A 57671-nucleotide genomic window follows, 5' to 3' on the forward strand; every position below is an offset into this window, starting at 1 on the left:
TGAGGTTCTGCATCTCGCCGTTCGCCTGCGGCAGCGTGTTCATCGTGACGTTGATCTCGCCCGACAGGCTGTCGAAACGGTACCAGTCCACATCGGTGCCGCTATGGGTCGTGGTGCCCTCGGCCAGCAGCTCGGCAGTGGCCTGCGTGTCGTTGCCGTCGGAGACCTGCTCTTCGGGCAGGTCCACCGTCAGCTCGTAATCCAGCGTGATGCCGTTCGGCGCGCCGTCGGGATAACGGGCCCAGAACACGCGCAGGTAATAGGTGCCCTCGGACCCCGCGAGATGGCTCAGCATCTCGGCGCCGCCATTCGACCCGTTGGCGCCGCGCAGGACATTCCCGTCAGCGTCGTAAAGCGTCATGTTGAGGTTCTGGTACGATCCGTCGCCCTGCTGTAGCGGCGTCATCGAGAAATTCATCTCGCCCGAGACGGTGTCGATGCGGTACCAGTCCATCACCGTGCCGCTGTGGGTCGTGGTGCCCTCGGGGATCGGCGCCGCGGTTTCCAGCGTGTCGTTGCCGTCCGAGGGCACCGCCTCGGGCAGGTCGACATCGAGCTGGTATCCGAAGGTCACCCCGTCGGGATGGTCGCCATCGGCGAACTGCGCCCAGTAGACCTTGAGGTAATAGCTGCCCTCCTCCCCGGCCAGGAAGCGGATGCTTTCGGGCGTGTCCCCGGACTGGATATCGGAGACCAGCGCCGAACCGTCCGGATCGCGGTAGAGCGACATGTTCATGTTCTGGGGACGGCCGCCGTATTCGGTCAGCGGCGTCATGTCGATGGCGATCTCGCCGGACAGTACATCAAGGCGGTACCAGTCGATCACCGAACCGGTGACCTGATGCGATCCTTCGGTCAGCTCTGCTGCGGTATCGGCGGTATCGTTCGGCTCGAATGCCGAAGAAAGCGCCGCATGTTCCACATCGAAATCACCAAACAAATCATTCATAGTATCGTATCCCCTGTCCTTGGGCAGCCGAGTCAGCACATCGGTATGAGTGTCGCCTGTATTTGCCTAAGTTGGTTTGTAAGTTTTGCGAAGGCCTTCACACTGAATCCGGTTTTGCGCCACTGTGACAAGAGGGAACGCAAAAAAGTGTTAAAAGTACGATAGCTTTGCCACAACTTTTGCATTCGGGCCCGTTTCGCTGCGAAACACCGGCTCAGCCCCCGTGCCGGGAATAGTCGAAAAGATCGAAATCCCTGGCATAGAGGGTCTCCACGAGCCCCCGCAGGCCGGGCTCGGCATAGAAATCCGGCCCGTCCTTGGGCCGGGACGAGGCGTTGCGGCGCAACCCTTCCATGCGCGCCGGAAGAGGCCGGTCGAGCCGGTCGGCCACGCGCTTGGCGAACGGCGCGAGATCCTCGGTGCGCCCGATCAGATCGGGGCGGTAGATCTCGGGGCGGATATGCAGCGCCTGCGGCATCCAGTGCGGATCGAGATCCTCGGCGCCGAAGGCTTCGGCACTGTCGCGCAGGTAATGCAGAAAGCGCGAAAACCCCTGCGGGGTGTTTGCGTCGCGCTCCCAGTCCATGCCCGCCAGCGCGTTCATGCGGATGCGTTCGGTCAGGAAACGCCGGTCGCCGAGCGCGTGGCTGCGGCAGAGATAGAAGAACCCCGAGAGCGCCCGCGCATAGGGGTCGCGCACCGTGGCCAGCGACAGGCCGGGGAATTTCACCACATCCGACAGCGTCCCGCCGGCGGTAAAGGCATTGCCCCAGAGCCCGCTGGCCAAGACCTGGAAAAGCGCAAAATCGGGATGCTGGTTGCCGGTTTCCGCCTGCCCGACCTGGCAGGTGAAAGGGGTGCCGTATTCCAGCTCGAACAGCAGGTTCAGCACGAAGGTGTTGCCGGATTTGCCGTTGAGCTGATAGCGCCAGGCCCGTGAGGGCGGGAACCAGACGTTCTGCACGAAGCGCTGCGCGGCTTCCGGAGCTCCGAACGCCTCTGGATAGGTTTTCATGAGGCCAGGCACAGGTGCAAGATGTGTCTTGCGTCTGACATTACGAAAAATACGCGTTGCGATCTGCATCATGTCTCCCTTCACTCGTTACGACAAAGCCCGCACCCAGCCCAGAAAGGCCGCGTCGGCATTGTTGAGCCGCGGCCGGCCTGTCTCTTCCCACCAGGCGCGCCACTGCGCCGCCAGGGCGTGCACATCGGCGCCCGGGCGCAGGGCGCGGGCGGCGTCGAGCGCCTCTTCCGAAAGCAGCGGCCCGCTGCCCGGCCGCGCCGGGGCCGCGCGGCGCTCGACCAGGATCATGTCGCCGGGCAACTCCGCCAGCCGGTAGTCGGGCAGGTTGCCGTCGGCGGCGATCCGGCGCAGCGCCGCACGGAACACCCGCAGCGGCGCCGCCGAGCCGGTCTTCTTGTGCAGCACCGGCACGCTCACCTGCCAGCGCGGCTGGCGGCCGCAATGCTTGCGCGCCAGCTCGTAGAGCCGTCGCTCCAGCGGCTTGCGCAGGCGGAAATAATCGCGGCTCAGCGTCAGCACCGATTTCGCCAGCACCGCCCGGAACAGCCAGTCCGACAGCGTCACCGTGACCGAGACCATGCGCCCGCCGCGGCTGCGGCGCACGATCTCCCAGGCCTCGATCAGGCCGAAACCGCTGGTGGTCTCGGTGCCGCCCGTCGCCATATTGGTGGTGATGCGGGTGCCGGCGAGGCGCTCGAAGGCCTCCTTCAGCCGGGTATAGGCATCGCCGGAGGTGTCGCGGTTGGTGGCTACCAGCAGGTCATGCGCCTTGAGCTGAAGGGTACGGGAAATCTCGCGCCCGGCATTCAGCGCCGCCATCAACTGGCTGACGCAATAGATCAGCACATCCTTGTCGTGGATCGTGGCGCGGCCCTTGACCGAGGGGGTGACCTCGACGGTGGTGCCGTTGTGCGCGTAGGACAGCACCCGCCGGTCGGGCCGGGTCGAGAGCGAAAAGATCGGATGCTCCATCGAGCCCAGATCGTCCTTGGGCGCGGCATCGAAAATATCGCAGACGAAGAAATCCGCCGTCGGGTGACGGTCGGGCAAAAGCCCGCCTGCGCCGGATGTCGCTGTGCCTGTCGCCATGCCGCTCACTGCCCTAGCCGACCCCGTTTTATGATGTGCTCGTTATCGGGGTTTCAGTGACGCCCACCCTAAAGTTTTCCACAGGCTGCGTCCAGCGCATCAGCGTGGGATCGGAGTCGGATCAGCGTGGGATTGGAGTCGCCCGAACGTGGGATCAGAGTCGCCTTACCTTGGCAGAAGACAGAATTCCCCTTTTCTGATAGGGCTTTGAGGAAACATGCCCGGCCCCGTAACGATTCAACTAACAAAAATTTAACAGCTTTGAGCAGCGAAATCCCGACGCCACACTGGCTCAACCCTGCGAATCTGCTAAGAAATACGGGGGATGTTCACCTTTTTCTTTCATGTTCTGCGTTTTTGAGTATTCTGCAAAAAACAGCGCACATAGCGCGTGGATACCAGAGAGCGGACCTCATGAGAGCCTCCGGAAAACCGGACCAGCAGACCGACCTGCCCCCCTATTTCAACCTCGATCCGGATGCCGCGCTGGCACAGCTCGGCGCGCCGTCGGACAGCGCCGCCTTCGCCCGCATCGCCCGGGCCTGCGATGCCGGACGCCAGGACCTCGCCGGGCGCGGGATGGAGGAGGGCGCGGGGCGGGAGCTGCGGCTGTTTTCCACCTGGGAGATCACCCGCTATCTGATCCCCGTGGCGCAGGGGCATTTCCGCCGGGTGCTGAAACAGAACCCGGAACTGCCGCAGGGGCGCTCCGAGACCGAGGGCGGCGCCAAATGGTTCACCCTCGACGAGGTACTGCGGCTGCGGGCGCATTTCGCCGCCGAAGGATCCAAGACCAAGGATTACCTGCCCTGGCGCCCCAAAGGCCTGCCCGCCAAGATGGTGGCGGTGGCGAATTTCAAGGGCGGCGTCGGCAAGACCTCCACCGCCGCGCATCTCGCGATGAGCGCCGCGCTCGACGGCTACAAGGTGCTGGTGGTCGATCTGGATTCCCAAGGCTCCATGACCTCGATCTTCGGCGGCAAGGTCGAGGACGAATGGCAGACGGTCTTCCCGCTTATCGCGCGCCATTACGGCCAGCATCTGCGCGCCGAAAACCAGCGCCGGCTCGACCGGGGCGAGGCGCCGCAGCCGCTCGACGACACGCTCTCCGAGGCGCTGGAGATCCGCGCGCCCGACATCGTGCAGAAAACCCACTGGCCCAATATCGATCTCATCGGCGCGCAGCTCAATCTCTACTGGGCCGAGTTTCAGATCCCGGTCTGGCGCATGGCCGGGCGCGGCTGGAAGCTCTGGGATGCGCTGACCGAGTGTTTCGAGGCCGACGGGCTGCTCGATCAGTACGACGTGATCTTTCTCGATACGCCGCCGGCGCTCGGCTATCTCACCATCAACGGGCTGGCCGCCGCCGACATCCTGCTGGTGCCGCTGGGGGCGTCCTTTCTGGAGTTCGATTCCACCGGGCGTTTCTTCGACATGCTGCATTCCACCTTCTCCTCGATCGAAGAGGCCGAGAACGTGGCCGCCCGCGCGCTGGGGCGCGAAGGGCTGAATTTCCAATGGGACGCGGTGCGCGCGGTCATCACCCGCTACGACCGCACCCAGCAGGCCGAGCTTGCGGCGCTGCTCCAGGCCTATCTCGGCCCGGTGCTGTCGCCGCACCGGCAGGATTTCACCGCGCTGATCGGCCAGGCGGGCGAGCAGGTGCGCGGCATCTACGAGGCCGATTACCGCGATTTCAACCGCGAGACCTATGCCCGTGGGCGCGAGACCTTCGACGCCACCTATGCGGCGCTGAAACAGCTGCTGCTGGGCAGCTGGCGGCGCGACGAACTGGCCGCGCGTGCCGCGGCGGAATGACGATATGAGACTCTGTTTCGCTGCGAAACGGCGCGGCGTGCGCCGGGCTAACCGGGTCTTTACCGCGCTCTGGCGGGATGGCCCGCAGCGCAGAACCTGAAAGGAGACCGCCATGGCCAAGCGCAAGCGCCTCTCTCCCGCCGCCGCCCTGGGTGATCCCGGCGCCCTTCCTGCCACCGCGCCGGAAGCGGCGGCGACAGGCGGCGCCCTGCCCCGCCGCGTGGCGCCCATCGCCGATGTGGCCGCGGGGGCCGCCAGTGCTGCGGCGCTCGACGAGATGGCCGAACGCTGGGACGCGGCGCGCGAGGAAGGGCGGCTGGTGCTGGAGCTGCCGCTCGAGCAGATCGAGTTGCAGCATATCCAGCGCGACCGCATGGGAGAGGATCCCGAAGAGGCCGAGGCGCTGCGCGAGAGCCTGCGCCGGCGCGGCCAGCAGACCCCGATCGAGGTGGTCGCCCTGCCCGGCCGCGCGGGCTACGGGCTGCTCTCGGGCTGGCGCCGCTGTCAGGCGCTGAAGGCGTTGCGGGAGGAGACCGGCGAGGCGCGGTTCGGCACGGTTCTGGCGCTGCTGCGCCGCCCCGAAGACGCGCCGTCGGCCTATCTGGCAATGATCGAGGAGAACGAGATCCGCGCCAGCCTCAGCCATTACGAGCGCGCGCGCATCGTGGTGCTGGCCGCCGAGCGGGGGATCTTCGCCGATGAGAAAGCCGCGCTTGCGGCGCTCTTCGCCTCGGTGCCGCGGGCGCGGCGCTCGAAGATCGGTTCCTTCGTCGGCATCGTGCGGGCCCTGGACCGGGCGCTGCGCTTTCCCGAAGCCCTGAGCGAACGGGCCGGGCTGGAGCTGGCGCAGCAGCTGCGTGACCGGCCCGGACTCGCCCGGCAGATTGCCGCCGCGCTGGCGGAGGCGCCGCCGGAAGATGCCGCGGCGGAGCGCCGTGTTCTCATGCAATGTCTGGAACCGAAGGCGCCGGAGCCTGTGGCGGATCCGGAAAAACAGACCCAAACCCGGCCCACAGAGCCGAAATCTCCGCCTGAAACCCTCGCCGAATGGCCCGGGCTGACCTTGCGGCGCCGGGGCGCGCGGCTGGAGCTCGACGGGCCGGAGGCCGATGCGGCGCTCGGCTCGGATCTCGCCGCCTGGCTTGCTGTCCGGATGGCGCAATGAGACCCGGTCCCGGCGCAACCTGGCGCCGTGTTTCGCTGCGAAACACGGTTCCGCCTGTGATGCCGGCCGGGGCCCTTCGCTGGCGGGTTGCGCCTTTCTGCCCGAACTCATAAGCCGGGCTGGAATTTTGGGAGACGGTTTTTGCTGCTCGGTCGCGTCTATCGTATTTTTCTCCGCTATGCGGAAATGAATGTCGCGCTCGACCGCCCGGGCGCCGAGCTGCGGGACGCGGATGGCTGCGCCTATGGCGAAATCACCCGCATCGCGTTGCGCCGCCACCGCATCTATGTGGAAGGCTGGGTCGAGGCCGAACGCATCGGGCTGGCCATCGGCCGCACCCGCGCCTGGGCGGTGCCCGATCTGGTGCGCGCCGGCAGCGCCCGGCGCGGTGTCACGCTCGACATTCCCTGTGAGACAGGCCCCATCGAGCTCTTGGCCGAGCGGGCAGGCGGCCACAGCCCGTCCCATCAGGCCCTGCCCGGCTTCTCGCGCGCGGCGCTGTTGCGGGCGCGGCTGCCGCTGATGCTGCGCTTTGTTGCCACGCTGGCGGCGCTGGCGCCGGTGATCTACCGCTGGAAATGGCAGGGCGATCTGGGCGCGCGCGAGGTGGTCAAGGAACGGTTGGGGCTGGTGCCGCGCTCGGACGCCGCCGAGATGGTGCCGGGGCTCCTGCCGGCCAGGCCCCCGGCCCAGCCGCCCGAGCGTGCCGCCACGCTGATCCTGCCGGTCTACAACGCCTTCGACCTGCTGCCCGAGGTGCTGGAGCGCATCGCGCGCCATTCCGGCAGCGCCTGGCGGTTGCTGGTGCTCGAGGATGCCTCACCCGACGCGCGCGTCCGCCCCTTCCTGCGTGACTGGTGCGCCGGACGGGAGTGCGTGACGCTGCTGGAGAACGGCAGCAATCTCGGCTTTATCGGCTCGGTCAACCGGGGGTTTGCAGAGGCGCTGGCCCGCTGGCCCGAGGATCCGGTGGTGCTGGTCAATGCCGATGCGCTGGTGCCCGAGGGCTGGCTGCCCCGGCTTCTGGCGCCGCTCGCCGATGCAGATGTGGCCTCGGTCACGCCGATGTCGAACGATGCCGAGATCTTTACCGTGCCGGCGATCTGCCAGCGCAACGATCTGGTGCCGGGCGACGCCGATGCGCTCGACGCGGTGGCGGCGGGGTTCCACCCGCAGGCGGGGCTGACGGAGGCGCCCACCGGCGTGGGGTTCTGCATGGCTCTGGCGCCGCAGTTCTTGGCCCGGATCCCGCAATTCGACACGATCTTCGGCCGCGGTTACGGTGAGGAGAACGACTGGTGCCGGAAAGCGGCGGCGCTCGGCGGGCGGCATCTCTGCGCGCCCAATGTTTTTGTCGAACATCGCGGCGGGCAGTCTTTCGGCAGCGCCGACAAGCAGCGTCTGCTGGAGCGCAACCTGCGCATCCTGTCGGGGCGCTACCCGGGCTATGACGCAGAGGTGCAGGACTTTATCCGCCGCGATCCGCTCAACACCCCGCGCCTGGCGCTGGGGCTGGTTCTGGCGGCGCGGCGGCAGGTCGAGGCGGTGCCGGTCTATCTGGCCCATGCCATGGGCGGCGGCGCCGAGAACTGGTTGCAGGCGCGTATCGCCGAAGAGGTCGCGGCGGGCGCCGCGGCGCTGGTGCTGCGTGTCGGGCAGGGGCATCGCTGGAAGCTGGAGCTCTACAGCCCGGGGGGGCTGACCCAGGGGCTGACGAACGATTTCGCGCTGGTGGAGACTCTGATCGGGCTGCTGCCGCGCCGGCGCATCGTCTATTCCTGCGGTGTCAACGAGCGCGACGCGCTGGAACTGCCGGAACGGCTTCTGCGGCTTGCCGGACGCGCTCCGGGGGCGGCGCCGGACGAGGCGCAGCCGGTCGAGATCCTGCTGCACGATTTCTTCCCCGTGAGCCCGTCCTACACGCTTCTGGGCAAGGACGGTGTCTATCGCGGCGTGCCGGTGGTGGGCGGCCCGCTGGCGGTGGATCCCGCGCATCGCTACGAACGCCCGGGCGGGGTGATGGCGGAGCTCGCCGAGTGGCAGGCCGCCTGGGGGGCGCTGATCTCCGCCGCCGAGCGGGTGGTGGCGTTTTCCGGCTCCAGCCGCGACATCCTGGCGGAAGCCTATCCGCAGGCGGCGGCAAAGACCGTGGTGATCCCGCATCGCCTGCCGGCGCCGCCGCCGCGTATCGCGCCCGGCGGGCGCGCGGGCGAGGCCCCGGTGATCGGCGTTCTGGGCAATATCGGCGTGCAGAAGGGCGCGGCGCTGTTGCAGGCTCTGAGCCGCGATCTGGCGAAAAGCGGTGCCGCGCGGCTGGTGGTGCTGGGCCATCTGGATCCCTCCTACAAGCTGGCGCCGCCGAGTCTGGTGCATGGCAGCTACGAGCTGCGCGATCTGCCCGGTCTGGTGGCGCGCTACGGGATCTCCGGCTGGTTCATGCCCTCGATCTGGCCCGAGACCTTTTCCTTCACCACCCATGAGATGCTGGCCACCGGCCTGCCTGTGGTGAGCTTCGGTCTCGGCGCCCAGGGCGAAACCGTGGCGCGTGCGCTGGCTGACGGGGCGCCGGGGGCGGTCCTGCCGCCGCCCGGGCAGGGCGGCGTGGATCCGGCCGACCTGCTGTCGCGGTTTTCCGCCGGGCGGACTGACCGGGCGGCGGAGTGACGGATGGCTGACATGCGCGACGAGAGCCAGCTGATCCTGCACGCGGGGCTGCCCAAGGGCGGCAGTTCGGCGCTGCAAACGGCGTTGAGCCAGTCTCCGGACCTGGTGGCGGCCTCCGGGCGCCGGCTGCGTTATACGGTTCTACAGCCTGCGAAGACGCGCCCGGATCTGCTCTCCGGCGAGGCGGTGCGTCTGGCGGCGGCGGCGGCGGTCTATGGTTATGTGACCTGGCCGAGCCTGGGACCGGCAGAGGGGCATGCGGCGCTGTTCTCGGCCCTGGACGGGGCGCGGCGCGCGGGGCTGGACGAGGACGTTCTTCCGGTGGTGTCGAACGAAAGCTGGGTCAATCACCCCGAGGCCTTCGCCGGCGCTCTGGCGGGTTGGGGGCACCCGCCGGTGGATGTGGTCGTCTATATGCGTCCGCCGGTCGACTGGGTGAACGCGGCCTACTGGCAATGGGGGGTCTGGCACGCGCCCAATATCGGCGGCTGGCTGACGGGGGGTGTGCCGAAATACCGGTTCGGGGCGCTGCTCGAGGACTGGGCGCGGATCCCCAATGTGCGGCTGTGCCTGGGCGGGTTCCGGCCCGATGTGGTGGCGAAATTCGCGGCGCGCTACGATGTCGCCCTGCCGGGCGGCAGCATGAGCAACAGCTCCTCGCCGCCGGCGCTGATCGGCTTTCTTCTGCGCAACCGCCGGTTCCGCCCTTCGGGTCATGCGCCGGCGGCGGAATTCGTGTTCCAGCGCTGGTGCCCGCCGGTGCCCGGTCGCCGGCTCTGGGCCGTCCGCCGCAAGCATCTGCACGATCTGAGGAAAACCGTGCGCGAGACCCGCGAGGCGCTGGAACGTATCGCCGCGGACGCGGATCTGGCGGATGTTCTTGCGGATCCGCGCTGGCAGGAAGAGGCCTATCTGGCCGAGATCGAGGCCGGGCCGTCGCCGCTGGACGACCGTGCCGAGCTCGCGGGGCTTTATGCATCGCTTTGCGAGGGGATTGCGCGGGCGCAGGAAGCCGCCGATGCGCCGATGCCGGCGCTGCCCTCCTGTCCGCCCGGCAGCGCCGGGCTGGAGCTTTGGGATGCGGCTCTGACCCAGCTGATGGAGGCGCTTCTGGCGGCCGATGACGCGGCGCGGAAAAAAAACTGGCGCCAGGCCGCCAAGGCGCTGGTCCGGACCCGGGGGCGGGGCCTGCTGCCGCGCTTCTTGGGGGGGCGGTAGCCGGGCCGTTTCCGGCTCAGCGCGTTTCGGACGCGGTCGGGACGGCGGTGTCCGCCGGCAGGAACAGATCGCCGTCGATGCCGAGGAAACGGCGGGCGATGCGGGCGTTTTTCTGACGGTAGAGCGCCTCGATCGTCCGCTCCACATCCGCCCCGAGCAGGTCGTGTTTCTGGAACGCCGGGGCCGGGTGTGCCTTGATGATGCGCATGCGTTCCCGGTGCAGCTGTTCGGGCGCGTCTGCGAGGCGGCGGTTGGCGTCCAGCATCGCCGCGAGCCCGTCGGCCGAGAGACCGCGATTGAGCGGTGTCCCGGGGCGGCGGAACTCCCGGGTCAGGTCGATCCCGGTGACGGTCGCCATGTCGGCGATGATATCCCGGTCGACGAGAGCGCCGGGCTGGTAGCGGCGGGGCAGGATCGCCTCCGGTCCCAGCCCTGCCGCCGCGGTGTTGAGATAGTGCTGATATTCCAGCCGCGGCGCGACCTGGGCGATGAAGTCGAACGGGTCGCGCCGCTCGCCGAGCGCCTTGACGTGGTGCCGGTAGAGCGCGGCGATCATATCCGCCTGCGGCCGCAGATAGACGACGAGCCGGATGTCGTAGCCAGCGAAGATCCGCGCAATGAGCTTGTAGGGCCGCGACGCGGGCAGACCCGGATAGGGCAGGTGTGACAGCGCCTCGGAGGAGACCAGCACCCTGTCCAGCCCCGCGGCATCGGCCTCTTCGCGCAGCGCCTGCCAGAGCGCCTCGCCCGGGCCGGGCTGGCGCAGCGCATAGGCGAGCTCGTGGTGGCCCCAGTTGGAGGGGTGCGGCGACAGCCCGGTTTCGGGGTAGAGGAGCCCCTGCCGCGCGAGCCCGGCGCGATTGTCGAAAAACGCCTTTTGCAGGCTTGTGGTGCCGGTCTTGTGCAGACCGGTATGGAGATAGAGCGTGGGCATGGATTATGGGCTTACCGGTGCATAAGGTCGGTGTGGAACCGCCGGAGCAGCAGCATGCCGACAGCCAGGCAGACGAGCGAGATCGTCAGGACATAGAACCGCGAGACATAGGTCGCGTCGTATGTCGGATAGAAGCCCTTGCGCATCAGCCCGACGATATGGATCAAAGGGTTGTACCAGAGATAGCTCCGGAACGGTTCGGCGACCGTGTCGTAGAGATAGAAGATGCAGGACAGGATGAACAGGGGCCGCGTGAGAATGCCCCAGGCCTGCTGGAACAGCGGAAACCGGGTGAAGAGGAAACAGTTCAGCGTTCCGATCCCCGCTCCGAGCAGCGCGGCCAGCGCGAAGGCTTCCAGGATCAGCGGATAATCGGGGATGGTCCGGGTTTCGAATGCGATCATGATCCCGCCGAAAACGATGTAGCTGACCAGAAGCTTGGTCATCACGTCGAGAATGAACCGGCCCAGGATCGCATCGACGAAGGTGACGGTGGGATAGGCCAGCAGCGGCTTGGAATATTTCAGCGCGCTGGCCACCTTTCCCTGGGTGCCCATATACATCATGAAGGGCATCATCCCGGTGGCGTAGAAAATCGGGAAACTGACGCCGAGGCCGGGGCTGCGGAGAAAGCCCGAGAACACGATGGTGAGCAGCGCGATGCCGGCCACCGGCTCCAGGATGGCCCAGATATAGCCGCCCGGCGAGCGGCCGTAGCTGGTGGCCATCTCGCGCAGAATCAGCGCGCCGATGGCCCGGGCTCCGGGGAAGGACCGGTTGGGAGAGGCGTTGGGGCGCGCGGGCGGCGCAAAATCTTGGGAACTCATGCCGGGCCTCGGAATCTGGTATCTTGTCGTTGCCCGGTGTATTAGCATCGTGTTGTAGAAATTGATATTCCAATGGGGTCCGTTTGACACAACCCGCCAAGCAGAAGGCTGTCGGCCCCGCAGAGGGGCAGCCGCAGCAGGGGGAGGGCGCCACTGACTCGGCGCAGCAAGCCAAGCAGAAGGGCCCGGATCAGCCGCGCCCCGCAGTTGTTCCGAAGCCTGGCAAACCTCATCAGCCCGGACCGAAGCCGCAGCAGCCCGCCAAGGCGCCGCCCCGGCAGCCGCAAGGCGACGGGTCGCGGCAGCGCCCGCCCGCCAAGGCGGCGAAACTGCAGCGCCGCCACTGGCTGGTGATGATCAGTTTCGGCGCCTGCGTGATCCTGCCCAGCGTCCTGGCCGCGCTCTATCTGTGGCTGGTGGCCGCAGACCAGTACGCCTCGCGCGTCGGGTTCACCGTCCGCCAGGAAGATGCCGCGTCGGCGGTCGAACTGCTGGGCGGTCTGTCCAATTTCTCCACCTCCAGCTCGTCGGACACGGATATCCTCTACGAATTCATCCAGAGCCAGAAGCTGGTTTCCGAGATCGACGACGAGCTCGACCTGCGCGGCATCTGGTCGCGTCCCGACTGGGATCCGGTGTTCCGTCTCGATCCCGATGCGTCGATCGAGGCGCTCGTCGGCTACTGGGAGGACATGGTCAAGATTTCCTACAGCTCGGGGCTGATCGAGGTCGAGGTGCGCGCGTTCCGGGCCGAGGATGCGACGCGTATCGCGCAGCTCCTGCTCGACAAGAGCTCGGATGTGATCAACGAGCTCAGCGCCGTCGCCCGGGAAGACGCCATCGGCTATGCCCGCGACGAGCTGAACGAGGCGGTCGAGCGGCTCAAATCCGCCCGCGAGACGGTGACCCGGTTCCGCAATGAGAACCAGATCGTCGATCCGCAGCTCGACCTGCAAAGCCAGGCGGGGCTTCTGGGCAATCTTCAGACCCAGGAGGCCGAGCAGATCATCGAGCTCGACCTGCTGCGCGAGACGGCGCAGGACAACGATCCGCGCGTGTCCCAGGGCGAACGGCGGCTCCGGGTGATCCGCTCGCGGATCGCCGCCGAACGCCAGAAGCTGGGTTTCGAGGGCGATGCGGGCCAGGCCTTTGCCGATCTGGTGGGCGAATACGAGCGCCTGGTCGTCGATCGGGAATTCGCCGAGCAATCCTATGTGTCGGCGCTGGCCGCCTATGACGGCGCGCTGGCCGAGGTCAAGCGCAAGAGCCGCTATCTTGCCGCCTATATGCAGCCGACCAGCGCGCAGACCGCGGAATATCCGCAGCGCGTCGTGCTGCTGCTGGTGGTGACGCTGTTCCTGTTCCTGATCTGGGCGACCGTGGTGCTGGTGCTCTACGCGGTCAAGGACCGTCGCTGAAGGCAAGACCGCGATGATCCGTTTCGAGAACGTGACCAAGACCTTTGTGATGGAGGGTCGGCGCAAGACCATCATGGAGGACGTCTCCATGGTGTTTCCGTCGGGGGCGTCGGTGGGGCTGCTGGGACGCAACGGCGCCGGCAAGACGACGCTGCTTCAGATGATTGCGGGCACCATGCCGGCGACCTCGGGGCGCATCACCTCGACCGGCAGCATCTCGTGGCCGGTGGGGTTCGCCGGCTCCTTCCATGCGGAGCTGAGCGGTGCGCAGAACTGCCGCTTCATCGCCCGCATCTACGGCGTGGATACCGACGAGCTCATTGCCTTCGTCGAGGATTTCGCCGGGTTGGGGGGGCATTTCCATCTGCCGCTCAAGACCTATTCCTCGGGGATGAAGTCGCGGCTCGCCTTCGGCGCTTCCATGGGGATCGCCTTCGACACCTATCTGGTGGACGAGGTGACCGCGGTCGGGGACGCCTCGTTCAAGGCGCGCAGCGATGCGCTGTTCAAGCAGCGCATGCGCAATGCGGGCTCGGTGGTGGTAAGCCACTCCATGGGCCAGATCCGCCGTCTCTGCGATGCGGTGGTGGTGCTGGAGAACGGGCATCTGCGGTTTTACGACGATGTCGAACAGGGCATCCGCTATCACGAGCAGAACATGAACCGCCGCGCCTGACCCGGCCGGATCTTTCTGACAGATGACACCGCATGGCCGGCCCGGACGGGCGCGGCTGGCGGATTTTGAAACGAATGCGGGGGTCTTTCCGCAGTTTTGCCGCGATACCCGCCCGCCGGTGCCGGAGACGGCTGCGATGTCTGGGCGGGGGCGCGATCGGCGGGATTGCGGACAATGGGAATACTGCGCCATGTGACAACCGGGGTCGCGGGGCCCGCTGCCCATATGACCTCGGTGAGCGGGTTGCTCGCCCTGGAGACCGGGGGTGGGCTGCGGGTCTATAGCGCCAGCGGCATGGGCGGCGGCGTTCTGGCGTGGGAATCGTCTCTGATCCTGCGCGACACGGGCCAGTACCGTGCGTCGGCGGGGCTCGACGCACCGCGATTCCTGGCCACGGCGGAGCTCGGCGGCCGGGAGGCGCTGCTGGCGCCGGGGCGCTACGGACGCGAGATCGAGGCCTGGGAGATCACCGCATCGGGGGGGCTCGGCGCGCGCCAGGCGCTGAGCTTCGACAGCGGCCCGCCGCAGGCGCTGCTGGCGCTGGAGACGGTGGCCCTGGGCGGCCGGGATTATGTCGTCACCGCCAGCCGGCAGAGCGACGGGCTGGAGGTCTGGCGGCTGGCGGGGCAGGATCTGCAACGCGTGCCGCAGGGCGTATTGGCCGAGACCCCGGGGCGCGGCACGGTCAGCGCCATCGAAAGCGTGTCGATCGGTGGACAGACCCGGGTTCTGGCGCTCTCCTCGGGGCAGGACAGTCTCTATTCCTACGTGCTTTCCGCCGATGGCCGGCTAAGCGATGTCCGGCAGCTCGACCTGCGCGACGGGCTCTATCTCGATACGCCTACGGCGCTGGAGACCGTCGATCTGGCGGGCCGGACCTATATGCTGATCGGGGCGGGCAACGGCGCCGTCGCGACGGTGCTGCTCCGGCCGGATGGCGCGATGACGGTGACGGATCTGGTGGGGGACGATCTGCAAACCCGGTTTTCCGGGGTGACGGTGCTCGAGACCGTGACGGTGGGCGGCCAGGTCTATGTGGTGGCCGGCGGCGCCGATGACGGGCTGAGCCTGATGGCGCTGCTGCCCGGCGGCCGGCTGCTGCATCTCGACACGATCGCCGACGATCGGGCCATGGCGCTGAGCCGTCCCGGGGCGCTGGCGCTTTCGGCCGACGCGACCGGGATCGACATCTTCGTGGCGGGCGGCTGGCCCGAAGGGGCGCCGGGCAGCGGCGGCGGTGTGACCCGGCTCCGGGCCGATCTGGGCGCGATCGGCACGGTGAAGGGCCCCGGCGCGGGCCCGGAAACCGTCACCGGCACCGACGGGCGCGACCAGATCCACGGCGGCCCCGGTGACGATCGGCTGTCAGGCGGCGCCGGGGCCGATGTTCTGATCGACGGGCCGGGGGCGGACCGGCTGACCGGCGGCGCGGGGGCGGATGTCTTCGTCTTCACCGCCGACGGCCAGACCGACCGGATCACCGATTTCGAGCCCGGGCTCGACCGGCTCGACCTCTCCGATCTGGGACGGTTCTACACGGTCGACGCGGTACAGATCACCGGAACGTCCAAGGGCGCGCGGATCTCGGTGAATGGCGAAACCGTGCAGGTCGACAGCGCCACCGGCGCGCGGCTGACGGCAGAGGATTTCAGCATCGGGGATCTGCGCGACCTGTGGCATATCGACAGCGCGGCGATCCCCGCCGCGCCGCTGTCGATGACCGGCACCGCCGGGGTGGATCTGCTCGAGGGCCGCGCGGCGGCCGACACGCTCGTGGGCGCAGAGGGCGCCGACATCCTGCGCGGCATGCAGGGCGACGACCGGCTTCAGGGCGAGGCGCCGGACCCGGAATTCGATCCGGTTTCCGGGCAGGTGTTCCGGCTCTATCAGGCCACGCTCGACCGCGCGCCGGATCTGGACGGGTTGCTGAACTGGAGCGCCAGGCTTGCCGGAGGAGAGCGCAGCCTCGTCTCTGTTACGGCCGGATTCACCAAATCCGCCGAGTTTCGCAACGCCTATGGCGCGCTCGACGACAGCGGTTTCGTCACGCAGCTTTATCGCAATGTGCTCGACCGCGCGCCCGATGCCCGGGGGCTGGAGAACTGGGTGCAGCGTCTCGAGGACGGCATGAGCCGCGAGCGGGTGGTGCTGGGGTTTTCCGAAAGTGCCGAGTTCAAGGCGGAGACCGCGGCCGAAGCCTTCGCCTTCAGCCGGGCGGGGTTGCAGCAGGATTACACGGACGAGGTGTTCCGGCTCTACCAGGCCACGCTCGACCGCGCGCCCGATGCGGGCGGGCTGCGCAACTGGAGCGCCCGGCTCGCCGAGGGGCAGGCGTTGCAGAGCGTGGTCTCGGGCTTTGTGAAGAGCGCCGAGTTCAAGGCCACCTACGGGGCGCTGGAAGATCGCGGTTTCGTCACGCAGCTTTATCGCAATGTGCTCGACCGCGCGCCCGACGCCCGGGGGCTGGAGAACTGGGTGCAGCGTCTCGAGGACGGCATGAGCCGCGAGCGGGTGGTGCTGGGGTTTTCCGAAAGTGCCGAGTTCAAGGCTGCGATGGCGCCTCAGCTGCTGTCCTGGATGCGCGGGCCGGGGGCCGATGACGAGCTCGACGGCGGGGCGGGCCGGAATCTGCTGAGCGGCGGCCTCCTGTCGGACAGCTTCGTGTTCCGCGCGCAGGAGAACGGGCAGCATGAGGTCGCCGATCTCGAACGCTGGGATCTGCTGCGCTTCGAGGGGTTCGGCTATGCGGACCCGGACGAGCTGCGGACGCATCTGGTGCAGACCGGGGAGGGAATGCTCTTTGCCGATCAGGGGGTTCAGGTCTTCTTCGTCGGAACGGAACGCGCCGACTTTCATGACGACATGTTCATTTTATAGTATCCCGGATGGGCTAAAGAGCCATCACCGGCGGGCCGGAACCCATCGCGGCCCGCCACCGCGAACAAGAGCAGATCCGAGGAAAGAAGCAGTCAGCCCATCATGGTTACCGTTGCCAATACCCCCACCGCCTTCGAACAGCAGCTGCTGGAATATATCAACCGGTCCCGGCTCGATCCGCAGGGCGAATTCGATGCGCTGATCGCGGATGCGCAGGCCGGCATCGCGGTGCAGGACAATATCACCAGCGCCCTGACGTATTTCGATGTCGATCTGGAGCTGTTCCGCACCCAGCTCGATGCGTTTTCGCCGGTGGCGCCGCTGGCCTGGAACGGCGCCCTGGCCAGCGCCGCCGATGGGCATTCGCAGCTTATGATCGACACCGAGACGCAGGCGCATGTGCTGCCCGGAGAGGCCTCGGTCGGCGGCCGGATCACGGCGGCCGGATACAGCTGGTCGACCTATCGGGAAAACATCTTTGCCTTTACCAAGGATCCGCTCTACGGCCATGCCGCCTTTTTCATCGACTGGGGCGGCAGCGGGCCGGGCGGCATGCAGGATCCCGCGGGGCACCGGATCAGCATCCTGTCCGATACGGTGACCGAGGTGGGGATTTCCGCCATCGCGGCGCCGGAGGAGTCTTCGGTGGGGCCCTGGTCGGTGACGCAGGATTTCGGCAACCGCCGGGATTACCTGCCCCAGCTTCTCGGGGTGGTGATCGAGGATCTCGACGATGACCGTTTCTACGATATGGGCGAGGGGCTGGAGGGGATTGCGATCACGGCCAGCGGCGCGATGGGGGTTTATACCACCACGAGCTGGGCCTCGGGCGGGTATCAGATGGCGCTGCCCGAGGGCCGTTACGAGGTCACGTTCACCGGCGAGGGCATCGACGGGGTGCTGTCCTATGAGCTGACGATGGGCGCGCGCAACGTCAAGCTCGACGGCATCTCCAGCGAGGCGGTCACGGTGCCGTCCGTGGTCCGTGGCGACGGCAGCGACGAGCGGCTGCTCGGGACTGCCGGCTACGATCAGGCGCTGATCGGCAATGGCGGCGCGGATGTGCTGACCGGCAGCGACGGCGACAATGTGCTTTTGGGCGACGGCATGGACGCGGTGGCGCTGCCGGAGCTGGCGGGGCAGGTCTATCGTCTCTATCTCGCCACGCTGGACCGGGAGCCGAACCCGGCGGGCCATGACAACTGGACCGAGCGGCTGGCGACCGGGGAGAAGAGCCTGCCGGAGGTGGTGTCGGGCTTTGTGAACAGCCCCGAGTTCAAGGCCACCTATGGCGCGCTCGACGACGCCGGGTTCGTCACCCTGCTCTACCGCAATGTGCTCGACCGCGATCCCGATACCGGCGGGCTGGAGAGCTGGGTGCAGCGTCTCGAAGACGGCATGAGCCGCGAGCAGGTGGTGCTGGGCTTTTCCCAGAGCCCCGAATTCACGACATCGACCGCCGCCGGGGCCAGATCCTTCGCCCGGGCGCATTCCGAAGCGGCCTGGGGCGACGATGTCTTCCGGCTGTACCGGGCGGCGCTGGACCGCGACCCCGACATGCAGGGCTTCGACAACTGGAGCGCGCGGCTGGCCGATGACACGCCCTATTTCGAGGTGGCGTCGGGCTTTGTGCGCAGTCCCGAGTTCCGGGCGACCTATGGCGAGCTCGACAATGCCGGCTTTGTCACCCTGCTTTATCGCAATGTGCTGGGCCGCGAGCCCGACGCGCAGGGGCTCGGCAACTGGACCGCGCGGCTCGACGACGGCATGACCCGGGCCGAGGTGGTGCGCGGGCTGGCCCAGAGCCCGGAATTCACCGCCGGCTCGGCGCCGGGGTTCGAGGCCTGGATGCGCGGGCTCGGCACCGACGATCTGCTGGATGGCGGGGCAGGGGACAATCTGCTGGTCGGCGGGGCGCATGCGGATGTGTTCGTCTTCGCCCCGGGCGGCAGGACGACTGTCGCCGATTTCGAACCCTGGGACACGCTGCGCCTGGAGGGGTTCGGGTTTTCCCTGCCGGAGGAGGCGCGGGTGAACTTCGAGCAGGAGGGGCAGGATCTGGTCCTGCGCCAGGGCGACACCGAGCTGACCCTGCTGGACATGGACCTGTCCGATCTCACCGGGGCGCGGCTGGAGCTGGCCTGAGCCCGGGCCGTTGCGACTGGCGCGCGCGGCGGCACAGGATCCGGTTAAGCCCGGCGTCCTATCCTCCCAGTCGTTATCCGATGCCCAGGGAGTCCGCCTTTCATGTCCGATCTTTCGGCCACTCTGTCATTGCCCTATCTCGCGCCGTCTCAGGCGCAGAAACACGTGATCCACAACGAGGCGCTACAGATCCTCGACGCGGTGGTGCAGCTCGCTGCGGAGAGCCGCAGCGAGACGGATCCGCCGGTGGATCCGCCCGTCGGCGCGCGCTACCTGCTGCCTGCCGCCGGGGCCGGCGGCGCCTGGGCCGGGCAGGAGGGCGCGGTGGCACTCTGGGACGGCACCGCCTGGCTGTTCTTTGCGCCGGGGCCGGGGTGGCGGGCCTTCGTGCTCGACGAAGGGGCCGAGACGGTCTGGCGTGACGGCAGCTGGCAGGACATGCCGCTGCCGGCCGAGGGAACGCTGACCATGCTGGGGGTGAACACTGCGGCGGATGCGGGCAACCGGCTTGCGGTCGCCGCGCCCGCGACGCTTCTCAGCCATGAGGGGGCGGGCCACCAGCTCAAGATCAACAAGGCGTCGGCGGGCGATACGGCGAGCCTGCTGTTCCAGACCGGCTGGTCCGGCCGGGCCGAGATGGGCATGGCGGGCAGCGACGATTTCGCCGTCAAGGTGTCGGTGGACGGTTCCGCCTGGGTGACGGCGATGGGCTTCGATGCCGCCAGCGGGTTGGCCAGCGGCGCGGCGGTGCAGGCGGGAGAGATGGATGCCGGCGCGGGCAAGCTGCTGAAGACCGGGGCCTTCGGGCTGGGCGCGCGGCTGCAATCGGTGGAGGTGACGGTCGCCGACGATGAGGTGGCGGAGCTTGTCCCGCCGGATTACGGAGGTTTCGTCGCGATCACCGCGAATTACGACAGCTCATACCCGCAAAGCTCTCAGGGCGGCATTGTGGTTTTCGATGCCGGGATAACCCCGAGCGCCAGCACCGTCTGGGCGGGGAGCGCCTTCGAACTGGCAGCCCCGGGCGCTGTGCTGACCGGGACCGACGGAACCGATGGCAAGACGACACTGGGGCTGCCCGGGGACGGCACCTTGCAGCTCGAGAATCGCAACGGTGCGACGCGGCACTACAAGGTCACCTTTTTCTGAACCTGCCGGTCTGTCCGGGCGCTCTGCGTGAAAGCCCCAAGCCCTCCGCCGGAGGATAGGCCGGCAGCATGGCTGCCGGTTGTGTTTGTCCGGGGCTCCGCCCGTGATGTCCTCAAACGCTCTCCCGGAGCGTTTGCCGGCGGCAGGGCCGCCGGTTCAGGACATCACCCCTTCGCGCCCTGGCCGCGGGCGTATTTGTCTTCGTAGCGGATGATGTCGTCCTCGCCCAGATAGGAGCCGGTCTGCACCTCGATCAGCACCATCGGCACCTTGCCGGGGTTTTCCATCCGGTGCACGGCGCCCAGCGGGATATAGACCGACTGGTTCTCGGTCAGCAGCTTGACCTCGTCATCCACCGTGACCTTGGCGGTGCCGGCCACCACGATCCAGTGCTCCGAGCGGTGCACATGGCTTTGAAGCGACAGCGAGGCGCCCGGGTTCACATGGATGCGCTTCACCTGGAAGCGGTCGGCGAGGATCAGCGTTTCGTACCAGCCCCAGGGGCGGTGATCGACGGGGAAATGCTGCGCCTGCTTGGCGCCGCGCGCCTTGAGCACCGACACCGCCTTCTTGACGTGCTGGCTCTCGGAAATGTCGGCCACCATCACCGCATCGCGCATCGCCACGGCGACGGTGTTCTTCAGGCCGATCCCCACCAGCTCGATCTCGTCGCTTTCCGAGCGCAGGAGCGTGTTTTCGCAATCGAAGGCGGTGGCGTGGTCGGAGAGCGCGTTGCCCTTCTCGTCCTGGCCGGATTCCTGCCAGACGGATTCCCAGCCGCCCAGATCCGACCAGTGCCCGTCGAAGCGCACCACCGCGACATTGTCGGCCTTTTCCATGATCGCGTAATCGATGGAATCCTCGGGCACCTGGGCCCAGAGATCCGGATCGAGCCGGGTGAAGCTCAGATCCTCCTCGCCCGCGTCCAGCGCGGCCTCGACGGCGGCATAGATTTCCGGCGCATGGGCCTTGAAGGCGGCAATCAGCGTCTGTGCGGAGGCGAGGAAGACGCCGGCGTTCCACAGATGTTTCTTGTCGGCGAAAAGCTCTTCGGCGCGGGCCGCATCGGGCTTTTCGATGAAGCGGGTGAGCGCGTGCACGCCGGGATGGATCTCGGCGCCGGCCTCGAGCCAGCCATAGCCGGTCTCGGGGCGCGAGGCGGCGATGCCGAAGGTGACGATCCGGCCCTCGTCGGCGGCGACCTTGCCCTGGGCGACGGCGGCACGGAAGGCCTGCGGATCGGCCACGGCGTGGTCGGAGGGCACCAGCAGGATCAGCGTGTCGGGATGGCTCTTGGCGGCGAAGAGCGCCGCGGCGATGGCGGCGGGGGCGGTGTTGCGCCCCTCCGGCTCGATCATGATCCCCGCCGGGGTGATGCCGACATTCTCGAGCTGTTCGGTCACGATGAAGCGGAAATCATTGCCGGTCACCAGCACCGGATCGGCAAAGCCCTCTCCGGTAAAACGCCGGGCCGAGGCCTGGAACAGGCTTTCGTCGCCGATCACGTCGGCGAACTGCTTGGGATAGCTTTTGCGCGACAGCGGCCACAGGCGTGTGCCGGAACCGCCGCAGAGCAGAATAGGAGTGATCATGATAACTGTCCTTCGAAATCAGCGATAGGGAGTGTCACAACGTATTTCGGCAGGGCCGCCGTCTATGAGGATCTGCGGCCGGTTTCCGGTCTCGGGGCCCGTGGGCCGTGAGAGGACGGGGGGCGCCGGCATTCATGCGGACCCGGCGCCGGGATCCGCGGCACCGGGGGCGAACCGCTCCCGCGCGGCATCGTAGACCGTCCGGTCGTGGATGACGAGCTCTTCCATCTGGGACAGGGTTTCTGCCGAGGGCGTCTGTTTCTCGATCCGGCGCATATTGGGGTTGTCCTGCATCAGCCCCTCAAGGGTCTGCTTGGCCTCGATCTGTGCCACCGGCGGTTTGCCCAGCAGCTCCGCCAGCCGGGCCACCGAGGCGTCGTAATCGCTCATGAAGCCGACAAAGTCGAACCGGGCGAGATTCTTCAGGGCCTGGTCGCGCATCAGGGAAATGTCGTCCTGGCGGGGATCGGGGGCGCCGTTCCACAGATGTCCGAACTGCGGAACGTCGGAGAAATGCCGGGCAATCGAGTTGTTGACCGCGAGATGGGCGCGCACGGTTTCATTGGCGAAATAGGCGTCGATGTCGAGCCGGACCGCCCAGCGGGCGAGCACCAGGTTCTGCTGCTCCACGAATTCGGGCCGGTGGGCGCGGTGGAAATGGTAGAGCGAGATCAGCCGGTCGCGGGGATCGCGCAGGAAGGAGACCAGCCGCCGCTGTCCGGGGATGAGGCAGGTGGAATAATAGTCGTAATGCCCCGAGAACACCCGGTAGGGGGTCATCGCCGCGGCGCTGTACCGGTTGAGCCGGTTGAGCCGCTCGGGATGCACCGTGCCGGCGCCGTACCAGGCGGCCAGCAGCGCATGCAGGGTGGTGCCGCCGCATTTGGGGATGTGCAGATAAACCACCCGCTCGACATCGACGGGGCCGATATCGTTGCCGTTGCCGGAGAGGGCGGGCTGATGCTTGCCGCTCTGGCGGAACTCCTGGGAGTTCAGGATCTTGTGCGCGACGGTCTGAAGATCCTCGCGGACATGCACCTCCAGCGCCTTGGGGTCCGGTTGCCGGCCGAGCAGGGCACGGTAGAGGACCGTGACCTGGCGGATCTTCTGCTGCGGCGGGCCGGAGGCTGGAACGTCCCGGTTCGGGTGCGACATCTTACCGTTTCCCGGACTGCTCGGCGAGAATCTCCCGCAGCCGTCCGCCATAGCGTTTGGCGATGGCCTTGGCCGAGAAATTCGCGCTGATATTGGCATAGGCGGCTTCGGCCCTGGCGGCGCGGGCGGCCGGGTCGTCATAGGCGGCACGGATCTGGCGGGCGGCATCCTCGACGCTGGGTTCGGCCCATTTCGAATCCGGTCGCACGAAGATGTAATCGCCCTGCTTCAGCCGGCTCTCTTCGTAATCGACCAGCCAGGCGGTCTCCTCCGAGCAGAAATCCATATTGCCGGAATAGGCGGTGCAGATCACCGGCACCCTGAGCGCCATGGCCTCGATCATGCCAAAGCCCCAGCCCTCGGATTTGTGCAGCGAGATATAGCAGTCCGAGCCCGCCTTGAGCTGCAACAGGTCGCGATAGCTCAGCGTCTCGTTCATCACCACGATGCGGGGATCGTCCGACATGATCGCGTCGACGCGGTCCCAGAGCTGCACCTGCACCGGATCGAACACGCTGTCGCGGTTCTGCGTCTTGACCACCAGCCGGGCCTCGGGCACGCCCTCGAACGCCTTCTGGAAGGCGGTGAGCACCGCGACCGGGTTCTTGCGCTGCACGAAGGAAAAGCTGTCGAAAGCCACCAGGCAGACGTAATGGCTGTCGTCGAAGCGGAAGCGGCGCTTCACGTATTCGCGGGCCTCCGCATGGTTGATGTCGGGATGCTCCTCATAGCACATACCGACATTGACCACCGGCTTGCCCTTGGCGTCGGGCTGGTAGATCTGCACGCCGTATTCGGTCGAGACCCAGATCTCGTCCAGCAGCTCCATGCCGAGGTAATGGCAATAGGCCGGCATATCGAGCTCCCAGAAGAAATACCCGATATTATAGGCGCCCGAGAACACGTCGGGCTGATAGGCATAGGCCAGCGGCGTGGATTCCGCGTTGAGGTTGATCAGGTTGATCTTGGCGGGGCCGTAATCCTCGATCAGCGTATCCGAGGAGAAGCCCTCGGGCGCCGGGTTGTCGAGATCGAAATCCACCCCGCGCACGTTCAGCCCGGTCTCGCGCAGGATGGCGGCGGAAAGCCGCGTCGCCTGGCCGAGCCCGGAGGCCTTGGCCAGCGGGCCGATCAGCTGCACATCGACCTCCTCGCGGTCGGGCTCGGGGATCGGCAGGGCGGCGGCCTCGAACCGGTTGCCCTCGCGGTCGCGGGTCAGGAAGGAATAGCTGTCGAGATCGAAGAATTTCTTGCGCAGCAGGGCGGCGTAACGGTCGCGGGGCAGGGCGATGTAATCGGGCGTCCCGTCTTCGTTTGCGGTCTCGTCCGCCTCCGTGCCATGGCTCTTGGGCTGGGCGTTCAGCGCGTTGACGAAGAGTTCCAGATCCGAGGCGTCGTTTTCGTTCTCGGGATTGGGCGCCAGCAGCTTGTTGATCTGGGTGCGCGGCATGTAGCGCAGCAGGTCGGGCCGGATCGTCGCGTGCAGCAGCAGGGACAGGGCCAGCGTCTTGCGCCCCTCCGCCGAGCCGGGATCGAGGAAATGCAGTTTCGGGCTGTCGAGGAAATAGCGCTCGGTGAAATAGCTCAGCGGCCAGGCGTCGAGCCGGCGCGAGGGATGCACGCCGCGCAGGAAATCCGCGAAACGGTCGGGGACCAGGCAATCCTCGAAATACATATGGGTGACGTCCTGATGTGCCCACCAGAACAGCACGTTCATGTATGTGTCGCGGTCGTTGAGGTTGAGCTTGCTCATCATGTCGGGACGGCCCGACAGCCGCCACCACATGATCCGGCTGAGCGTGTAGTTCTGCCCGCCCATGACCAGGGGGGCGTTGAGGTAATCCACCAGATCGCGGGCGAGCGGGACGCGGCGCTTTTCCTGGCTGCGATAGGCGGTCAGATACCAGTAGAGATAGCGGTCCTGGCTCTCGAGTCCCTTCTCGACGGCGTAATGCTCGTCCATCCGGTAGCGGTAGCGCACGTAATCGAGATAGGCCGGCTGGCCGCTGTCGGGGATCTCGGGGATCAGCCGGTCATGGGTGAACATCGTGCCGTGCCGGGCAAAGGGCGGCTGTTCGACCGGCGGCAGCGGGCCGTCGGGGGCCGGGGTCTCGTCGAGCAGCTCGAGCATCGCCGCAAGCTCGGGTTTCAGCGCGTGGCGGCAGCGCGCCACATCGTCGGCGCCGACCCTGGGGTTGTTTTCGTCGACGGCGAGATGCAGGGTTCCCAGCTCGACGCTGTTCTCGCCCTGGGTGCGGATGCTCACATGGCCGTCGGCTTCGGCGATTTTCTGATAGAGCGCGTCGGACAGGCCGAACTGGAAGCCGCAGGCCGCCTCGCCGCCGGTGGCGGCGCGCACATCCTCGCGGATGGCATCGGCGATACCTGCGTCCAGCAGCGTGTCGCCCGCGTAGAGGCCGATCGGAACCCGCCCCTTCTTGCTGTCGCGATAGATGACCCAGCCACGGACCACGCCCTCTTCGGAAAGCCCGTCGACATTTCCCCGAAACGGGCCGTGATACTGGTGGCCGTTGATATCGACCGGGCCCTTCAGCAGCCGCCGGGCGGCCGACCGGAGCTTCGTTTTCAGGGGAAAGCCGGGGGTCATCTATATATCCTGTCTGCTGCTCTTACTCTGATCAGGCGAGCGCGTCGTAATCGGCGCGGGCCATCATTTTTGCCAGATCCCGCACATCGACCTTCGGCACCCAGCCCAGCTTGTCGCGGGCCTTGGAGGGATCGCCGATCAGCAGATCGACCTCGGCGGGGCGGTAGAATTTCGGATTGACCTTCATCACCTGCTTGCCGGTCTTGCGGTCGGTGGCGGTCTCGGCGTCGGCCTCGCCTTCCCAGACCAGATCCATGCCCAGCTCTTCGGCGGCATAGGTGAAGAAATCGCGGATCGTGGTGGTCACCCCGGTGGCCAGCACGTAATCGTCGGCCTCGTCCTGTTGCAGCATGCGCCACATGCCCTCGACATAGTCGCCGGCAAACCCCCAGTCGCGCCTGGCGTCCATGTTGCCCAGCTCCACCGGTCGCTCGCCGCCGCGGGCCAGCGCCGCCAGTCCGAGGGTGATCTTGCGGGTGACGAATTCCTTGCCCCGGAGCGGGCTCTCGTGGTTGAACAGGATCCCCGAGCTGGCATGCAGGCCGAAACTCTCGCGGAAGTTCATCGTCATGTGATGGCCCAGCACCTTGGCCACGCCATAGGGCGAGCGCGGATAGAGCCGGGTGGTCTCTTTCTGCGGCACTTCCTGGACAAGGCCGAACATCTCGGAGGTCGAGGCCTGATAGAAGCGCGTCTCGGGGCGCAGGGTGCGCAGCGTGTCGAGGATGCGCACCACCGCCATGCCGTCGGCATCGGCGGTGTAGACCGGCAGTTCCCAGGAGGCGCCGACGAAGCTCTGGGCGGCGAGATTGTAGAACTCGTCCATCTCGATGCCGCGGATGGTGCGGAAGATGTTGTTCTGTTCGGTCAGGTCGAATTCGTGGAGCGTGACTTTATGGGCAATGCCCAGGGCTTCCAGGCGGGGGGTCTCGGCTTGCGAGATCCGGCGCACGCCGCCATGAACCTCATAGCCTTTGTCGACGAGAAGTTTCGCCAGATAGGCCCCATCCTGGCCGGTGATCCCTGTGATGAACGCTGTTTTCATGTTTTCCTTAGCCTTTGAAAGTCACCAGGACATGCGCGCCGCTGGGACGAGCAGGGCCGCGTTGCCGCAGAGGTGATACCCTCCAGTCTTTTTTTGCGCAACGAGATAGGGCTGCCGTCGCATCGCACGGTCTGGCGCCGTGTCGCTTCCGGCGGAATCGTGCTGTCAGGCCGGGCGGCCATGGCGGGGCCGCCCGCCGGAGAGCGTGGGTCGGCGTGTCTCCAGTCAGGCGTTCCGGTCGGCAATCGATTTCGCTCAATGTCATTTTCGGTCGTGCAAAAAGGCGGGCTGCGGGCGTGTCACTGCGCCCATTGTACCGCGATATCGGTGTCGATCTGGTTGTAGCCCCAGGCGCTGCGCAATTGCTGGCGAAAGCGGTTCGGCTTCGCCGGCAGGCGGAGCCCATCCTTGGCGGACAGCGCAATCCCGGTGGAGGCCAGCGTGTCGCGCCAGAAATCCGGTGTGATGATGGCATCGCCGACATTGATCCCCTCGAGCCCCACCGAGAAGCTGTCATGCGTGAAGCCCGGGATCAGGTAATGGCCCTGCTTGCCGAAATAGCGCGCTTCGTGCACGCAGCTCGAGGACAGCGCGGCCACGCCCCTGAGATTGTGGTGGGAGACCAGCCGGTAGAAATTGTCCGTGGTCACCGTGTTCCTGGGCAGGCGGCTCTGTATCTGCTCCAGAACCTGTTTCTGCGGCTCCAGCGGGTGCTCCTTGATCAGAACGTGATCGTATTCGCGGGCGATCTCCTGAAGCCGGTCGAAATGGTCGAGCGCAGTGACGAAGCGCCCGTTCTCGATCACCACCTTGTCGTAGCTGGTCTGGAGGATGAGCAGCAGGCTGTTGGGCCGTGGCGGGTGCGGGTTGGCCTTGGCCACGTTCGAGGACAGCACGCCCGCCTGGAGGCGGATGAGCGCTTCGGGCACTTCGTAGGCGCGGAGCGCCTCGGTGATCTCGGGGCTGCTGGCGCTGGTCTCGAACAGCAGGTCGTCCATGAACCGCACCGGCGACAGCGAGCAATCCACGAAAGGGATGCCGTGACGGTTCAGGAACGTCACCAGATAGGGCGGCAGTTCGAAGCCGATCACCAGGCTGTTGCCGAAGAGGCGCAGGAATATGTCCTCGACCATCGCAGGCAGGGTCTCGGCGGCGAAGAGCGTCGGCCAGCTGTGGATGTTCGGCGCCTGCCAGAACATCCTGTAGATCGAGGCGACGGCATCGCGGTCGAACCGGGACTGGTTGACCCAGTTATTGTCCCAGTGAACGATTTCGCAGGGCAGCCCGGTGGCCATCCGGACCGGGGTTTCCAGCAGCCGCGCGAGCCACTGGATATTCTCGTGCTGGGTGGGGCGCAGCGTCGCCACGGAGGGGCGCAGGAAATCCCCGGTGAAGATGACTTTCTCGATCGGCATGCTCATGCGGCCGCCTCCAGCTTGTCGGCCCGGAGGGTGGCAAGGATATGGCGGAACGGTTCGGTCCAGGCGTCGCTGCGTTCGACGACGACGTTCTGGATCATTTGTTTCGACAGGCGTGTCCGCAGGCGGGGATCGGCGAGCAGCGCGCCGATCCGGTAGGCGAAGGTTTCCTTGTCGTTGGCGACCAGCGTGTCCGGGAGCAGGTGGCGCATGCCGCGGGCGCCCTCGTCCGAGGTCAGGATCGGCACGCCGTAGCAGATCGCCTCCAGTGTCTTGGTTTTGACGCCGCCGCCGGCATAGGTGGGGTTCAGCGCCAGATCGACCTTGCCGTAGATCTCCACCAGATCCTCGACCCGTTCGTGATTGATCACGGTGGTGTTGGGCGGCTGGAAATCCGGGACGGTCACGTTGCCGACGATATGCAGGTTGGTCTGCTGGCGGACCAGCGGCATGATCTGGCGCAGCAGGTAGTCGAGCGTCATGTCGTTGACATCGCTCTGGGCGGCGATGAACAGCAGATCCTGCGCGTTCTGCCTGGCGCGGTAGATGTCGCGCACCGGCAGGCGGAACGGCGCTGTGACGATCGGGATATCCGTCATCTGGACGAACTCGGCGTGATCCTCGTCCGACATGGCGATGGCGATATCGTAATAGGACAGTTCCGCGCCCTCGCTCTCCGGGGTCATCGAAAAGGTGGGGGTCAGCCCGTGCCGGGCGAAGGACCGGGTCCGCTGCGACTGGCAGTCATGGGTGTCGATGATGCGCACGATATCCGGCGACAGATGTTCGATCATCCATTTGCGGTTGAAATAGGGGGTCAGCACGCCATCGAACCCGTTGGATTCGAGGTAATGCTTGATGCCCCGGACCGCCAGCTGCCGGTCCGCGCGCACCCCGGGGATGTCGCCTGCGCCGAGCGTCGCGACCAGCGTCTTGAGGTGTTTCCGGTCGATCAGCTCATAGGGGGCCTGCTCGGCGAAAGACGCGAATTTCTCATGCATGGTGACGCTGCTGATCACCGTCAGATCGCAGACATTGCTGAGCGACTGGCAGAGGCTTTCGTAGCGGATGGCTGTGCCGACATTGGCTTCCCAGTAGGGAAAGTCGCAAAGAGCAGCGATCTTCATTGGTCTGCCGGCTGTGCGCCGCCGTCTCCGATTTCGAAACCGCTCACCGCGCTGTCCTCGCCGGAGGCCGGCTCCGTGAGCGGGCGGCAGGTGAAGCGCGAGATATTGGCGCCCAGAAGCCGGGTGTCCTGCGCGTTGGGCTGCCGGAAGTCGGTCATGACGAATTCGACCGGCAGGTAATTGGCGGATTTCAGGTCTTCCCCTTTCAGCGTCAGCCGCGCGGTGAACCGCGTCGGCGTGTTTTGCTCGGGGACGATTTCGGCCAGCGTCTCGCCGGCGCGGATGGTCAGGCTGCCGAACTGTTCGGGATCGAGCAGATGGCCCTCGATCTCGACGATCTGGTCGACCGTGCCCAGATGCGGCAGGCATGCGACCGAAACCTCGCCCGGGCGCATCCAGCGGTGCACGCGGTTTTCGGAACGCTCCAGCGCGTGCCAGCCGAAGGCGAGGACCGAAGGTTCGAAGCCGAAACTCTTGGCGGCCCGGGTGATGGTCTCGAGCCGCTCGCCATAGGCCGAGATCGCCAGCGGATCGTCGTAGATCCTGGCGGGATCCTGCTCGCTGCGGTTCTCCATCTCGAGCCGCAGCAGATACAGCTGCGCCTGGACCTGCGAAATGCGCTTGTTGACCTGTTTGTACAGCTCTTCCGGAGACAGGGCGGAGCCGATCGCGTTGTTCTCCTCGAAGACCGAGGCGATGTAATCGGGCACGTTGCCCAGCACTTTCATGTCGATCCGGGTATCGACATGATGGCGCATGCGGTCGAGCTGCATCAGGATGCTGACCTGCTCGGCGATCGCTGCGATGCTGTCGTCATTCATCGGCTGGGTCGCTTTCTTGTCTTGCATGTGTCCGGGAGTCCTTTGGTGAAAGCCGTTGCGGAAGATCTCAGCTCGAAAGCGGCAGGACCGGGTCCTGCGATTTGGTCAGATCGTCCAGGGCACGCAGCTGGCCGATGAGCTTGCCCATCAGATCCACCGGGATCATGTTCGGTCCGTCGGAAGGCGCGTTGTCGGGATCCTCATGGGTTTCGATGAACAGCCCCGAGACGCCCACCGCCACGGCGGCGCGCGCCAGCACCGGAGCGAATTCGCGCTGCCCGCCAGAGGTCGTGCCCTGGCCGCCGGGCTGCTGCACCGAATGGGTGGCGTCGAACACCACCGGGTAGCCGGTCTGCCCCATGATCGGCAGGCCGCGGAAATCGCTGACCAGCGTGTTGTAGCCGAAGGAGGTGCCGCGGTCGCAGAGCATGATGTTCTCGTTGCCGGTCGAGGCGATCTTTTCGGCGACGTTCTTCATGTCCCAGGGGGCCAGAAACTGGCCTTTCTTGACGTTGATCGCGCAGCCGGTCTTGCCGGCGGCGAGCAGCAGGTCGGTCTGCCGGCACAGGAAGGCCGGGATCTGGATCACGTCCACGACCTCGCCCGCCGGCGCGCATTGCGCGGCGTCGTGCACATCGGTCAGAACCGGCACGCCGAACTCGTCGCGGATCTTCGACAGGATGGTCAGCCCCTCTTCCATGCCGAGGCCCCGCTGGGTGCTGATCGAGGAGCGGTTGGCCTTGTCGTAGCTGGCCTTGAACACGAATTTTGTGCCGGTGGCGGCGCAGGCTTCGGCGATCTTCTCGGCCATCATGCGGGCATGATCGAGGCTTTCGAGCTGGCAGGGGCCGGTGATCAGGAAGATCGGGTTTTTGCCGCCAACGGGAATGTCGCGAATGGTGATGGTTTTGGTCATGGGTCCAGTCTGTCTCGGTCTGAAAGGCTCTGGGTGGGAAGTCATGCGGTCTGGCGCGGGGCGTGTCCAGCGCCCCGTGCCAGGGGGCTTACAATGCCTTCAGCGCGGCTTCGATCCGTGGCACGTCGGTGGGGTTGTTCAGTTCCCAGAACACCCGGCCACGCGCCGAGACCTCGACGCAGCGCACGGGGATGCCGGCGTGCAGAAACCGCAGCTGTTCCAGCCCTTCGAGATTTTCCAGCTGGCAGGGCTGGCGGGCGGTGTAATCGCGCAGCGCGCCGGGCCGGTAGGCATAGACGCCGACATGATGGAAGACCGGGATCGGATCGGGCAGCTTGCCCGGGTCGATATAGGGCAGCACCTCTTTCGAGAAATACAGCGCCCGCATCTGCGCGTCGAACACCGCCGTGGTGCCGCCGACGCGGCCGTTCTTGCGGTCCTCGACAAAGGCGTCATAGGTGTCGCGGTCGCAGCGCAGCACCGGTGTGGCCATGGCCATCTCGGGCTCGGCGCGCATCGCCGCCACCAGCTCCTCGACGAACCAGGGCGGGGTCAGCGGCGCGTCGCCCTGGAAGTTCACCACCAGCTCGGGCTCGGCACCGAGCTTTTCCAGCGCATCGGCGCAGCGTGCGGTGCCGTTCTCGCAGCTTTCCGCGGTCATCACGACATCGCCGCCGAAGCCGCGCACCGCCTCGGCGATGCGGTCGTCGTCGGTGGCCACATAGACGGCGTCGATGCCGGCGATCTGGCTGGCGGCCTCCCAGCTCATCTGGATCAGGGTCTTTTCGCTGCCATCGGGCTGGCGCAGCGTGGCCAGCGGCTTGCCCGGGTAGCGGGTCGAGGCGTAGCGGGCAGGGATGAAGATGACGGTATTCACAGGTTCACACGACTCCGGCGCGAAGAAAATCATGCATGTGCAGGACACCGACAGGGCGCTTCGCCTCGTCGATGACGAGCAGCGAGGTCACCTTGCGTTCGTTGAGCAGTGCCAGCGCCTCGGCGGCCAGCATGTCTGCGGTCACGGTGACCGGCGAGGGGTTGGCGATCTCGAGCGGGGTGCTCTGCATCAGCTTGTCCATGTTGCGCCGCAGGTCGCCGTCGGTGATGACGCCGCTGAGCTTGCCATGTTCGATCAGCGCCGCGATGCCGAAGCCTTTCGAGGTCATGGTCAGCAGCACTTCCTGCATGGTGGCGCTGTGCTCGAGCACCGGCAGCGTGTCGCCGGAATGCATGAGCTCGGAGACCCGGCGCATCTGCGCGCCGAGCTTGCCGCCCGGGTGGAAGACCCCGAAATCCTCGGCAACGAAGCCGCGCTCCTCCATCAGCGCCACCGCCAGCGCATCGCCGAGCGCCAGCGTCAGCGTGGTCGAGGTGGTGGGGGCCATACCGATCGGGCAGGCCTCGGGCAGCTTGGGCAGGGTCAGGCGGAAATCCGCCGCCCGCGCCAGTGTGCTGTCGGGGTTCGAGGTGATCGAGATCATCGGGATCGAGAAACGCTGGGTGTGATAGACGATGTCGCGCAGCTCGGAGGTCTCGCCCGAATTCGAGATCAGCAGGCAGACATCGTCCTGAGTGATCATGCCGAGATCGCCATGGCTCGCTTCGGCGCAGTGCACGAAATAGGAGGGCGTGCCGGTGGAGGCGAGCGTGGCGGCGATCTTGCGCCCGATATGGCCCGACTTTCCGATGCCGGAGACGATCACGCGGCCCTTGCAGGACAGGATCTTCTTGACCGCGCCAGTGAGATCCGGCGGCAGGTGCGCCGCCAGGTGGGACAGCGCATCCGCTTCGATGGTCAGGACACGCCGCGCCGCGGCCAGCGATGGTTCTCCGGAGGTCGTGCTATCCGTTTCGACAGCTGCAACAGTCATGCTTGAAGCTCCTTTAGAATATCGCAATGAATTTGGTGAACGCGTTGTCAGAATTAGCCGATTGGCTAGCATAGCTGCGGAGTGAAAGCTACAGCCGGAGAGCAAAAATCCAGGCATCGGCACCGACCTGCCGGGTGGCCGCGGAGGGGGTTTCGCAGGCGCGGACCGCGGGGACCCGCCGGGCAGGATGCCGCTGGGCCGGTTACTGGAACATGGCGGCATCCGGATCCGTCACAGCCCGGATTTCAAAGCTTTCCGCGTCGATCTCCACCCGGTGCGGCAAGTGGGTCTCGGGGTCGTCCGACCGGTAGGCCGCGGCGTATTCCTTGCGGAAGGTCTCGGCATAGGAGGCCGTCAGCTCGTCGCGCAGCACATTGGTGGCCTGCTGTTGCTTGCGCTTGCCGGCGGTGACCCCGAGCTGGGTCTCGAGGAAGCCCACGGCCTCGGACAGATTCAGGTTTTCGTAATCGGCCAGCATCATCCGCTGCGGAGAGACCGTTTGCAGCAGGCGTTTGCACAGATACTGCTCCTCCAGGTAGAGGGCGCGGATCTCGCGCGAGAGCCGTTCGAAGCTGTAATCCCACTCCTGGCTCTTCTCCAGGTACTGTTCGCGCTTCTGTTCGTCGAACAGGTGGTAATTGCGGGTCGCCTTGGCGCGGTCGCGCGACAGGGCCTGCATCATCTTGTTGCCGCGCAGCAGGTAGATGACCGGCAGGCGCTGTAGGAAGGCGTCGAAGGCGCTGCGCTCGAAAGCCGTGGCATGGGTGTCGATATCGCGCAGGAAATGCGAGATCAGCTTTGTGCCGAACACGCCGTTCTCGGTGCCGTAGCGCACCAGCGAGGCCAGCCAGTGCACGAAGTCGAAGCCGCCGAAGCGGCCGTCCTGGCCGGTCTCGGATTTCATCAGCTCGATCACCGGCGGGCGCACATGTTCCAGCGGATGGCCCAGCATGTGATTGCGCATCTCGCGCGCCAGATGCTGGCTGCCCGAGCGGGGCGTGCAGGCGATGGCGAAGGCCGGCTGACTCAGCAGCGCCTCATAGGCGGCCTCCATCCCGTTCTTGGCCAGCGTGCCGTGTTCGGAAGCGACCTGCGGGGTAAGATCGTGTAGCGCGCCGTAGATCTCCGGATGGAGCCCGTTGCGCGCCAGCACGCTGCGCAGGTGGCGTTTGACGGCGTGTTCGTCCTGGGCGGTGACGACAAAATAGGGACCTGGCTGCGGGGTGAACCTCTTGCCCGTGAGCACGTGGGCCACGGGGGTCAGCCGTGCGCCCTCCGAGCTCTGCCGTTGCTTGATGGCCTCCAGGATCTCGGGATCGGCGACGATGGTGCAGGGTTTGCGGGTGACGGCCAGCCGGTCGAGGATCTTGTAGGGGTCCAGGAGTTTTTCGAACATAAAGGGCATTCTCGGTTAGGGGCAGTTGCTCAGCGCTCGGCCGTCAAAATCTTCCGCATCGGATGTTCCAGCGCGATCGCGGCGTCCAGATGCATTTCAGGAGAAGGGTAATATGTGTTGAAGCTGCGCTTTGCACCCGCGAAATTCACCTCGACGAGGCTGTTGTCGAAGCGGTCGCGCAACTGTTGCGGCAGGCCGCGGCGGCTGGTGCATTCGACGAAGGCGTCGAAATGCGGCGTGACCTCCTCGATCATTTCGCGCGACACGAAATGCGGAAAGTCCCCCATCAGCGTTTTTAGAGATTCCGCGGTCGGCGTGAACTCTACGGGCCGCACCGAGAACCAGAACAGGATTTTGCGCGTCTCGATCTTCGACGCCAGCTCGATCGTCTCTTCGACCCAGCGTTTCTGGGTTTCGCGCACCAGCTCGAGCGCGACCTGCGGCCCCTTCTCCTCGAGCACCCAGCGATAGGCGGGGGCGTCGGTCATCTGTTTGCCGTCCGCGCGGCGGACCAGGGTGTTGCGCCCGTCCGGGCTGGCGAACATCGAGTTTTCCGCCGAGCGGCCCGACATCACCTGTACCACGGTCAGCTCGCTGTTGGAGGCGTATTGCAGCAGCGCCGGTTTGCGCAGGTAGAAGCTCGCCCCCGCCCCGGCATAGCCCAGGTTGAGTACGTCGAGATTGAACAGCGATCCCATGATATCGGGAAACGGCACCCGGGCGAAGCGCCCGAAGGTCTGGGCCGCTCCCATGAAGGTCAGCTTGCGCTTCTTGTACATCGCCGCGGGCAGGGGGCCGCGGAACGCATGTCCGGCCAGCATCATCTGCCGGTAGTCTATGATTTTACGATCGGTGCCCTGATAGGGGCCGACAATGCCGCTTTCCAGGGTCTGCGAGCTGTAAAAGGGAGCCACGTCGGGCAATTTTATGGACATAGGTTTCCTGTTGTCATCCCTTGCGCGGGGCCGGCTAATGCGTTGGGCCGGTATACTGCGCTGTCATCGGCATTGTGAAACGGCCGCTGGCGGCGCCGGGGGCCGGCGTGCGGTTTTCGGTAAGAGAATGCATGGCCGACGCCTGTCGATCCCGCGGCGGATACTGTCGCCAGCATGGAGGGATCGGTTTACTCGGAAAAACGGGTTTTACCATTGTCGCGCCGGCGTCCTTAAATGATGTCACACAATGAACATGCGGGTCTGTGGAATGCAACTGCAATGGCCCCGGCCGGAAAACCTGCCTGCGATATCAAACATTAGGCGCCTATGCGCAAGGACGGGCGCCCGGGCCGCCGCGCCGCGTTCGGACCGTCCCGGAGAGCGGCGGCCCCGGAGGCCGCGCGCGCGGTTTCTGCGCGCGCGCCGGTTGTGCGGATCAGAGCTTTGCTGTATGGCCCGATGTAATTTTGGGCACCGACATCGCAGTGCGGATCGCGCCGAGGAACCCGGCAGGTGAAATCTGCTCGCTCGACAAAGGATAACAATGATTTACTTTCTGCATCACCATGATCGGACGAACCAAGGCGATGTCCTTTCCGGACCGTATAACTACTTCGACTTCGGGCGTTACGAGAAGGTCTCCTGGGATACGAGCATTGTCGGGCCGGAGAACGTCAGCGTGTCTGCTTCCGACGCGGTCATTATGGGCGGCGGGATCTATTTCACGGCGAACAAGTGGAAGCTGGCAAAGATGATGAAGGCCGCAGGCGCCTTTATCGGATGGGGCATCGGTCTCGACCCCAGGACCGAAGACAAGGAATTCGTCGACAGGTTCACCCTGCTGGGCACCCGGGAGCGGAAAAGCGAATATATCGACAACGAACGGGTTTTCTACATGCCCTGTTCGTCCTGCATGAATGCTATTTTCGACGAGACCGAAGCGAGCGGAGGGGCTGTGCCGAAGGCCGTGTCCGCGCGCAAGATCGCCATCCACACCAATGCCAGCAACGCCGATACGACCGCGCTGGGAAAGCGGGCCGACGGCGAGCAGATCGTCTGGACGAAAACCATCTCCACGTTCGATGAGACGATTGCAAACATCAAAAGCGCCGAATGCGTCGTGACCAACTCCTATCACGGAGCCTATTGGGCCTCGCTGTTCGGCAAGAAGGTCGTCTGCTTGAAAACGGAAGTGCCGAAATGGGACGGCCTGCACGAGAATGTCGTCTTTGCCTCCATCGACGAGGTGGATGACGCCATCGCAGCCGCGAAGCGCGTTCCGTTCGACTATCTGGTCGAATGCCGGACCCTGAACCGGTCGTTCTACAAGCGCGTGCAGGATCTCCTCAGCCTCACCGTCTGAGGGCGCTCACGATCTGCCTGCCCCGCGCCGCGCTGTCGAGATGGCGGGGCAGGCGGGGCACCGTGCTTCGCATCCGCACTGTGCCCCGCATCCGCAAAGCCGGCGGTTACGGGGGGATTGCCGCCCCGCCCGGGTCCACGCGATCGCTTGCCGCCGCCGGCCCCGCCGCAATCGCGGCGGGGCCGGGCGCCGACATCGCGGTTGTCAGGAGTGCGGTTTCAGGCCCCAGTTTTGCTTGAGCGTGTCCCTGATCGGAGATTGGGACGAATAGTGTGGCGGGAATGTCGGCGCGGTGTCGGACAATCCCAGAACGTATTGCCACCAGCCGGCGCTCAGGCTCCAGCCTTTGATCGAGGTGAAGACGCTGCTCTCGTCGAGGCCCGAACAATCGTCGAGCTCTCTGAAGTTGTTGATGGAATCGTAAAAGGTGTGCCCGTTCAGGCCGAAATACTTGGCCTCGACGCTCGCGCCCGAGCACAAGCTGTAAACATCCGAAATCAGGCCGCTGCAAAACAGATCGTATATGTTCTCATCTATGATCTTCAGATTTGGCAGGCCCGAGAGAAACCGGATGATGTCGTGGTCGTTCCTGACAAGAGGGTGGCGCTTGAAATAGACCACGTCGTAGGGCGACAGCTCGCGCGAGATCTCCTCGGCGTAATCCATCAGGGAAACGAACCCGCCATTCCGGATGGTGACCCGATCTCCGATGGTCTGGCCTGCAAGGAGCGCACCGGGAGCGAGGTCGGGAACGCTGCCCTGCGCGTTGCTTTTGAAGATGTTGGCCTCGACATAATGCTCGGCCTCTGTCGCCCCGAAGGCGGGGAGGCGTTCCAGGGCCGGCGGATAGTTCGTCCGGATCCCAAGGGTCAGCTCTTTGGCATAGCGTATCGGGTGAAAGGTAAGATCGATATAGGGGATCGCGTTTCTGTCGAACAGCTTGCAGAAGGACGGGGGGATCTCCAGGCCGAAAACGAGAGCGTCCTGGAACCTGTGAACGAGATATTCCGCCGCTTCCGGATGCAGCGTATCCGCATCGAAGATTTGCGCCCAGTTTCCGCCGTTCGGCTTCAGGCCGAAATTGCACAGATGGTAGAACTTCCTGATATCGAAGCCATCTTCGGGCATGCTGCGCAGTATGCTGACGGGCAGCGACGCGGCTTGTGACAGCACCGGCCCGAACATTCTGTAGAGCCATCCGATATTGACGTTCTGGTTTGGCTTCTCCTGGTTGAAACCCGTCCTTATGACGTCGCCGGTGACAACGATACGGCTAAATTTCATGTCGCCGGCATCGTAAACATGCGGCGGCGTCTGGCTCTCGATTTTCGGGTCTACAATTTGCATTTTAGTCGATTTTTCCAGGCTTGGACTGATGTTCCGCATAGAGGCGGTCAAGGAAGATCCGGGTGGGGTAACCGTCCAAAAAGTAATCGGAAATGAATTTGAGTCCCCTGTCCGAAAGGGTGGATCTGTTGCCCTTGTCCAGCAGCGTGATCATTGCGAGCACGAAGTCCGCCGCGGTGTCTGCGACAAGAAACGCCTTGTTCTCCCCCGCGCGCAGCCCCTCGCCGCCGGGGCTCGTCGTGACCAGAGGGCAGCCGAACGACATCGCCTCGACGGATTTGATCTTCATGCCGCTGCCATACGGGCACGGATTGATGACGATATCCGCCTCTTTGTATTTCGCGTCCAGATCGTCAACGCGGCCCAGAAACGCGATGTTTTCCCAGCGCCCCTGCGATGTGGATTTCTTGATCTCGGGAGAGTCGCAGATCGAGCCGCAGATTTCGAGCGTGAATTTTTCCGACGGAAGGTAGGGCCACACATTGTTCAGGAACCAGTTGAGCCCGTCGATATTGGGGTGCTGGTGCGACGCGGGGAACAGCACTTTGAGCGGGGCGCTGTCGTCGGCCTCTTCGATCGGCTTGTGGCTGACCTGTGCGCGCGCCGAGTGCGGTACGTAAACGACCTTGTGCGCCGGCAGGGCTGCGGCCGACATCACATATTCATCCTCCTGGATCGCCACGACGAGATCCGTCAGATTCAGCACTTCCATCTCCGGAATATACTGGATGTTTATCGGGATCGGTCTCTTGACGTAGTTGAATATCGACGCCCTGATCGAGTTCAGGTCGTTGGTATCTATGACCGTCAGGCGCTTATTGACCTCGGGGGCCAGGTAAAGATGCCCCAGGAATGTAAATAGAAAGACCCCCAGATCCCTTTTCAGATATTCCTGAAAGCCGTGCCATACCGGAACATTAAAGTATTGCCGCAGCGCCGGATATTTATCGTAATATCCAAAGTTAAACTTCTTGTATTTCTCTCCCTTTTTGGCTAGGCTGGGAACCGGGATCACATTCATGCCCAAATCGGAAATTTTCTTCCGATCGCCGTCGTTGAGATATCTCAGGTATCCGATCTCCAGGTCGAACCTGGAGTCGGAAGAAATTGCCTGAAAGAGTGAAAATATTCTGTTTCTTGTGCCCGTATCCTGGTGCCAGATAGGGTGGTGCGTAACTATCGATATTTTGACGGACATTTCTCGTCCAATTCTGTTTTATGTATTCTGTTTGTGCCGTTTATGCTGATCGAACCGTAATATCGGTGACGCTCAATGCCAGATTGCGGCTTCCCGAGGGAACGGATCTGTTCGCGCACAGCTTTATTGAGCTCAGGCTCGGGTGATAATCCTCTTTGAAGGAGATCTCGCCTTCGAGGAACTTTCCCTTGCTGTCGTTCTTGAGGGGGACCGGCGAGTCGTTGCATGTCAGGGCGATATCCTTTTCGGACAGGCCATCCGCAAAGGACAGATAATCGATCCTGATCTTGAGCGTCCCTTCGTTCTTCACCCGAAAGGTCGCCACGAAGGGGATATCCCCAAGCAGCCACCGGAATTTCTTGTGGCTGGCCGCGCTGGTCTCAAGCTTGCCCAGCCCCGCAGGCGTAAAGGGATCGGTGATGTCGAGCTTCGCTTCGGCCGGCGGCGGCAGAACTTCGATGGCGGGCATCCGCAGCCCGTTCTTTTCGGCATAGTTTTGAAGCGCGGCCTCCGATACGCCGTCCAGTTTCGACTGGAGCAGCAAAACGGACGATATAAGAGACGATATGATGCTTTGATATACCTTGTCCTTGTCGCCGTCGCGCAGCGCATTGTCCATCAGGTCGGAAATATTATCGCTAATGGATTTGAACTGAAATTCATCGAACGCCGTCGAGAAGCGCTCGTTCAGAAGGTTTTCTAAGGGGGTCATTTTAAGATTACATACCTTGCTTTGTGGCAATTTTTTGGAAGGCACCCGGACACTACACAAGAGTGAGGACTTCTTGCATGAAGTCTCAATTTTTTCAAGAGCTAGCGGGTTTTCAAAAGGATGGTCGCTAGACCTCGTCTCGGACATCGCGACCGCAGCGGCCCCATGCCCGGAAAGTTGGCTCCGAACCGGCGGTGAGGTCAAGCGACAATGGGCCGAACGGTCCGATCCGGCTGCGTATGCTGCCGATCTGCCGTTTCCCGGTCTGCCTGTATGGCAGGATCGCCCGAAACGGCATCGGCGCGATCCTGCCGAGCGCGCTCCGGCAATCGGACTCGGGGAGACGCAGGCCGGGCCCGGGCGCCGATTTCGGGCAGTGATCTCGAATGGGTCGTTCGCTGCCTTCCCGGCCGTTTATGGCGACTTCTTGGCACGCCACCGCATGACCTGGCATCATGATCCCGCTTGTTGCTCCCGGAGCAGCTCCTGAACGAGGGCCCAGAACGGCGTGGGGCTGATGAAAACGGGGCTGTTATTGGCGTCGCGCCGGCTTTCGAAGCTCCGACACAGCAGCTTGGCGCTGCGATGTCCTAGGGCCGGTGCCAGACCGTCGTAATCGAAGCGGTTATAATTCTCCGAGCAGAGCAGCAGGCTGTGCTTTTCCCGCATGCCCAGCAGCAGATTGAACATCGCTCCGCCATACATGCCGATCACCAGGCGCGAGCGCCACAGCTTGTCGAGCTGCTGCGCCAGCGGCAGGCCCGAGGGGACGAAAACCTCAATGCCCCGCTCCGGCATCTCCCGCAGCAGCTCTTCCTCGTTCAGCAGCCGTCGGTCCCAGGCAAAGGCATCGTGTCGCGCGATATAAACTGGCGGTTCGGTGTTGCGCACCGCCGGGTCGAAATGCGGGGCAAAGGCTTCCAGCAGCAGTTCGGCGTTTTCCGGGCCGCAGAGGCGGGGATAATCGGTCACCCAGACCTCGCGGGCGAAGACAACCTCGTCGGGGCCCTTGGTCACCACCCGATCGCTTAGGCCCAACATCTCCAGGAAGCCTCCCCGCGAGGCGGCGATGCTGTCGGAGAGCAGCAGCCTGACCGCCGGATCGACCCGTTTGCGATAGTGCAGGATCGAGGGCAGCAGCTCGAGGAAGAAATGGGTATAGGCACGCTCCCAGTAGGAGGAGGCGACGAAGACCGGCTCCTCGACGGTCCGGCTGGCCTCGAACGGGGAGCCTTTCATCTGCACTTTGCCCCGGTCGCTCAGCAGCGTGATGCCATAATTGTGCAGCGCATAGGCATAGCTGCGGATATTCTTGAGCTCCGGCGTGATGAAAGGGGCCAGATGCGGCAGGAAGATACGGCCGAACCGGTCGTAGATCACGCCGCTGGTGCCGATATATACATCCCGCAGCCGGTAGAGGTGTAGATCCTGCGCACCGCGCCGGATATGGCCGCGCTGCGGACCATGGCCCTTCACATTTGTGGTCGGCAAGGTCCGGAAATTGTAGTCGGGAACGCTCCAGATCGGTTTGGTGTCGCCGGTCTCGGTCGGAGACCGACCGCCGCATTCCATCGAGAGCGACCAGTCCGTCGTATCGGTCATTCGATAAAGCCAATCATGATGCCATAGGGGGCGACGGTCCAGAGATAGGGGGAGGCGAACGTGCCCTTGCCCTCTTCCTGGTCGATCCGGATCCGGTCGCTGAAATCTCCCAGAGCCGGGCAGGGGAAGATCGTCAGCTGGGCCGTATTGCGTGGCCAGCGCCGGAAGGCGTGGGCTTTTGCTTCCGCCTCCAGTCGGTTGCCGCTCCAGGCTTTGGGTTCGGAAAACCAGCCGATATTGCGCAGACCGTGCTCGGCAATCAGCGCGGTGGCGGTCTCGCTGTCGCCGGTCCGGAACAGCCCGATGGCCTCACGCGTGTGGCGGCGGGCAGTCTCGACCATCCAGTCCGGCCAGCCGGTATTCAGCAGGATGGCGCTGTTTTCCGCTTTGTCGTTGAGATAGTGAAAATAGACATGCAGCAGAAAGATGCGGAGCTTGTCGCGGGAGGAAAGCCGCGCCTTTTCCTCGGCCGTCCAGAAGAAGTTCCAATAGGGCAGCAGGCTGTCCTCTCCGACCGGGTTTTCTGCTGTGGCACTGGACAATGCGTTGATAAAATCACGAATTTTCATATGCACTCAAGTCGCCAAATGCCCGTTTGGGCCCGTCTTTTTGGGCCTGTCTTTCGGTCTGTCGCCACATGCTGCGACCGGCCGGCCGCGACGTGGCTTGCTCTTTATCATCCGCGATCTGCGGTGACAAAGCATAACCTTCCCGCCGCGCCCCTGCCGGCATGCCCGGTGACGCCTGCGGCCCGATCCGTCAGATGCCGTGGCCGCGCCCCTGGCGGGCGTTCCTCACTCCGCCGCCTCGACCGTTGTCACCAAAAGCACTTCCTGCTGACAGGACATGGACCCGCCATATCCCGATCCGGTGACGGTGACGCGGTCTCCGAACGCGAACGTGCCGGGAATATGGGACAAAGCGATCGTCTCGCCCTCATCCGTCTGAAGGGCGGGGCACTCCACCCCCGGCACCAGCTGGCCCGTCAGTATCACCGCGCACATGGAAAGTGCCGCCAGAGGGCTGGACGCCACCGCAGAGCGCCGGTGCTGCCGTCTTTGTGCCTGTGTCCGTTCATCGTGCCGGCCCATCCTGTGTCTCCCGCCGAAATGCCCGTGCCGCCAGTCCGTGCCGCGGCACGCCGGTAGTATGAGCCGTTGCCAGGCACTGGCAACCCATTCCTCGGCCGGTGGGCAGACGGCCTTGATGCAGATTTTTAAAACACCCTCTTGTCGAACGAAGAGAACGGCTCTTAAGATAAACGTTAACATTTCGTTAATTTCTATGCGCCGCGGAGGAGGCTTCGCGGCACTTGCCGTTTCAATCATTGATCGCCGCCGGCCGATCAGATTTGTCTCAAGAGGATTACCATGGCGAAAGACCTTTCCGACCCGCAGACAGTTGGGGTGCAGGGCTTTGGCATCGGAGGCGATGCCGGCTCATATGCATTGTTCGGATCCGAAGAGAGCGTTCGGCTGCCAGAGGAAAAGACCACGGCCGGCCTCCAAGCGGGCTTGGGCAATGTCTTCCAGAACGAGGGCGCCTCTTTTGCCCAGCTGGCCGGCAGCACCGCCCTGGACGCCCTGCTCCCGACCGCCGGCGATGCGGTCTCGCAGCAATCGTATCTGCAGAGCGGCACCGCCGGGCTGTCCGAGCCGAACACGACCGGGCTCGGGGCGCCCGCCGCCGGTGATGTGCCGGAGCGCGATGTCTTCGGCGGCGGCCGCGATCCCGAGGCCCCGGGCGGCACCGGCCTGGCGGGCCTCGTCGCTTCCGAAAACGATGGCGCCGGCACTCTGGGCTCGGCCTATGATGCCCCGGCCTTCGGCGCGTGGGGAAGCCTCACGGACACCCCGCCGTCGCGTCACGACGCATTCTCGACGTTTTCGCGCGATGTCGGGCCGATGGCCGGCGGTGAGGCCGGGAGCGTCCAAAAGACGGGCGAAAAGACCGCGACCGGAGTCCAGGCAGGCTTTGGCGGTGCCTTCCCCAACGAGGGTGCCGCTGCCGGCAGCACCGCTCTGGAGGCTCTGCGCTCGGCCGCGCATGAGGCGGCCGTTGCGCGCGGCCGTGCCGAACCCGCGCCGGCCCCTGGCAACGAAATCGTCTCGCTCAGCATGGCGCTGCCTACCGACGATCTGTTCTCGCAGCAATGGCACCTGCAGAACAATACCGCCGGACTGCTCGACCTGAACGTGACCGAGGTCTGGGACGGCACCGGCCAGACCTATACCGGCGCCGGCGTCGATGTCGCGGTCATCGACGATGCGGTCGAGCGCGACCACCCCGATCTGAACGACAACATCAGCACGTTGAAGGACTGGGATTTCGCTGACAACGACACCGAACCCAGCGGCGTGGACGGCAACAACCACGGCACCGCCGTGGCGGGCATCATCGCCTCCGAGAACGACGGGACCGGCACCGTGGGGGTGGCCTACGATGCCACGATCTTCGGCTTCCGGGTGAAATCCAACGGCACGCTGCCGACGCTTTACGACGAATTCCTGACCCAGCTGCGCGACGCGCTGCAGAACGCCAGCGGCGAGGCGGCGGTCTCCGGGGTCAACCGGACCGCCGATGTGGTCAACATGTCGAACGGCACCCAGATCAATTCCAATTTCTACAGCAGGGACGTGCCGACGCAGTCGCTGCCCGGCGAGGTGGTCTCCGCCTTCGAATACGGCGCCGAAAACGGCCGCGGCGGGCTTGGCACGATCTTCGTGAAATCCGCCGGCAACGGCCGCGGCTCGGACCATGACGCCAACGGCTCGGAATGGAACGCCACGCGCTATTCGATCTCGGTCGCCGCGGTCGATCAGGACGGGTCCGTGACCGCCTATTCGACCGAGGGCGCCAACCTCTTCGTCTCGGCCTTCGGCTCGCCGGTTCCGGGCACGGTGGTGACCACCGACCGGCAGGGCGCCGAGGGCTACAATTCCGGCGCCAACCCCGACTACACGTTCGCCTTCAACGGCACTTCGGCGGCGGCGCCGATGGTCAGCGGCGTGGTCGCGCTGATGCTCGAGGCCAACCCGTCTCTGGGCTGGCGCGACGTGCAGGACATCCTGGTCTATTCCGCCCGCCATGTGGGTTCGGACGTCGGCGCCGGGGTGACCGGATCCGAGGAGAACGCCTGGTTCTTCAACGGCGCCGGGAACTGGAACGGCGGCGGGCTGCATTTCTCCAAGGATTACGGCTTTGGCCTGGTCGATGCCCATGCGGCGGTGCGGCTGGCGGAAACCTGGAACGGCACCGCGCAGACCAGCGCCAACGACGCGCTCTACAACACCGATCTGATCGACACGACGGTCACGCTGTCCGGCAACTCGGCCAGCTACAACTTCACGCCCACCGCCATGTTTGCCGAAACGATCGAGGTGCAGCTGACCTCGTCGCACACCTGGATCGGCGACATGAACATCGTCCTGACCTCGCCGTCGGGCACCTCGATCAACCTGATCAAGGACAATTACGGCGGCTCCGCCGACATGAGCAACGACACCTATACCTGGTCGACAAACGCGTTCTGGGGCGAGGACAGCAGCGGCACCTGGACAGTCACGCTGACCGACGAATTCACCGCCGACACCTGGACGATCACCGACATGCAGATCAATGTCTGGGGCGACAGCAGCGCCAATGACACGGTGAACGCCGACGACCGCATTGTCATCACCGACGAGTTTTCCGATTACGCCGGCGCCTCGGGCCATTCCACGGCCCTCGCCCCGGTCGGCAGCAACCGGGGCACGCTCAACACCGCGGCGGTGACCTCGGGCTCGCTCATCGACCTGCTGGCCGGGACCGGCACCATCGACGGGGTGGCCGTCACGCTCACGGATTTCTCCGAAATTCATGGCGGCGACGGCGACGACACCATCACCGGCAATAACGTCACCGATCTGATCAGCGGCATGCGCGGCAATGACGAACTGACCGGCGGCGCGGGCAACGAGACGGTGCTGGGCGGCGCCGGCGACGACCTGCTGATCGACCTGAACAACAATACCGGCGATGTGTTCGACGGCGGCGACGGCATCGACACCTTCCGCTCCGATCTCACCTGGATCGATTCCGTCATCTTCCACATGATCGACGAGCGGATCTATGTGTCGGCCGGGGGCACTCAGCGCGCGGCCTTCCGCAATGTCGAGAACCTGATCATCGGCGGCGCCGCCGATGTGGTCGGCGACGGTGAGGACAACGACATCTTCATCACCGATACCGAGGCGGGCTATGGCGACAACCCCCATTCCAACACCATCGAGGGCGGCGGCGGCAACGATACGATCGACACCGGGTTGGGCAACGACACGATCGACGGCGGCAGCGGCGCGGACCACATGATCGGCGGAGCGGGGGATGACTTCTACATCGTCGACGACGCCGGTGACGTCGTCACCGAGGCTTCGGGCGAGGGCGACGACACCGTCGAGAGCTCGGTCTCCTACGATATCCGGGGCACCTTTGTGGAGCGTCTCGTGTTGACCGGCAGCGCCGATCTCACGGGGACCGGCAACAGTCTCGCCAACACGATCACCGGCAACAGCGGCAACAATACGATCTTTGGCAACAACGGCAACGACACGATCGACGGCGGCACCGGCGCGGACCGCATGTCCGGCGGCAGCGGCAATGATTTTTTCATCGTCGACAATGCCGGGGACATTGTCATCGAGACCTCGGGCAATGGCGACGACACCGTCGAAAGCGCGCTCTCCTATAATATGGGAGGCACCTTTGTGGAGCGTCTCGTTCTGACCGGCAGCGCCGATCTCACGGGGACCGGCAACAGTCTCGCCAACACGATCACCGGCAACAGCGGCCAGAACACAATCACCGGCGGCACCGGCGACGACACCATAGAGGGCGGCGCGGGCCGCGACGACGTGTATGGCGGTGCCGAGGACGACCTCCTGCGCGTGACCGATGCGGCCCATGTGGTCTCCGGCGAGACCTATGACGGCGGGGACGGGACCGGCGACGTCCTTCAGATCAACGGCGGCGGCACGTTCGATTTCTCGGCGTCGACGGTGAGCGGCATCGAGGAGATCCTGTTCGGCAGCGCCGACAGCCGGACGGCGATTTTCGAGGCTTCGGTGGCCTCCGCCGGTCTCAGCGCCAATGCGCTGCTGATCGACGCCTACGGCATTGCCGGGGTGGCGGATGTGGTCCGCTTCATGGCGAGCGGCGACGCGACGCTGGCGGGGCTGAGCTTTGCCGACTGGCGCACCGCCGATGACGGGGTGGAACTGATCGGCGGGGCGGCGGCGCAGACCCTGATCGGCTCTTCGGTGAACGACATGATCGAGGCCGGCGGCGGCGACGACACGGTCACCGGCGGCGCGGGCCGCGACGACGTGTATGGCGGTGCCGAGGACGACCTTCTGCGCGTGACCGATGCGGCCCATGTGGTCTCCGGCGAGACCTATGACGGTGGGGACGGGACCGGCGACGTCCTTCAGATCAACGGCGGCGGCACGTTCGATTTCTCCGCGTCGACGGTGAGCGGCATCGAGGAGATCCTGTTCGGCAGCGCCGACAGCCGGACGGCGATTTTCGACGCTTCGGTGGCCTCCGCCGGTCTCAGCGCCAATGCGCTGCTGATCGACGCCTACGGCATTGCCGGGGTGGCGGATGTGGTCCGCTTCATGGCGAGCGGCGACGCGACGCTGGCGGGGCTGAGCTTTGCCGACTGGCGCACCGCCGATGACGGGGTGGAGCTGATCGGCGGGGCGGCGGCACAGACCCTGATCGGCTCTTCGGTGAACGACATGATCGAGGCCGGCGGCGGCGACGACACGGTCACCGGCGGCGCGGGCGCGGACAAATTCGTCTTCGGGCTGAACGATGGCAGCAACGTGGTCACCGACTTCAGCGATATCGACGCCATCGTGTTGCAGGATACCGGCACCGTGATCATCGGCTATGACGGCCCGGATAGCCTAGTCACCTACAGCAATGGCGGCGACACGACCACAATCCTGGTCGAGGATTACCATGTCACCGCCTTGGATTTCGAATTATAAGTTTCGGCCCAGCCCGGCGATCGCTCGGGCTGGGCTGGAGCGGCCTTCGCAAGGTTCGACGCTTCCGCCATCATCCTCTGTCACAATCACTCGTCCGCCAAGGGCCGCGAGGGCAAGATAGATCCGGTCGGGCCTGATATCCGACCTGAAGACGATGGTCGGGCGATGATCGGGCCCGCCGTGGCGAACGAGCCAACCTTCGAGGCCTCCCTCAAGACGGGCACCGGATGTCGGGTTGTCTGCAATAGACCGCCGAAAGCATCGACCTCATCCAGGCGCCGAAGAGCTGCTTTGGTGTCGCCTTGGGGGACGTCGACACTACGGTCGAGGATGCCGATGAGATCCCGCTCAAAAACGGATGCCGGACAAAGTGCATCAGGTCTTGCGGGGCCGCGCCGCCGGATGTGTCCGTGCGCCGGCTGCGCCGTTTGTCCGCTCACGTCGGATAAACCCGCTGTTAATCACACATATGAGTGCGGACGCATATCCTCCGGATGGCGCCAATCGGCCCGCGTCGAGGATCGCAAAGCTTTTCGGCGATGGCCCGGCGGGTGGAGAGGGCTTTGCGCCGGCACACCTGAAAGGAGAGTGACGCCAAGGAACGACGGACAGATTTGCGAGGCGCGGCATCCTGCATGTGCGCACTGGTCGCGAATGCGCATCGCAACGATTCACGCCGTATTTTTACATAATAAACCTTATCCGGTTGACCTCGTGTTTGGGGGCACATTCCAGAGTGGGTTGCGACAAACCCCCTCTCCGGCAGCCATGAAAGCGGCGCGCAGGCCTGAACAGGGTCAGAGATGTCTCCGGCGTATTCGCGATGGCCCGGCGGCGGCATCGGACTCCATGGGGCATGCGCGACAATCCGCTGTCTCGCCCGGATATCCCGAATAGATAGATAAATAAGGAATTTCGGACTGAAATACCGGATCGCCGTACCGGGGCGAAACACCGCATATGGCGGCAACGGAAATACTTATTGTAACGCCTCCGGCGCTTGCATACCCCTGTAAGGAGACGCCTGTTTTTCAATAAGTTCCGGAGATACAGATATGAGCATTTCGCTTAAAGGATTTTCCGCCTTGGCGCCGTCGTTTCGGGTAAACTCCGGAACCGACGGAAGTCAGACAGATCCCGCCAGCGTGGCGCTCGCCGGTGGCGGCTCGGTCAGCGTCTGGCGGAGCGACCGGTCGGACAGCGCCGACTCGGCGCTCTATGGGCAGATCTTCGATGCTGCGGGGGCGCAGGTCGGCAGCGAATTTCTCATTACCGGCGGCTTCGAAAACGCACAGGCGCCTTCCGTTGCGCGGCTCGGCGATGGCGGCTTTGCCGTCGCCTGGAAAAGCAACACCGATGACAGCCCCTTCGGCGCGATCCTCGTCCAGCGGTTCGGAGCCGACGGCGCTGCCGCCGGCGATCCTCTGGAAATGTCCGTTCCCTCCGACACCGTCCGAGCCGCGCCCAGTCTCACCAGCCACGATGACGGCGGGTTGACGGTCATCTGGCAGAGCCTGGGTGAGGACGGCTCGGATTCGGGTCTGTTCGGGCGTCATGTCGATGCCGGCGGCACCGTCTCCGCGGCCGAGGTCCAGATAAACGTGACCACGTCGAACGCGCAGACGGACCCGGTCGTCATCGACCTGCAAGACGGGCGGCAGCTGGTGGCCTGGTCCTCGGTCTCGGCCGATGGCGCGGCCTCGGTCATCCAGGGGCGGTTTCTCGACGCGGACGGTCTGCCCACGGGCGCCGAGCTGCCGCTGAGCCCGACCGGCGCCGGCCAGAGGACCGAGCCGGACCTGGCCGAACTCAGCGATGGCGGGATCGTCGCGGTGTGGCGGGGCAGCGCCAGCGGGGCCATCTTCGTGCGGCGGTTCGACGACTCGGGCACGCAGGTGGGCACGGATTCGATCATCCAGGGACGGTTCACCGACGAAATCAGACAGGTGCAGGCGCCTCAGGTCGCGGCCGTACCCTCCGGCGGGTTTTTCGTCGTCTATCATGCCAAGGACGAGGACACCCGCAGTTTCGAGATCTTCGGACAGCTCTTCGACCAGGCCGGGCATAAGATCGGCCCGGCGCGGCAGATCAATACGTTCGAAGACAATATCCAGGACATGCCCTCGGTCGACATCATGGCCGACGGGAATGCCGTGGTAAGCTGGCAAAGCAATGCGCAGGACGGCGACGAATACGGCATCTACAGCCAGGTTCTGCTCCTGAACCAACCGACAAGCGGCACGGTCGAGATCACCGGCACCGCCGAAGAGCGCCAGGTGCTGACCGCGGTCGCGCAGCTCGAGGACGGCAACGGGCTCGGCACTTCCGCCTATCGCTGGTACCGGGACGACCAGCTCGTTCAGGACTCGGCGTCCGAAAGCTATGTGCTGTCTCAGGACGATGTGGGCGCGGTCATCTCGGTCGTTGTCGCGCATACCGATCAGGAAGGCTTTGTCGATCTCATCGAGAGCGCCCCGACGGACCAGGTGGCCAATGTGGACGATCCCGCCTCGGGCCTGCCGCTGCTGACCGGCGAGCTTCGCGCCGGACAGTTCCTGTATGTCGATACCTCGGCGCTCGAAGATACCGACGGCATCAGCGAGATCGCATATTCCTGGACGGTCGGAGACACCCTCGTGCCCGGCGCGACCAAAAAGAGCCTGATCCTGTCCGAAGACTATTACGGCCAGACGGTCACCGCGACCGTCACGGCCACCGATGCCTCCGGGACGCGGACGGTGTTCGAGGTACAAAGCGACGGCACGGTGGCGGAAACCCCGCGGGAGCTGCTTTTGTCCGCCGAGACCGAGACGGAGCTCGTTTACGCTTCGGAGCCGGATGCCGTTATCCGCCTGGACAATGACACGGCCTTTGCCGTCTTCGGCTCCGACACCGAGATGACCGTCGTGGCGCTCGATCTCGCGACCGGAACCGAAATCGCGCGCGACACGTTCAGCGCGGGCAACGACAGGATCTACGAGACGGGACATATCGGCGATACGGGCTATGTGCTTTTTGCAGATCCGGATTTTCAAAGAACATCACGTCCAGCCATAAAAACCTTTTCCCTTGAAGACGGAGAGATCGTCGCCGAAGATATCGATCTGGGATTCCGGGCAGAACTGGAGTCCGCCCTCCATGAGATTGACCTGCACGAAATCGGAGACGGCCAGCTTCTCGTGACCGGGAAGGGACAGGCGGAGATTTTCGACCTCAGCGGGGACACACCTGTCATGGTCGATTCTTTCGAATTTCTGGATGATCCGTATACCGTCAGTACGCAGGCGATTTCGCTGACGGACGATCTCTATGTGTTCATTGCCGCGAATTCGTACTGGTATTCTCCGATCGTAAGCGCCGAGATCAGAAGCCTCTCGAGTGACCTGGTACTCGACATAGATCTGGGGGCACAGTTCGAGAGTCGCTACGGGTCAAGTTACGATGTTTCAAAGATATATCTCCAGGAAGGCGAGGATGGCCTCCTCTATGTGGACATCGGGGTTATCGATTCCGCGGGTTTTGATTACGATGTTTGGCGTGCCGTCATCGACCCGGACGGGCCCGAGGTGATCTCCGCGACCCCGACAGGGGTCGCTTACAGCGAGGTGGTGGATCCGAGCCCCGACTATCTCGACGACAGCGGGCTGCTGGCGGACGACGCCCTGCTGAGGCCCGAATTCGTCGAGACCGAAAGCGGCGCGTATCGCCTCGTGATCCGCGATTACAGGCTGAACGCTGCGCCGGACGGGCAGCCCGAGATTTTCGGCACGCCGGTTCAGGGCGGCACCCTGCTGGCGGATACGTCCGCGATCACCGACGATGACGGCATAACGGGCCTGCAATTCGCCTGGTGGCGCGACGGCATCGCGATCGAGGGGGCGGAGTCCGAGACCTACAGGCTCACCCAGGCGGATGTCGGACACGAGATCACCGTGGCGATTTCCTACCAGGACGGCGAGAGCCGCATCGAGCATGTCCTGTCCGACCCCAGCACGCCGGTCGCCAATGTCAACGATGCGCCGACCGGCGACGTGTTCGTCTACGAGGCACCGAGCGGCGCGTTGCGGAGCCACATCCTCGACCTGGAAGATCCGGACGGGCTGGGGGAGCTGGGGGAGCTGTCGTTCCAGTGGTTGCGCGACGGCACCCCGATCGCGGGCGCGACCGATGGCAATTACCGCCCCGTGGCGGGCGATGACGGGCACGAGATCACCGTTGCTGTGTCGTTCACCGATGGCGGCGGCACGCTGGAGCGCATCGACAGCATCGCGGTGCCGACGCAGGTCGGCACCACGGAATCGGATGCGTTGGCCGGCACCACGGGGTCCGAAGCGATCGTGGGGCTCAGCGGCAATGACAGCCTGATCGGCGTGTCGGGCGCCGATTCCCTGATCGGCGGCAATGGCAACGACCTGCTGGCCGGCGAGGCGAGACCCGCCGCCGCCGCCTACGGGGTCGCGGTCACGAACCAGGTTTTCCGTCTCTACCAGTCCGCTCTCGACCGCGCCCCCGACGCGCAGGGCTACGCCGCCTGGTCCGAACGGCTCGCGGAGGGCGAACTGACGCTTCTGGACGTTGCGGAGCGCTTTGTGCAGTCGCCGCAGTTCTCGAACCAATACGGGGGTTACGACGATACCGAATTCGTGGAACAGCTCTATCACAACGTTCTGGGCCGCCCGTCGGACCCGGGCGGCCTGGCGCGCTGGACCGGTGAGCTGGAAACCGGCAGCAGCCGCGCCGAGGTGCTGCTCGGCTTCTCGCAAAGCCCGCAATTCATCGCCAACACAGACGGAGAGGCCACCGCCTTCGCGCTGAACGCGTCCGCCACCGACTGGGCCGACGAGGTCTACCGGCTGTATCAGGTCACGCTCGAAAGAGCCCCCGATCTGAAGGGGTTCATGAACTGGAGCGCGCGGCTGGGCACCGGCATGTCCTTCGATGACGCGATCGCGGGCTTTGTAAAAAGCCCGGAATTCCAGGACACCTACGGCGATGTGGACAATGCCGGTTTCGTGACATTGCTCTACAACAATGCCCTGGGCCGCGAGCCCGACGCGCAAGGCCTGGCGCGCTGGACCGGCGAACTGGACAGGGGCACGCCCAAAGAAACTGTCGTGCGGGGCTTCGTACAGAGTCCGGAACTCATACAGAACACCGAGGCGGCGCTCGAGGACTGGGTCCGCGCCCAGGGCAGGGATGACGTGCTGGATGCCGGCGATGGCGAGAACGTCCTGTTCGGCGGGATGCTGAGCGACACGTTCCTGTTCGATGCCTCCCGGGGGGGCACGCATAAGGTGATGGATCTCGAAAGCTGGGACAACCTGAGGTTCTACGGGTTCGGCTATGACAGGGACGCGGATGTCAGGGCGCATATGACCCAGGTCGAGGAGGATGTCGTCTTCGAGGATCAGGGCGTCACCGTCACCCTCATCGGCATCGACATGGCGGACATCACGGACGACATGATTCTGTAGACTGGACGCCCGGGCCCGGCTGCGGAGGACGGCAGGCCGACCGGTCACGACCGTTTCGGCCATGCAGGCGCTGCCTGCATGTGACACGCGCCCCTCGGCCGCTCAGGCACACGCTTTCTGCGGTTGTGAGCGTCTTCCGAGCTGTTAATGGTTGTCGCGGAAACGCGCGGTCCGGCTCCCGCTCGGTCCCTATGCGGCGCGTCCCCGTGCAGCCTGGCTTGTGCCGGCGCGGGGGGCGTCGAGGGGCAAGAGGGTCCATGCCGGAAGAGAAGGCCCGGCCGCGACCGGCCGGTTTGCAGGAAGATCGAGGGGAGCACATGGCACCAAAATTCGGAACGAGCGGCCTCCGCGGCCTGGTGGTGGAACTGACGCCCGATCTGGTCGCGGATCATGTCCGTGCCTTCGTCGCCGCCTGCGATATCGGGTCGGGGCTTTGCATCGGGCAGGATCTGCGGCCTTCGAGCCCGCGCATCGCCGGCGACATCATCGCCGCGGCCCGGGCCGAGGGGGTGCGGGTCATCGATTGCGGCGCGCTGCCGACACCCGCGCTGGCCCTGGCCGCGCGGGACCACGGGGCGGGCGCGGTCATGGTCACCGGCAGCCATATCCCGGCCGACCGCAACGGGCTGAAGTTCTATTCGCATCGCGGTGAGATCACCAAGACCGACGAGACCGCGATCAACGCGGCGCTCGGGCGGCCCGCGGGGACCGCCGCGGGCACGCTGGAGACCGACGGCGGCGCGGCGGCGCGCTTTGTCGAGCGCTATGTCTCGGCCTGCGGGCCCGGGGCGCTGGCCGGGCGCCGGATCGGGCTTTATTCCCATTCCGCCGTGGGGCGCGACGATCTTGCCGCCATGCTCCGCGCCATCGGCGCCGAGGTTGTGGAGCTGGGTCGCTCCGAAACCTTCATCCCCGTGGACACCGAAGCGGTCGATCCGGACACCCGCGCGCAGATCGCGGAATGGGTTGCGGCGGAAGGGCTGGATGCGCTCGTCTCGACCGACGGCGACAGCGACCGGCCGCTTCTGGCGGACGAGACCGGCACCATCGTGCCCGGCGACGTGATGGGCCAGATCACCGCGGAACGGCTCGGTGCCGAGCATGTGGTCACGCCGATCTCGTCCAATTCGGGCGTCACCCGCAAGGGGTTTGCCCGGGTCGAGACCACGCGGATCGGCTCGCCCTATGTCATCGCGGGCATGGAAGAGCTGGGCGGCAAGGTTGTGGGCTACGAGGCCAATGGCGGCTTCCTGCTGGGCTTCGAAGCCCAGGGACCGGCCGGCCCGTTGGCGCCGCTGCCGACGCGGGACTGCATGCTGCCGCTCATCGTGACGCTGATCGCGGCACGCGATGGCAGGGTGTCGGAGCGCATTGCGCAGGAGCCGCCGGTGGTCACCATGGCCGATCGCCTACAGGAGGTGCCGCAGGAGGCCAGCCAGCCTTTCGTGGCCCGTCTCGCCCAGGATACGGCGGCGCGTGGCGCCTTTCTGTCCGGCCTTGGCGCCGAGGAGGCGGGCTGCGATCTGACGGATGGGGTCCGCATGAGCCTGGCCGATGGCCGCACCGTGCATATCCGCCCCTCGGGCAACGCGCCGGAGCTGCGCCTCTATGTCGAAGCGATCGACCGGGCGGGCGCGGAGGCGCTCATGGACCGGGGGCTGACGCTCCTGCGCGAGGCCGTGCTCGGCGTGTAACGGGCCTGGGCATGCCTGTTTCCGCTTGGCCCGGCGCCGCCGGGCCGACGGTTCGCAATCGCCGAGACCCGTCGCCGTCGGGAAACACGATGGCCCGCGTATCGACCGCGACTCGCCCCCCTGCCCTCGCCCCGCCCGGATGTTCTTCATCTGTCTTCTGCGATGCGCGCATTGCACATGATGGAAGCAGTTGCGGGGTGTGAGCGGTGCCCGGGAGGCAGACTGCCGGCATGTCATCAAAACTTCGGGCTGGCCTGATAGCGCAGACATGGTTTCGGGCCCATTCTCGGGCCGTACCGGTGCCGGGTTCAGAGGAGCCGATTTGAATGACCGTCTTTACACTTCAGGGATATCGCGTTCTCGAGTCGGACGACAACACTCCGATTGGCATACGCCCGTCCACACTCACATTCGTGACGCATGACGAGCAGTATTTCACCTATGCCCGAACGACGGATCCGAACGGCGATACCAGCTTCGCGATAAGCCCCTCCGGTCTGAAAGCGTATATCGACGGAAGCGCCGTCGGGTCTTCCGCCTTCGACTACCCGACGAACGAAGAGATCGCGCGCGTGCGCTGGAATGGCGGGGCGCATGAGACGTTTCTCTATATCGAGTCGGCGCAGCGGGACGACGACAATCCAAGGCTGAACGAGAACTTCACCTATGTTTTCCCGTTCGGCCCCGATCCGCTTCCCGATTTTGCCACGGCGGGCGATTTCCGCGCCTTCCTGAACGCGGCGGATTTACGCCCGCTGATGCCGGGATCGGGCTACGGCCCCGGCGAGCGGATCTATTTCAGCCAGTTGCCGGCCGTCGTGGCCGCCGGCGAGGCGCTACTGGGCAGCGCGGCCGACGACGATTTTCTGGGAGACGATATGGGCGAGGCCTTTTCCGGTCTCGCCGGCGACGATACGATCCGTGGCGGGGCCGGCCGGGATACGCTGGACGGCGGCCCGGGGGACGATCTGCTGGAGGGCGGTGCCGGGTATGACCGCGCGGTCATCGGGACCGTTCGCTCGCGGGTCACGGTGAGCGGATCGGCGGCGGAGCTGACGCTTTCGTCTTCGGCGGGCACCGACACATTGCGTTCGATCGAGGAGGTTCAGTTCCGGGATCAGGTGGTCCCTGTCGCCGAGCTTCTCGTCACGCCCGGGCATCGCGAAACCGGCGATGCCGGGGGAAACCGGCTGACCGGCGGCGCCGGCCCCGATACCCTGATCGGAGCCGAGGGCGCGGACTCGCTGTTCGGATATGCGGGGGATGACATCCTGGTCGGGGATGCCCTTCCCATGTCCGCCATTCCGGATATCGCTGCGCAGATCTTTCGGCTCTATCTCGCCACGCTCGGGCGCGAACCGGATGCGGGCGGCTACCGCGCGTGGAGCGGCAGGGTGTTCGAGGGACAGATCGGCCTTGAGGACGCGGCGGCGAGCTTCGTGAACAGCCCGGAATTCCGGACCAGATACGGTGCGCTCGACAATGACGGTTTCGTCACGCTGCTCTATGAGAACGTGCTGGGCCGCGCGCCCGACGCGAACGGGCTGGCGAACTGGAGTGCCCGTCTCGATGACGGCATGAGCCGGGCGCAGGTGGTGCTGGGCTTTTCCCAGAGCCCCGAATTCGCCGCCGGAACCGAGGCGGAAGCGCGCAGCTTTGCCGAAAACCGCTCGCTTCCGGACTGGAGCGACGATGTCTTCCGGCTCTATCTGGCAACGCTCGACCGGGCGCCGGATATGCAGGGGTTCGGCAACTGGTCCGGACGGCTTGCCGATGGCATGGCGCTTGAAGCGGTGTCGCAGAGCTTCGTGAACAGTCCGGAATTCCGGGCCAGATACGGTGCGCTCGACAATGACGGCTTCGTCACGCTGCTCTATGAGAACGTGCTGGGCCGCGCGCCCGACGCGAACGGGCTGGCGAACTGGAGCGCCCGCCTCGATGACGGCATGAGCCGGGCGCAGGTGGTGCTGGGCTTTTCCCAGAGCCCCGAATTCGCCGCCGGCACGAAAGCCGCCCTGACGGCGTGGATGCGCGGCCTCGATCACGGCACCGCCGCGACGGCGCAGGATCTGCTGAGCGGCGGTGAGGGCGACAATCTGATGGCGGGAGGTCTCTATGCCGACGAGTTCCGCTTCGCTCAGGGCGATGGCGGGCGCCATACGGTGCTCGATCTCGAACCCTGGGACTACATCGCGCTGGAGGGCTTCGGCTATGCAGATGGCGATGCGGCGATCCAGAAGATGACACGGGAAGGCAGCGACGTCGTCTTCGCCGATCAGGGGGTCGAGATCACGTTCACCGACACGCGGCTGGCGGCGATCGCCCCCGACATGATCCTCGTTTGACGATCCGCCCGGTTATGCCCGGCGGGACGGGATCAGGCGGGGCGCACGGCCGGGGTTCCGTCGAAGAGATTCCAGGGCGCCTCCGGCGCGCTGCCGCTGGCCACGAGACAGCGCCCGTTGCTGCTGTCGAAGACCGCCTTGCCCGCGCTCTTGCCCATCGCGTTCACCGCGTGAGCGGCATCGGCCAGCGCCTCGGCGGGCACCGGCGGGAAGCCCAGCCCTCCCTCGGCCTGTAACGTGCCGGCCACCTGTAGCCCGCCACCGACGCGCAGCGCCGGACCCTGCGCGTCGAGGACGCTGCGCAGCACGTCCCACAGCGCGCCGTCGCGCTCCTCGCGCAGCACGAGCCCCCGCTCGCGGGCGGCGTCCAGAAACAGCCGCAGGCTGCGGTCGCGCTCGCTGAGGGTGAGCGCGGCGGAAACCGCCGTGCCGCGATCTGTGCCGCCGCGGATATGCAGCGGATCCTCGGGCGGACGGCCGCGAAAACCCTCGCCGCCGGGACCGACGGCGAGGGCGGGCACGGGCAGGTAATTGGCATCGGTCCCATCTTTCCGGGTATAGAAGCGGATATGCGGGCTCCGCAGCGCCCAGTACCCCTCGAACCAGCCCCGTCCCGTCCCCGCGAGCGCCTCGGGCCGGGGCAGGAAATCCATGAAGGGCGCGTAATCCACATTGTTGCTCGACCGCTCGGTAATCATGCCATAGCGCCATTCGAGCCAGCGATTGCCCCCTGCCGGATGCGCCGCGTGCCGGTTCTGGTTGTGCTGCGGCGAGACGATCCAGGTCATACCGCGCCCGTGACCGCGTGCCGGGTCAGCTTCGCAGAGCAGGTCGAGCGTGACCTCCCGGCAGTCATGGATGAATCCCGCCACCGTCCCGGAATGCTGTAGACGCCCTTGGATATCGGGTTCGGCACAACGCCAGCCGCTGATCTCGAACCCGCCGATGGCGCCGTTGACGATCGGGTTCGCGACGGCGCTCCGGTCGTTGGCGAGATGCCCGCTCGGAACGGTGAGGCCGCCAATCTGGCAGTCGCGCAGGACGATATGGCTGTTCCCCCCTCC

At 65.3% G+C, this 57671-nt stretch carries 38 protein-coding genes (1 of these 38 running past the window's edge); 14 read left to right on the plus strand and 24 right to left on the minus strand.

Annotated elements, in window-relative coordinates:
• The 3 genes from I6N89_RS21095 to I6N89_RS21105 form a co-directional block, all read right to left on the minus strand.
• Nucleotides 1-949 (minus strand): hypothetical protein (locus I6N89_RS21095; RefSeq protein ID WP_207020395.1); only part of this gene is annotated, 949 nt, incomplete at its 3' end.
• Between the two features lie 214 nt (nt 950-1163).
• Nucleotides 1164-1964, minus strand: coding sequence for a sulfotransferase family 2 domain-containing protein (locus I6N89_RS21100; protein WP_207020396.1), 801 nt, complete (start codon nt 1962-1964; stop codon nt 1164-1166).
• An 87-nt stretch (nt 1965-2051) separates the two neighbouring features.
• Complete coding sequence (locus I6N89_RS21105; RefSeq protein WP_207020397.1) at nt 2052-3065, minus strand: replication initiator protein A; 1014 nt, start codon at nt 3063-3065, stop codon at nt 2052-2054.
• A gap of 414 nt (nt 3066-3479) precedes the next feature.
• Here I6N89_RS21105 and I6N89_RS21110 point away from each other — a divergent pair, with 414 nt between their 5' ends.
• The 4 genes from I6N89_RS21110 to I6N89_RS21125 all read left to right on the plus strand — a co-directional run bounded on the left by I6N89_RS21110 (nt 3480) and on the right by I6N89_RS21125 (nt 9930).
• On the plus strand, nt 3480-4883 hold the full coding sequence (locus I6N89_RS21110) for an AAA family ATPase (protein ID WP_207020398.1): 1404 nt from the start codon (nt 3480-3482) through the stop codon (nt 4881-4883).
• A gap of 112 nt (nt 4884-4995) precedes the next feature.
• Nucleotides 4996-6048: a ParB/RepB/Spo0J family partition protein gene (locus tag I6N89_RS21115; RefSeq protein ID WP_207020399.1), complete on the plus strand. Its 1053-nt coding sequence runs from the start codon at nt 4996-4998 to the stop codon at nt 6046-6048.
• Nucleotides 6049-6189: 141 nt separating this feature from the next.
• On the plus strand, nt 6190-8712 hold the full coding sequence (locus I6N89_RS21120; protein WP_207020400.1) for a glycosyltransferase: 2523 nt from the start codon (nt 6190-6192) through the stop codon (nt 8710-8712).
• Between the two features lie 3 nt (nt 8713-8715).
• Entirely contained in the window at nt 8716-9930 is a 1215-nt protein-coding gene (locus I6N89_RS21125) for a hypothetical protein (protein WP_207020401.1), read from the plus strand.
• 16 nt (nt 9931-9946) lie between these two features.
• On the opposite strand, the gene I6N89_RS21130 is transcribed toward I6N89_RS21125, so the two are convergent.
• Together I6N89_RS21130 and I6N89_RS21135 are read right to left on the minus strand one after the other, a co-directional pair.
• Entirely contained in the window at nt 9947-10864 is a 918-nt protein-coding gene (locus I6N89_RS21130) for a hypothetical protein (RefSeq protein ID WP_207020402.1), read from the minus strand.
• A gap of 11 nt (nt 10865-10875) precedes the next feature.
• Nucleotides 10876-11691 carry an ABC transporter permease gene (locus I6N89_RS21135; protein ID WP_207020403.1) on the minus strand — a complete coding sequence of 272 codons (816 nt, stop codon included), beginning with the start codon at nt 11689-11691 and terminating at the stop codon, nt 10876-10878.
• 83 nt (nt 11692-11774) lie between these two features.
• On the opposite strand from I6N89_RS21135, the gene I6N89_RS21140 reads away from it, so the two are divergent.
• The 5 genes from I6N89_RS21140 (at nt 11775) to I6N89_RS21160 (ending at nt 19956) form a co-directional block, all read left to right on the plus strand.
• Complete coding sequence (locus I6N89_RS21140) at nt 11775-13109, plus strand: hypothetical protein (protein ID WP_207020404.1); 1335 nt, start codon at nt 11775-11777, stop codon at nt 13107-13109.
• A 13-nt stretch (nt 13110-13122) separates the two neighbouring features.
• Nucleotides 13123-13785, plus strand: coding sequence for an ABC transporter ATP-binding protein (locus tag I6N89_RS21145; RefSeq protein ID WP_207020405.1), 663 nt, complete (start codon nt 13123-13125; stop codon nt 13783-13785).
• A gap of 174 nt (nt 13786-13959) precedes the next feature.
• Complete coding sequence (locus I6N89_RS21150) at nt 13960-16662, plus strand: DUF4214 domain-containing protein (RefSeq protein ID WP_207020406.1); 2703 nt, start codon at nt 13960-13962, stop codon at nt 16660-16662.
• Between the two features lie 102 nt (nt 16663-16764).
• Nucleotides 16765-18807, plus strand: coding sequence for a DUF4214 domain-containing protein (locus tag I6N89_RS21155; protein WP_207020407.1), 2043 nt, complete (start codon nt 16765-16767; stop codon nt 18805-18807).
• Nucleotides 18808-18909: 102 nt separating this feature from the next.
• Nucleotides 18910-19956, plus strand: a complete 1047-nt coding sequence (locus I6N89_RS21160) for a DUF2793 domain-containing protein (protein ID WP_207020408.1) — start codon at nt 18910-18912, stop codon at nt 19954-19956.
• A 164-nt stretch (nt 19957-20120) separates the two neighbouring features.
• On the opposite strand, the gene I6N89_RS21165 is transcribed toward I6N89_RS21160, so the two are convergent.
• The 12 genes from I6N89_RS21165 to I6N89_RS21220 all read right to left on the minus strand — a co-directional run bounded on the left by I6N89_RS21165 (nt 20121) and on the right by I6N89_RS21220 (nt 34729).
• Nucleotides 20121-21548: a mannose-1-phosphate guanylyltransferase/mannose-6-phosphate isomerase gene (locus I6N89_RS21165; protein WP_207020409.1), complete on the minus strand. Its 1428-nt coding sequence runs from the start codon at nt 21546-21548 to the stop codon at nt 20121-20123.
• A gap of 132 nt (nt 21549-21680) precedes the next feature.
• Nucleotides 21681-22703, minus strand: a complete 1023-nt coding sequence (locus I6N89_RS21170) for a sulfotransferase family 2 domain-containing protein (protein ID WP_207020410.1) — start codon at nt 22701-22703, stop codon at nt 21681-21683.
• Nucleotide 22704: 1 nt separating this feature from the next.
• Nucleotides 22705-25311: a glycosyltransferase gene (locus tag I6N89_RS21175; RefSeq protein ID WP_207020411.1), complete on the minus strand. Its 2607-nt coding sequence runs from the start codon at nt 25309-25311 to the stop codon at nt 22705-22707.
• 31 nt (nt 25312-25342) lie between these two features.
• A complete protein-coding gene (gmd, locus tag I6N89_RS21180) occupies nt 25343-26356 on the minus strand; it encodes a GDP-mannose 4,6-dehydratase (protein ID WP_207020412.1) in 1014 nt (337 codons plus the stop codon).
• 299 nt (nt 26357-26655) lie between these two features.
• Nucleotides 26656-27777: a hypothetical protein gene (locus tag I6N89_RS21185; RefSeq protein WP_207020413.1), complete on the minus strand. Its 1122-nt coding sequence runs from the start codon at nt 27775-27777 to the stop codon at nt 26656-26658.
• Nucleotides 27774-28901, minus strand: coding sequence for a glycosyltransferase family 4 protein (locus I6N89_RS21190; protein ID WP_207020414.1), 1128 nt, complete (start codon nt 28899-28901; stop codon nt 27774-27776). The genes I6N89_RS21185 and I6N89_RS21190 overlap by 4 nt, the downstream gene beginning before the upstream one ends.
• Nucleotides 28898-29749, minus strand: a complete 852-nt coding sequence (locus I6N89_RS21195) for a hypothetical protein (RefSeq protein WP_207020415.1) — start codon at nt 29747-29749, stop codon at nt 28898-28900. The genes I6N89_RS21190 and I6N89_RS21195 overlap by 4 nt, the downstream gene beginning before the upstream one ends.
• A gap of 40 nt (nt 29750-29789) precedes the next feature.
• Entirely contained in the window at nt 29790-30638 is an 849-nt protein-coding gene (kdsA, locus tag I6N89_RS21200) for a 3-deoxy-8-phosphooctulonate synthase (protein ID WP_207020416.1), read from the minus strand.
• 88 nt (nt 30639-30726) lie between these two features.
• Complete coding sequence (locus I6N89_RS21205; protein WP_207020417.1) at nt 30727-31515, minus strand: 3-deoxy-manno-octulosonate cytidylyltransferase; 789 nt, start codon at nt 31513-31515, stop codon at nt 30727-30729.
• A 4-nt stretch (nt 31516-31519) separates the two neighbouring features.
• Nucleotides 31520-32509, minus strand: a complete 990-nt coding sequence (locus I6N89_RS21210; protein ID WP_207020418.1) for a KpsF/GutQ family sugar-phosphate isomerase — start codon at nt 32507-32509, stop codon at nt 31520-31522.
• 202 nt (nt 32510-32711) lie between these two features.
• Entirely contained in the window at nt 32712-33905 is a 1194-nt protein-coding gene (locus I6N89_RS21215; RefSeq protein ID WP_207020419.1) for a Stf0 family sulfotransferase, read from the minus strand.
• A 29-nt stretch (nt 33906-33934) separates the two neighbouring features.
• Complete coding sequence (locus tag I6N89_RS21220; protein WP_207020420.1) at nt 33935-34729, minus strand: DUF6473 family protein; 795 nt, start codon at nt 34727-34729, stop codon at nt 33935-33937.
• Nucleotides 34730-35384: 655 nt separating this feature from the next.
• Between I6N89_RS21220 and I6N89_RS21225 the strand changes: the two genes are divergently transcribed.
• On the plus strand, nt 35385-36203 hold the full coding sequence (locus tag I6N89_RS21225) for a polysaccharide pyruvyl transferase family protein (RefSeq protein WP_207020421.1): 819 nt from the start codon (nt 35385-35387) through the stop codon (nt 36201-36203).
• A gap of 204 nt (nt 36204-36407) precedes the next feature.
• On the opposite strand, the gene I6N89_RS21230 is transcribed toward I6N89_RS21225, so the two are convergent.
• From I6N89_RS21230 to I6N89_RS21255, 6 genes are all read right to left on the minus strand, one after another.
• Nucleotides 36408-37601 (minus strand): hypothetical protein, encoded by a 1194-nt coding sequence (locus I6N89_RS21230; protein WP_207020422.1) that lies wholly within the window; start codon nt 37599-37601, stop codon nt 36408-36410.
• Nucleotides 37552-38571 (minus strand): glycosyltransferase family 4 protein, encoded by a 1020-nt coding sequence (locus tag I6N89_RS21235; RefSeq protein ID WP_207020423.1) that lies wholly within the window; start codon nt 38569-38571, stop codon nt 37552-37554. Before I6N89_RS21235 ends, I6N89_RS21230 begins: the two co-directional genes overlap by 50 nt.
• A gap of 217 nt (nt 38572-38788) precedes the next feature.
• Nucleotides 38789-39460: a hypothetical protein gene (locus I6N89_RS21240; RefSeq protein ID WP_207020424.1), complete on the minus strand. Its 672-nt coding sequence runs from the start codon at nt 39458-39460 to the stop codon at nt 38789-38791.
• A gap of 453 nt (nt 39461-39913) precedes the next feature.
• Nucleotides 39914-41062: a glycosyltransferase 61 family protein gene (locus tag I6N89_RS21245; protein WP_207020425.1), complete on the minus strand. Its 1149-nt coding sequence runs from the start codon at nt 41060-41062 to the stop codon at nt 39914-39916.
• Nucleotides 41059-41631, minus strand: a complete 573-nt coding sequence (locus tag I6N89_RS21250; protein WP_207020426.1) for a hypothetical protein — start codon at nt 41629-41631, stop codon at nt 41059-41061. The genes I6N89_RS21245 and I6N89_RS21250 overlap by 4 nt, the downstream gene beginning before the upstream one ends.
• Nucleotides 41632-41856: 225 nt before the next feature.
• Nucleotides 41857-42153, minus strand: coding sequence for a DUF5818 domain-containing protein (locus I6N89_RS21255; RefSeq protein ID WP_207020427.1), 297 nt, complete (start codon nt 42151-42153; stop codon nt 41857-41859).
• Between the two features lie 279 nt (nt 42154-42432).
• Here I6N89_RS21255 and I6N89_RS21260 point away from each other — a divergent pair, with 279 nt between their 5' ends.
• The 4 genes from I6N89_RS21260 to I6N89_RS21275 all read left to right on the plus strand — a co-directional run bounded on the left by I6N89_RS21260 (nt 42433) and on the right by I6N89_RS21275 (nt 56607).
• Nucleotides 42433-47094 (plus strand): S8 family serine peptidase, encoded by a 4662-nt coding sequence (locus I6N89_RS21260; RefSeq protein WP_207020428.1) that lies wholly within the window; start codon nt 42433-42435, stop codon nt 47092-47094.
• A 1055-nt stretch (nt 47095-48149) separates the two neighbouring features.
• Nucleotides 48150-52568 (plus strand): DUF4214 domain-containing protein, encoded by a 4419-nt coding sequence (locus I6N89_RS21265; RefSeq protein WP_207020429.1) that lies wholly within the window; start codon nt 48150-48152, stop codon nt 52566-52568.
• A gap of 317 nt (nt 52569-52885) precedes the next feature.
• Nucleotides 52886-54262, plus strand: coding sequence for a phosphomannomutase (locus tag I6N89_RS21270; protein WP_207020430.1), 1377 nt, complete (start codon nt 52886-52888; stop codon nt 54260-54262).
• Nucleotides 54263-54588: 326 nt separating this feature from the next.
• Nucleotides 54589-56607, plus strand: a complete 2019-nt coding sequence (locus I6N89_RS21275; protein WP_207020431.1) for a DUF4214 domain-containing protein — start codon at nt 54589-54591, stop codon at nt 56605-56607.
• A 32-nt stretch (nt 56608-56639) separates the two neighbouring features.
• On the opposite strand, the gene I6N89_RS21280 is transcribed toward I6N89_RS21275, so the two are convergent.
• Nucleotides 56640-57671, minus strand: partial view of a hypothetical protein gene (locus tag I6N89_RS21280; protein ID WP_207020432.1) — the 3' portion only. Its footprint extends 1248 nt past the window's final position; only the last 1032 of its 2280 coding nucleotides appear in the window; the start codon falls outside the window, past its right edge; the stop codon is at nt 56640-56642.

It is taken from the genome of Salipiger abyssi (genome assembly GCF_017311415.1).
In the GTDB taxonomy this organism is placed as follows: Bacteria; Pseudomonadota; Alphaproteobacteria; order Rhodobacterales; family Rhodobacteraceae; genus Salipiger; species Salipiger abyssi_A.

What these genes read in the sequence shown, in the direction of transcription:
- I6N89_RS21155 (WP_207020407.1), top strand. Translation starts at nt 16,765, where the DNA reads ATGGTTACCGTTGCCAATACCCCCACCGCCTTCGAACAGCAGCTGCTG.
- I6N89_RS21215 (WP_207020419.1), bottom strand. Translation starts at nt 33,905, where the DNA reads ATGTTCGAAAAACTCCTGGACCCCTACAAGATCCTCGACCGGCTGGCC.
- I6N89_RS21105 (WP_207020397.1), bottom strand. Translation starts at nt 3,065, where the DNA reads ATGGCGACAGGCACAGCGACATCCGGCGCAGGCGGGCTTTTGCCCGAC.
- I6N89_RS21165 (WP_207020409.1), bottom strand. Translation starts at nt 21,548, where the DNA reads ATGATCACTCCTATTCTGCTCTGCGGCGGTTCCGGCACACGCCTGTGG.
- I6N89_RS21145 (WP_207020405.1), top strand. Translation starts at nt 13,123, where the DNA reads ATGATCCGTTTCGAGAACGTGACCAAGACCTTTGTGATGGAGGGTCGG.
- I6N89_RS21265 (WP_207020429.1), top strand. Translation starts at nt 48,150, where the DNA reads ATGAGCATTTCGCTTAAAGGATTTTCCGCCTTGGCGCCGTCGTTTCGG.
- I6N89_RS21135 (WP_207020403.1), bottom strand. Translation starts at nt 11,691, where the DNA reads ATGAGTTCCCAAGATTTTGCGCCGCCCGCGCGCCCCAACGCCTCTCCC.
- I6N89_RS21260 (WP_207020428.1), top strand. Translation starts at nt 42,433, where the DNA reads ATGGCGAAAGACCTTTCCGACCCGCAGACAGTTGGGGTGCAGGGCTTT.
- I6N89_RS21270 (WP_207020430.1), top strand. Translation starts at nt 52,886, where the DNA reads ATGGCACCAAAATTCGGAACGAGCGGCCTCCGCGGCCTGGTGGTGGAA.
- I6N89_RS21250 (WP_207020426.1), bottom strand. Translation starts at nt 41,631, where the DNA reads ATGAAAATTCGTGATTTTATCAACGCATTGTCCAGTGCCACAGCAGAA.
- gmd (WP_207020412.1), bottom strand. Translation starts at nt 26,356, where the DNA reads ATGAAAACAGCGTTCATCACAGGGATCACCGGCCAGGATGGGGCCTAT.
- I6N89_RS21275 (WP_207020431.1), top strand. Translation starts at nt 54,589, where the DNA reads ATGACCGTCTTTACACTTCAGGGATATCGCGTTCTCGAGTCGGACGAC.
- I6N89_RS21175 (WP_207020411.1), bottom strand. Translation starts at nt 25,311, where the DNA reads ATGACCCCCGGCTTTCCCCTGAAAACGAAGCTCCGGTCGGCCGCCCGG.
- I6N89_RS21235 (WP_207020423.1), bottom strand. Translation starts at nt 38,571, where the DNA reads ATGAATGTGATCCCGGTTCCCAGCCTAGCCAAAAAGGGAGAGAAATAC.
- I6N89_RS21245 (WP_207020425.1), bottom strand. Translation starts at nt 41,062, where the DNA reads ATGACCGATACGACGGACTGGTCGCTCTCGATGGAATGCGGCGGTCGG.
- I6N89_RS21130 (WP_207020402.1), bottom strand. Translation starts at nt 10,864, where the DNA reads ATGCCCACGCTCTATCTCCATACCGGTCTGCACAAGACCGGCACCACA.
- I6N89_RS21150 (WP_207020406.1), top strand. Translation starts at nt 13,960, where the DNA reads ATGGGAATACTGCGCCATGTGACAACCGGGGTCGCGGGGCCCGCTGCC.
- I6N89_RS21110 (WP_207020398.1), top strand. Translation starts at nt 3,480, where the DNA reads ATGAGAGCCTCCGGAAAACCGGACCAGCAGACCGACCTGCCCCCCTAT.
- I6N89_RS21195 (WP_207020415.1), bottom strand. Translation starts at nt 29,749, where the DNA reads ATGCAAGACAAGAAAGCGACCCAGCCGATGAATGACGACAGCATCGCA.
- I6N89_RS21210 (WP_207020418.1), bottom strand. Translation starts at nt 32,509, where the DNA reads ATGACTGTTGCAGCTGTCGAAACGGATAGCACGACCTCCGGAGAACCA.
- I6N89_RS21100 (WP_207020396.1), bottom strand. Translation starts at nt 1,964, where the DNA reads ATGAAAACCTATCCAGAGGCGTTCGGAGCTCCGGAAGCCGCGCAGCGC.
- I6N89_RS21160 (WP_207020408.1), top strand. Translation starts at nt 18,910, where the DNA reads ATGTCCGATCTTTCGGCCACTCTGTCATTGCCCTATCTCGCGCCGTCT.
- I6N89_RS21240 (WP_207020424.1), bottom strand. Translation starts at nt 39,460, where the DNA reads ATGACCCCCTTAGAAAACCTTCTGAACGAGCGCTTCTCGACGGCGTTC.
- I6N89_RS21185 (WP_207020413.1), bottom strand. Translation starts at nt 27,777, where the DNA reads ATGAGCATGCCGATCGAGAAAGTCATCTTCACCGGGGATTTCCTGCGC.
- kdsA (WP_207020416.1), bottom strand. Translation starts at nt 30,638, where the DNA reads ATGACCAAAACCATCACCATTCGCGACATTCCCGTTGGCGGCAAAAAC.
- I6N89_RS21125 (WP_207020401.1), top strand. Translation starts at nt 8,716, where the DNA reads ATGGCTGACATGCGCGACGAGAGCCAGCTGATCCTGCACGCGGGGCTG.
- I6N89_RS21220 (WP_207020420.1), bottom strand. Translation starts at nt 34,729, where the DNA reads ATGATGCTGGCCGGACATGCGTTCCGCGGCCCCCTGCCCGCGGCGATG.
- I6N89_RS21190 (WP_207020414.1), bottom strand. Translation starts at nt 28,901, where the DNA reads ATGAAGATCGCTGCTCTTTGCGACTTTCCCTACTGGGAAGCCAATGTC.
- I6N89_RS21225 (WP_207020421.1), top strand. Translation starts at nt 35,385, where the DNA reads ATGATTTACTTTCTGCATCACCATGATCGGACGAACCAAGGCGATGTC.
- I6N89_RS21255 (WP_207020427.1), bottom strand. Translation starts at nt 42,153, where the DNA reads ATGGGCCGGCACGATGAACGGACACAGGCACAAAGACGGCAGCACCGG.
- I6N89_RS21170 (WP_207020410.1), bottom strand. Translation starts at nt 22,703, where the DNA reads ATGTCGCACCCGAACCGGGACGTTCCAGCCTCCGGCCCGCCGCAGCAG.
- I6N89_RS21115 (WP_207020399.1), top strand. Translation starts at nt 4,996, where the DNA reads ATGGCCAAGCGCAAGCGCCTCTCTCCCGCCGCCGCCCTGGGTGATCCC.